We start from the raw sequence: 46,082 nt of genomic DNA, 5'->3' as shown, positions 1-46,082 counted from the left end.
CGCTCGACGGGGTTGCCGCGCCCGCCGCCGCCGGCTGAGCGGATCTCCAGGACGTCGCCTGGCTGCAGAACCGCGGTATCGATATTGCCGAGCCGCTGGAAGTCGTCACGGCCCGGGTTCAGAACCATGTCGGACAGACCGGCGGCCCTGCCGCCCAGTGTGCCCCAGGGGCGGAAGAAGCTGCGGTCGCGGTTCCGGGCGGTGATACGGCTGCCAGGCGAGAAAACCCGGAAGGCCATTTCGGTCGCTAACCCACCACGCCAGCGTCCGGCGCCGCCACTGTCCTTTGCCAGGCCATATTTGACGAACTCGATCGGCACTTCCGTCTCGGTGATCTCGATCGGAGTATTTTTGAGATAGGCGGCATCGGCGCCGGAGCCGTTGGTGCCATCGCGGTGGGGCATGCCGCCGCCGCCGCCGACCACCGGATTGACCGCGGCGATCACGGTGCGGCCGTTCCGTTCGTCGGTCGTCATGACGTTGACGATGCAGTTGTTGCCTGCCGGTGCTGCCGGCAGCTTTTCAGGCACGGCCTGGCAGAAGGCGCCGAATATGACGGAGCGCAGCCGCGCGCAGGTCAGCGAGCGCATGCCGACGGCAGCCGGCGCGATCGGGTTGAGCACGCTGCCCTTCGGCGTGATGCAGGTGAACGGTCTCGTCAGCCCGGTATTGAGGAGGATCTTCGGGTTCAACGTGTAAAGTACGTAATAGACGCCGACCAGAAGCATCGTATGGCGCGGATCGCCGCCCGAGGGGACATTGAGCGAAGAGCCGAGCTGCGGGTCGGAACCGGTGAAATCGAGGATTGCCTCGTCGCCCCGGATCGTCAGCGTCAGCTTCAGGCGGCACGGGTTGGCTTCGACCGAATCCTCGTCGGCATAGTCGACGAATTCCCAGGTCCCGTCCGGCATCGAGCGCAGAAGATCACGCGCCTGCGCTTCGGCGTGTTCGAGCAGGACCTCGGTGCCTTCGAGAAAGGCTTCAATGCCGAATTTCTCGACCATGGCGAGGATCTTGCGCTCGCCCGTGTTGAGCGCCCCAACCAGGGCTTTCATGTCGCCGATATTGAGATCGGGCTTGCGGACATTGGTGGTCATGATCTTCAGAATGTCTTCGTCGAAAACTCCTTCGTTGACCAGTTTCATCGGCGGGAAGCGGATGCCCTCCTGATGGATTTCCGTCAATGCTCGCGACAGGGAGGCCGGCACCGCGCCGCCCATGTCGGTGTTGTGGATATGACCGCCGGTCCAGGCGATGATCTCGCCATCGTAGAAGACCGGTTTCCACAGATGGGTGTCCGGCGCGTGCGTCGCCACGAAGCAGGAATAGGGATCGTTGGTGAATGCCACGTCGCCGGGCTTGTAGTCGTCGATCATCGCGATCGCGCGGCTATAGGTGAGACCCGGATACCAGGTCGCGCCCAATCCCATCGGCACGCCGAACGTCTCGCCTCTGCGATTGACCAGCATGACCGTGAAGTCTTCCGTCTCCTTGACGAAGGCGGAATGCGCGGTCCGCTGCAGCGTATAAGCCATGTTTTCGGCAGCAGCGCGGGTGTGATTGGCAAACACCTGAAGGTTCAAGGGATCGAACATGGGCCATTACTCCGAAAAGGTGAGATGCAGGTTCAAGTGACGATCGACCTCGACATGTGTGCCGCTCGGGATTGCAAAGGTCGTATCTTCCTGGGCAACGACCGCCGGGCCGGCGAAGCGGCTGCCGGGACGCAGGCGATCACGCCGATAGAGGCCGATCCACTCGAAGCTCTTGCCAGTAAAGACCGGGATCTCGCGCTCGGGGTTCACCGCCCCACCGTCCTCTTGGGCATTGACGGGGATTTCCAGTGCCGGGCCGGCCCCGATTGCCGAGAGACGCAGGTTGACGATCTCGATCGCTCCGTCCGGATCATGGAAGTCGTAGAGCCGGGCATGCATGGCATGGAAGGCTTCCTCGATCGAACCGAGCTTGCCATCGGCGATCCAGGCTGGCTGGATCGGCACTTCGATCTCGAAGCTTTGGCCGACATAACGCATGTCGGCGGAGACATTGAGCGTCGCGGCGCCGGCATGCCCCTGCTTGGCGAGCCAGTTGCGCCCCTCGACGGCAAGCGCGTCCAGCGCCTCGCGCATTTGCGGTGCCGCCTGGTCAGAGAGATGGGTAAACACGGTGCGGATGAAGTCGCCGCGCAGATCTGCCACCAGGCCCCCGAGCGCCGAGACGACACCCGGGCGCGGTGCGCCGATCACCTTCGCCATACGAAATTCGCGGGCGAGGAACGCGCCGAGCATCGGGCCGCCGCCGCCGAACGGCATCAGCGTGAATTCCCTGAGATCGACGCCGGCGCGCGATGCGAGTTTCTCGACCTCCACGAACATTTCCGAGATGGCGACGTCGAGGATGGCCTGGGCGGCCTCCTCCGCGGTCCGGCCGATCTTTTCAGCGAGCCGCGTGACGGCCGCGCGGGCAAGCCCGACGTCGATCTGTAGCTGCCCGTAGGCCATCTGGCTGTGACCGAGCCAGCCGCAGACGGCCATGGCATCGGTCACGGTCGTCTGTTCTCCGCCGCGTCCGTAACAGGCAGGCCCGGGTGTCGAGCCGGCCGATTCCGGTCCGACCCGCAACACGCCCTGCGCATCGACGCTGGCGATAGAACCGCCGCCGATGCCGATCGAGCTGACCGAGACGGACGGAATATGCAGCGGGAACTCGCCGACCAGTTCGCCGGTGCCGAATTGCGGTTCGCCGTCGATGATCAGTGCAAAGTCGGCCGAGGTGCCGCCGATATCGAGGGTGAGGATATGCTTTTCGCCGGCACGACGGGCGAGCCAGGCGGCGCCTATGACACCGGAGGCCGTGCCGGACAACAGCATCTGCACGCAGGACCGTTTGCCTTCGTCGGCATTCATCACGCCACCATTCGACTTGGTCAGCAGCGCCGGTGCCGTGACGCCACGCGACAGCAGCTTTTCTTCGAGTGCGGTCAGATAGCCGGAGACACGCGGATGGACGTAACCGTTGAGGATAGCGGTGGTGGTCCGCTCGTATTCGCGGATGACCGGCCAGACCTCAGATGACGTGAAGACGAAGAGTTCCGGGGCGACCCGGGCGATTTCCCGGCTGACCGCCACCTCATGGATGTCGGTGCGCCACGAATGCAGGAAGGAGACGATGATGCCGGCGGCGCCATTGGCCTTCGCCTTTGCGACCGCTGCCGCGACCGCCTCCAGATCCGGCGCCTCGACCTCGCTGCCATCCGCCCGCAAGCGAGCGGGAATGCCGAAGATCATGTCGCGGGCAATGAGCTGGTCCGGCCGGGAGCAGAACAGCGAATAGACGTCCGGCATCCGCAACCGCGCCAGCTCGATGACGTCTTCGAAGCCGGCATTGGTCATCAGCGCCAGCGACACGCCGCGACGCTGGATCACGGTGTTGATGCCGACGGTCGTTCCGTGGACAAAACGGCTGACGGCTGCCGGTTCGAGCCCTTCCCGTTCGGCCAGAAGCGACAGTCCCGTCATCAGCTCCGCACCCGGATCGTCCGGTGTCGTCAGAACCTTGAGCGAGGCAACCCGGCCGGATCGCGTTTCCAGGGCACAGAAGTCGATGAAGGTCCCGCCGATGTCGACGCCGATCTTCCAGTCCTGCTGATCGCTGGTTCCTTTGCCTGGCGCGGCCGCACTGTCCATGTCGCTCAATCCTTTCCTGCTGCTTGTCATGAAGCTGGCACGAATGGGCAAAGGCGGTCCAAGAGCGAAAAAACCGCTGCCCATAAGTGCCGCTTATGCCTCGCCGAGGACGTCCCATAGGTCCGGCTTATGGGATGATGAAAACCTCGACTTTGACACCGACCGGCCGCACCGGAATGGTGGCGGAGATGAAGGACATTGCGGAAACGGCCTCATGGATGTGATCGTGCTGGGTGGCGGCCTGATGGGGGCCGCATCGACCTATTTTCTCGCCCGGCGTGGCCTGCGCGTGACGCTCATCGAGCCGAACCGGGTCGGCAGCGGCGCGACGGTCGCCTCGTTCGGCAATATCCGCCGCAGCGGCCGCTACCTGCCGCAACTTCCCCTCGCCCGGCGATCCCTGACGCTTTGGGGCAAGGCTGCGGAGATGCTGGATCGGGACGTCGAGTTTCGGGCGACCGGCCATGTCCGTCTGGTGTTCAGCCAGGCGGGTCTCGAGGAGATGCGCAGTTTCGCGACAGCCGCCAGACCTTGGGGTCTCAACCTCGAGGAACTTACCGCGACGGAGCTTCATGCCCGTTTTCCGGGGCTCGGCCCCGAGGCGATCGCCGCATCCTTTTCCCCGGAGGATGGAAGCGGCAATCCGCGCCTGATCGCTCCTGCTTTCGCGGATGCCGCGAGACGTATCGGTGCCGAGATCATCGAGAACGTGGAAGTAAAAGCGATCCGGCGAAGCGCCTCTGGCTTCGAGGTAGAGACCTCGAACGGCGTCCATGCCGCTGCTTGCCTCCTCAACACCGCCGGCGCCTGGGGCGCCCGGATCTCCGCGCAGTTCGGCGAAGCCGTCCCGATCGTGGCGAAGGGGCCGCAGATGGGAGTGACCGAGCCGCTGCCGCATCGCATCCTGCCGGTCGTCGGCGTCTGGGCCCATGACCACGGCGGTGGTTACCTGCGCCAGGTGGAACGCGGAAACATCGTCTTCGGTGGCGGAGCGGAACGTACCGATGTTTCGCTCGATACCGGCCATGCCAAGGCCGACCCCGCCAGGCTTGCCGGCCAGTTGCGTGCCCTGCTGCCGATCCTGCCGGCGCTTGCCAATGTCTCGGTGATCCGCACCTGGTCCGGCTGCGAGGGTTATGTCGGCGACGGCCTTCCCGTCATGGGACGATCGGCAACGACGCCGGGGCTGTTCCATGCCTTCGGATTTTGCGGCCACGGCTTCCAGCTCGGCCCCGGTGTCGGCGACGTGATGGCGGAATTGATCTCGACCGGCGCGACCGAGACGCCCATCCATGACTTCCGGATAGAACGGTTTTCCAGGCAGGACGAGGGGCAGGAACTAAGTTAGCCACCGTCATACGTCTCCGCTCCCTTGCTCTCCAGTTCAACAAAGCGTGCCATCACGACCGGCGCTTGAACGTATGCTCCTTCGTGGGAAACGCTCGGGAGCGAACATCGCCCGCATAAGCTGCGGCGGCCGCTCCCACCCTCTTGCCCAGCTCGTCATAGCGCTTGACGAAGCGCGGCGTGAAGTCGTTGAACAGCCCAAGCATGTCGTCCGAAACGAGGATTTGGCCGTCACAAGCAACCGATGCGCCGATTCCGATGGTTGGAACGGCGATAGCTGCCGTCATCTCACGAGCCAATGTCTCGACCGTGCCCTCGATAACGACCGCAAAGGCTCCGGAGTTGCCGACGGCTTCGGCATCACGCCGGATCTTCGCCACTTCTTCGTCCGAATGGCCGACGGATCGGTATCCGCCCGCGGTATGAACCTGCTGCGGCATCAGGCCGATGTGGCCAAGGACCGGGATGCCGCGAGCGGTCAGGAAAGCGATGGTCTCGGCCATCTCTTCACCACCTTCGAGTTTGACCGCGTCGCAGCCGGTTTCCTGCAGAATGCGCACGGCATTGCGATAGGCCAATTCCCTGGTTTCCTGATAACTGCCAAAGGGCATGTCGACGACCACGCAGGATCTCGTGACACCGCGCATCACCGCCTTGCCGTGCGCGATCATCATGTCGAGCGTCACCGAAACGGTGCTCTCCATGCCGTAGAGGACCATGCCGAGCGAATCCCCGACAAGCAGAAGATCGCAGTGTTCATCCAGCAGCCGCGCCATCGGCGTTGTGTAGGCGGTCAGGCAGACGATCGGCGCTCCACCCTTCATCGCCCGGATCCGACTGGGCGTCAGGCGCTTTAAGGAGCCCGCGGCACTCATCGCGCTTCTCCTGTCCCAGACATCGTTTTTTTCGCAATCACCCGGTTGTCGAGAAGCTTGGTCGTGCCGACCCGCACGAACAGCGCAACAACCACCGGATCCTCGATCTTCGCGATAGCCTGCAACGTGGAGGCATCCCTGACCGCGACGACTTCCGGTTTTGCGAGCGGCTCGCGGCTGATGAAGCCGACAAGCTTTTCTTCAAGGACCTGCGGGTCCGTGAGACCCTGAGCGACGAGACGCTCCGCCTCGTCCAAGGCGCGAAGGACGACGACCGCAGCGTGTCTTTCTTCCTCGCTGAGATAGACGTTGCGGGATGACAGGGCGAGACCATCCGCATCCCGAACCGTCGGCACGGAAACGACGCGCACCGGCAATGCAAGATCGTCGACCATCCGTTTGATGATGACGACCTGCTGGTAATCCTTTTCGCCGAAATAGGCGTTCCTCGGCTGGACGATATTGAAGAGCTTGTTGACGACGGTCGCCACGCCGGCAAAATGTCCGGGTCGAACCGCGCCTTCGAGCTCGCATCCAAGCTCCGGCACATCAACGACCGTCTTCATGGGCCGCGGGTACATATCCTCGACGCCCGGCGCAAACAGGATATCGACGCCTGCTGCCTCCAGCATCGCCCTGTCGCGCTCCAGGTCGCGCGGATATCGACTGAGGTCTTCCGTCGGACCGAACTGAAGCGGGTTCACGAAAATCGATGCGACAACGATTTCGTTTTCAGCGCGGGCTCGCGCGACAAGTTCCATATGTCCGGCATGGAGATAACCCATGGTCGGAACGAAGCCGACCGTCCCGCCTTTCGCCTTGGCTGCGGCAAGTGCCGCGCGCAGCGCCTCAATGCTCGATAGGACCCGCATGTTGCCCTCCCTGGCCACGATCACATCGGCGCGGATAGAGAGAGCAAGCGCGGCTACACGTCAATGCAGGCCTTTCGATAAAACCGATTAGACCGACGCGATACGGACTGGAGGCCCATCGCCAGTATCTATTCTAACCTCAGTTTCGGCGTCGAAAAGATTGATGCTTGAAGGATCGACTTTGAACCGAATTTGGTCGCCTCTTCGACCCTTGAACCGCGGTTCAGCTCTGGCTATGACAGCCTGGTTGCCGATAATGGCAGTGACCATGGTGTCTGGACCCGTCGGCTCCACGACGTCGATCACTCCCTCAAGAAAAGCGTCCTCCGTCTCGACGACCTTGAGCTCCTCCGGTCTGACGCCGAACACGCACTCTCGCGTTCCATTCGCGATCCCGGGACCGCTGAGCGCGACGAGCACTCCCTCGCTCGTGAACCGGGTTCCGTCAGCATCCGAAAGAAGTTTCCCCCGAATGAAGTTCATTGCCGGAGAACCGATGAACCCTGCGACGAACATGTTGGCTGGGCGTTCGTAGATGGTTCGAGGATCGGCAAGCTGCTGAACATAACCGCCCTTCATTACGGCCACCTTCGTCGCCAGCGTCATCGCTTCGATCTGGTCGTGGGTGACGTAGACAATGCTGGTGCCAAGACGTTCATGAAGACGTTTTATCTCGGTTCTCATCTCGACGCGCAGTTTCGCGTCCAGGTTCGAGAGCGGTTCGTCGAAGAGAAAAAGATCGGGATTGCGCACGATTGCGCGCCCCATGGCAACACGTTGCCTCTGGCCGCCGGACAAATTTGCGGGAAGGCGATCGAGAAGATGCCCGATCTGAAGCATCTCCGCCGCTTTGCGAATTTCCGCCTTGCGCTCTTGCTCGGGCACGCCCCGCATTTCGAGCCCGAAGCCGATGTTTCGTTCGACCGACATCGTCGGGTACAGCGCGTAGGACTGAAACACCATTGCGATGTTCCGATCTTTCGGCGGCAGGGCCGTGACCGACCGGCCCGCGATGGCGATATCCCCGGCCGACGGTTCGTCGAGCCCGGCGATGATGTTCAACAAGGTGGACTTGCCGCATCCGGAGGGTCCAAGCAGCACCAGAAAGCCGCCGTCTTCCAGATCGACGTCTATTCCGTGGAGGACATCGAGCGCCCCGTAGGATTTGCGGATACCGCTTATGGAAAGGGTGGCCATCGTTTTCTCCTCAACCCTTGATCGCGCCTGCGGTAAGACCCTGGACCATCGCGCGCTGAACGATCGCGAAGAGGACGACCACGGGCAGGATGCTGAGTATGCCGCCGGCGGCCAGCACTCCCCACGGCAGCTGGAATTCGCCGACCATCAGTTGCAATCCGACAGGCCACGTTCGTGAACCCTGCCCGGTCGTCAACATGAGCGCAAAAATGAACTCGTTCCACGCAGCGATCGCGATGAATACCGAACTGGCGACGAGACCATTTCGCGCCAATGGCAAGACGATGCGCACCATGGCTCCAAGTCGTGTGGAGCCATCGATCCGAGCAGCGCTTTCCAGCTCTTTCGGCGCGGCATCGAAGAAGCCTTTGAGCATCCAGGCAAACAGCGGCAACAGGAAGCTGGTATAGGCAAGCGCCAGTCCGAAGCGGCTGTCGACCAGGCCCACGGTCCGCATCATGACGTAGAGCGGGATGATCACCATAACGGCCGGGAACATCCGCACCAGCAGGTAGCCGAGCATGATTTTGTCTCGGCCTTTGAAGGGCAGCCGCGCGAATGCATAAGCCGCGAGCGTCCCGGTCAGAACGCAGATCACCACTGTAATTGTGGTTACCACCAAGCTGTTTGCAATCAGCACCGGAAAGTTCGATTGCGTCCAGATGGCGACATAGTTTTGAAAGGTGACCGTTCGGGGGATGTACTGCATATGCGAGGTGACGATGTCCGCCTCCGTCTTGAGGGACGTGAGAAACATCCAGAGGATCGGCCCGAGGCAGAACGTCGTCAGAGTTGTCAGCACGGCATAGGTCAGGATGTCTCCCGCAAGGCGCCGGCTGCGGCTGGTCTTGAGCATTCTCATTCCTTCGTGACGCGCGTTAGCCTGATGTAGATGGTCGCAAACAGCATGAGGAGGATGAACATGACGACCGAAAGCGCGCCCGCATACCCGAAATTGAACTCGCGATAGGCAGTCTGGAACGCATAGAGCGACAGGACCTGCGTGGCGTTGCCGGGGCCTCCGCCGGTCAAGACGAGCAGCAGGTCCGGCGAGTTGACGAGGCTGATCACGCGCAGGATGACGGCCGCGGCGATCACCGTCTTCAGCATGGGCACCGTGATCAGACGAAACTGACGGACGGGGCCTGCGCCATCGACCGCCGCAGCTTTGTACAGGTCCTCCGGGATGCCCTTCAATCCGGCGAGAAACAGAAGTGCGAAGAACGGAAAACCGTGCCACGCCTCGACCAGAATAGTCGCGGCCAACGCGGTGGCCGGATCGGCAAACCACGCCTTGTAGGTGCTCAATATCCCAATCCCTACCAGCAGGTCGTTGATGACGCCCAGCCGTGGATCCAGCAAGAGAGCCCACATATGTCCGGCCACCACGTTCGGCAGGAAATAGGGAAGCAGGATCAGCACGCCGAATAACTTCGTACCTGGAAGGTTGCGGTTGAGCGCCACGGCCGCGACGAAGCCGAGCGTCACTTCGATGGCGATAGCTGCCGTCACCCAGATCGCTGTATTTTTCAACGAGATCCAGAAGACCCGATCCGACATCATCGCGACGTAGTGCTTCATCCCAACCCAGCCGTTAAGGCCGGGCCGGGTGAGGCGCATTTCCCGCACGCTGATGACGAAGCCGTAGAGCGTCGGATAGGCGACCACCAGCAGAAGCAGGACAAGGCTCGGAAACAGCAGGAGGTAGACCCAATACCGCGTTTCGGAAAGGTTTCCGAGCAGCGTGATTGGTCCGCGTGGCAAGATTGACTTCATGTGATCGCGGCGCATGCCGTCCTCTGGGACGCGACGACGTTACGGTCATCGCGTCTGGTTGACTAACGAAGCGCGGCTTCGAGCCCTTGGATCATGCGCTCAACGGCCTGCACGGGTGTCAACTGCCCAGTCAGAACCGACTGGAAGGCGGGATTGACGACATTTTCCGACCACCCTGCAGCGCCGACGAAACTGTTGGGCAGCCGCCCGAACTCGAGTGTTTTTGAAGCGGCCTGATAGACCGGATTGGACTTGATCCGCTTGTCCTCAAGCGCCGCCGTCGACGCGGGGAAATAGCCCGTTGCTTCCAGCAGGGCGACTGCCGCGTCCGTCTCACCCCAGAAACTGATCCAGTCCCAGGCAGCGTCGATATTGTCGTCCTTCATGATGCCGTTGCCGGCATACGCAACACGCGCAATATGGGCCTTCGGCCCCGCCGGCATGGGAGCCGTGGCGAACTGTTCGCCCGCTTTGAGAGCAGCGGAGATTTCGATCAGCGATCCCGTATGATGCCAGACCATGGCGGTCTGACCGGTGCGGAATCCTTCCATGATCTGGCGATAGCTGTCGTTGGGCGCGCTTGGTGGAACGACCTTCTCCTTGAGAAAGAGGCTCGAATAGAAGCTGATAGCCTCGACTGCGGCTGCCTTGTCGATCGCCGCCTGCCCGTCCTTCACGATCGGAGAGCCGAAGGACTCCATCATGTCGATGACGTATTTGAATGCTCCCGCGCCGCCTCGCATGCCGAACGCGTAGCGACCTTTCGCGGGGTTGGTCAGTTTCCTGCAGGCGGTAATGAACTCGTCCAAGGTCTTCGGCGGGCCCGCCAGGCCCGCTTCCTCAAAATAGTCCTTTCGGTAATACATCCAGTCGACGAAGGCATAAGCTGGAACGGCATATACGGCGCCCCCTTGGGACATGCCAGTCCACCGGTTTTCCGGCAGATTGGCCTTGCCCTTCCATGCACTCACCCGCTTGGTAATGTCCGTCAATGCGCCCATCGCCGTCAGGTCGGCGAAGCGTTCCGCGATGACCATACCGGTATCCGGCCGGCCGCCGGCCACGACCGCGGACGAAACCTTCGCCATATATTCAGAGTTCGGGATGCTTTCCTGCGTGACCGTGACGCCCGGGTGAGCTTTGCCGAACAGCTCGATGATTTTCAACAGGCCGGCCATCTCCGATTGGCTCGTGAAATGGTGCCAGTAATTTATCGCGGTCGCCGCATTGGCGGAGCGAATGTTGCCGGCCAGCGCCAGGGCGGCCGTCGCGGCGAGAAACTCACGTTTGGTGATCTGCATCTAATCCATCCTCCCACATATCAGATTGCAAATCTGATCGATCAGATAGAAATAGCAATCTTTCGAAGGCTCGGCAAGGCCAAGACGACTGGACGCGCGGTTCCGGTCAAACCAGTCCCATATTTCGATGAATCGCTGCCTGGAAATGCGCCTGAAGCGCCTTCTCTGCGGCATCGGCATCTCTGGTGGAACATGCCTCCAGAATATCCAGATGTTCCTTCAATGTCCGAATGAGGATCGGAGGCGTGACCTTCCGTTCCAATCGCAGCAAACGCAGGTAGTTGTGCATTCTACGATAGGCCGTATCGATCAGCGGATTACGCAGTGCCGCGACGATCTGGCCGTGAAGCTCGAGCTCGAGGAGATCCATCTCCGCGAGATGATCGACGGTAAGTCCATCTCTCTCCAGTTTACGCATAAGCCTGGAATGGCGGACTTCCAGACTGTTCATCAACTCCTCTTCGGCCTGTTCGGCAAAGACTCGCACGGCCGACCTCTCGATGATCGAGCGGAACTGATATGTCGCACGCGTCAGGTCGAGACCCGGTCGAACGAACTGGATTCCGGAGCGCGGATGGATCGTCAGAATGCCTTCGGCCTCAAGCATTCGCAGGGCGTCGCGGAGCGGCGCGACCGGCACGCCGACGATTTCCGAAAGCTCGCTCTGGGAGATGAAGGCGCCCACAGGAACCTTTCGTTCGAACAGACTCTCGAGGATCCGCTCATAGGCGACGTCGCTGAGCCGCGGCGCGGCGGGTTCGACGCCGGCTGATCTTCCCTTACGCGCTTGCGATTTTTTCATACGTCCGATAATACCAATTGATAGATCAGTTGACAAATTAAAACGATCAGAGAGCGCTGTTATGCCCCTATCAGAATTCCGTATAACCCGATTTCAGTTCGCCCGCGACAGGGTAATCGGAGACAGTCAGGTCCGAGCCGACGACGTCAACGTCGCTGCTCTCGAACTTGTGGGCGAAAGCGGAAAGATCGGGCTGGGCTTTATCCAGACTCTCTTTCATCCCCTCCCGGATCAAGCCGAGATCGAGGCGGTTTTTGCAAACGAGGTTTGGCCCGGCATCGAGGGCCAGGAAGCGATCGCGTTAGTCCATCGCGTACATCGCCCGCGGGGCGGCAACCAGCGCGCCTTTTCGCTGCCATTTCACGAGGCGCTGCAGGTCGCGTTGTGGGACCTTGCCGCAAAGGAAGTCGGATTACCGCTTCACACGCTGCTCGGCAGCCGTCGTGACCGTGTTCGCGCCTATGCCAGCGGTCTCGACTTTCACCTCGGCGACGAAGCGTTCTGCGCGCTGTTCTCACATGCCGCGAGCCTTGGATACACGGCGTTCAAGATCAAGGTGGGCCATCCGGACTTCAAACGGGATATGCGTCGTCTCGATTTGTTGAAGGAAGTCGTGCCTGCCGGTTCTCATATCATGATCGATCCCAACGAGGCCTGGAATTCGAAGGAAGCCCTGGTGAAGCTTACGGCGATCCGCGACGCCGGCCATGATCTGTTATGGGTTGAAGATCCAATTCTGCGCCATGACTTCGAGGGGCTCCGGACACTCCGTCACGCGGTCAACTGGACGCAGATCAACAGTGGAGAATATCTCGACGCAACGGGAAAACGGATCCTTATGGAAAATTTCGGGACCGATCTGCTGAACGTCCATGGCCAGGTGACAGACGTCATGCGGATCGGTTGGCTTGCGGCCGAGCTTGGCGTCCCGATCAGCCTGGGCAATACGTTCCTGGAAGTCGGAGTGCACATGGCCGTCGCACTTCCGGAAGTCGAATGGCTCGAATATTCGTTCCAGAATTTCGATCACCTGGTGGAGCGGCCTGTCGAGATCAAGGACGGTTTTGCATTCGCACCAAACCGTCCGGGCCATGGACTTGTTCTCAGCGAAGCGGCCCGCAAGGATTGGTCTCGCCCGAAGCGCCTCGACCGATCGGAACTTGGTGCGGCCCCGACAAACCCTCGTTTGCCATACCTCGCTTGACGCTCATCAACGGCGCGTCGAGCTTCACGTTGCACGCACGGCGCCTGCCCAATCAGGTTTGCCACCGTCATCCAGATTGTGGCCTTGATCATTGCCGGCGGACAAGATGCTTCGCTGAGGGCCGCGCTCTCTGATGTCGCGCGGTTTGAGGCCGGATCGCATCCGCTTGCTGAGAAGTTGCGCCGCATCCTTTCAACGCGGATGAAGGTCACCCGACGCCGGCGCAGTGTAGGATCGACCATCTCGTGATGCCCCCGAGATCATCCGCGGCGGGCAACTCTCGGTCCCGTTCGGCCAGATCGACCCGGCACGCGCCTGCGGCATGTCCCGTTTCATCGCCTTCCGGCGCATTGCCCTGCCGCTCGCGATCCGCCAGGCCCTGCCCGGTTCTTCCAACGAGATGATCTCGATGGTGAAGGCGACGTCGCTTGCCTCGATCATCACCATCATGGAGGTGACCGGCGTCGGCCGAAGGCCGCGGCGTCCGGTGCTGCGGCCTTTTCTATAACCGGGCCTTGGTGCTACGGGGGGTCGCGAGCACGAGGCTGGTTTCCGTCGCCGTAATCCCCGGCACCAAACGGACCCGCCGCAGCACGGTGTCGAATTCGGCCAATGTCGTGGTACCGAGTTCAACGATCAGATCCCAGCGACCGTTGGTCGTGTGGATTTCCGAAATCTCCGGAAATCCTCCAAGCGCCTTGATGACCTGGTCCGCCGCCCTACCCTCGATCTCCACCATCATGATCCCGCGCACCGGCAGTTCGACAGCGTCCGCCCGCAAAATGACAGTGTAGCCGAGAATGCTGCCGGCCTTTTCGAGCTTCTCCATGCGCGAACGAACGGTGGCGCGCGAGGCCCCGAGATCCGTCGCAAGGTCGGAAATGCTCCGCCTTGCGTTGTGACGCAATAGCGTCACAAGTTTGCTGTCAAAATCGTCCATGCTCAAAGCGCCTATCGAAGATACCATTTTGATAAGCCAATTCGAATAATTTGGCAAATTGAGTTGTTCAATCTGCCGCGCCTTCGTGGTCCAATCATCATAACGGAGATCAAGACATGCATTGCAAACTCATTGGCATCCCCCTGCAGGACGGCGCGGTGCAACTCGGCTGCGAAATGGGCCCAAGCGCGCTCAGGACCGCCGGTCTCGAAACGGCGCTGAGGGAACTTGGCCATGAGGTGACCGACCTCGGCAATGTCGGCATTTCGAAACTGTCCGATGTCACGCATCCGAACGCCGCGATCCGACGCCTGCCACAGATTGTCGCCTGGATCGAACTGCTGACGGAACTCGCCTATCGCGAAAGCGGCGAAGGCATGCCAATTTTCCTGGGCGGCGATCACGCCATCTCCGCCGGGACAGTGGCGGGCCTTGCCCGCCGGGCCGCCGAAGCCGATCGGCCGCTCTTCGTTCTGTGGCTCGATGCGCACACTGATTTCCACACGCTCGACACCACGACAAGCGGCAACCTGCATGGCGTGCCCGTCGCTTACTTCACTGGTCAGCCGGGTTTCGAAGGTTATCTGCCGAAACTCTCGCATCCCGTCGATCTGGCCCGCGTCTGCATGATCGGCATCCGCAGCGTCGATCCGGCCGAGCGCGCGGCGCTGCGCCAGAGCGCGGTGACGGTTCACGACATGCGCGTGATCGACGAACATGGGGTCGCGGCGCTGCTGCGTGCTTTCCTTGAAAAGGTCGCGGCGGCGAACGGCTTGCTGCATGTCAGCCTCGATGTGGACTTTCTTGAACCCACGTTTGCTCCGGCGGTCGGCACGACGGTTCCAGGCGGCGCAACCTTCCGCGAGGCGCATCTGGTTATGGAGATGCTGCACGACAGCGGCCTGGTCACCAGCCTGGACCTGGTCGAACTCAACCCATTCCTCGACGAGCGCGGTCGCACCGCAACGCTGCTGGTCGATCTCACTGCCAGCCTGATGGGCCGCAAGGTCATGGACCGCCCGACAAGGAGTTTTTGATGCCCGTAACCGCCCACTTGAACATCGTGCCGTTCATCAGCGTCGAGAACATGATGGATCTCGTCGTCGCAACCGGCGTCGAAAGGTTTCTGGTCGAGTTGGCGGGTTACATCGAAGACGATTTTCGCCGCTGGGAAAGTTTTGACAAGATCCCGCGCGTCGCCTCCCATTCGAGGGACGGCGTGATCGAGCTAATGCCGACCAGCGACGGAACGCTCTACGGCTTCAAATATGTCAACGGCCACCCGAAGAACACGAGCTCCGGCCGCCAGACGGTCACGGCCTTCGGGGTTCTTTCCGATGTCGACAGCGGTTATCCCCTGCTTTTATCGGAAATGACTATCCTGACGGCGCTGCGCACCGCCGCCACCTCGGCGACCGCGGCAAAGTACCTGGCGCGCAAGGAGGCGCGCACCATGGCCTTGATCGGCAACGGCGCCCAGAGCGAGTTCCAGGCGCTCGCCTTCAAATCCTTGCTCGGTATCGACAGGCTGCGGCTTTACGACATCGATCCCGGTGCGACCGCCCGATGCCGCCGCAATCTCGAGAGATTTGGCTTCGACATCGAAGCCTGTACCTCCGCCGAGCAGGCCGTCGAGACAGCCGACATCATCACCACCGCGACCGCCGACAAGCACAATGCCACGATCCTGACCGACAACATGATCGGCCCCGGCGTGCATATCAACGGTGTCGGCGGCGACTGCCCCGGGAAAACGGAGATGCACCGCGACGTCCTGCTTCGCGCGGACATATTTGTGGAGTTTCCGCCACAGACACGGGTTGAGGGCGAAATCCAGCAGCTTTCATTCGACCATCCGGTGACGGAACTCTGGCAGGTCATCACCGGCGAAAAGCCGGGGCGCTCATCGGAAAAGCAGATCACGCTGTTCGATAGCGTCGGTTTCGCGATCGAGGATTTTTCCGCGCTCCGCTATGTCCGCGACCGGGTGAGCGGCTCGACTTCCATAAACCAGCTCGATCTGCTCGCCGATCCGGACGAGCCGCGCGATCTGTTCGGGATGCTGCTTAGGCGCCAGGCGCTTCTCGCCTCCGCCTGCTGACCTCCCGGGCGTTGGCAGGTTCTGCGGCTTAGAGCTCCTGCGCCCATTGATCGCTCGGCGATTGCGCTATAGATTTGCGCCGCGGCAAGCGGCCGCGCAAGCGATCAGGAGTTCTCATGCCGACTGGCACTGTCAAATTTTTCAACGACGACAAGGGGTTTGGCTTCATCACTCCGGAGAACGGAGGGGCGGATGTATTTGTGCACGTTTCTGCTCTGGAACGGGGCGGTTCTCTGAAAGAGGGACAAAAGGTAAGCTACGAGATAGGCCAGGACCGCAAGACCGGAAAATCAAAAGCCGAAAACGTTAGCGCGCTTTGATCAAGCTCGCGCGCTCATCCTAAAATCCGTCTAGCGCTGTTTCCAAGACCGTGCTCACCACTTGCCGGATCGGGCGACTGTGACCTCGATGTCGCTTTGCATAGTCTTCAGGGCACTCAAATCGGAACGCGATCGTTTTTCCGGTCGCCTCCAGATGAGCGCCTCGGCTGCCAGGCCTCCACAATGATGTAATCGGATCGGAACAACTCTTCTCTCAATTGAGTTAAGGGGCGTGGTGCCTTGTCAAGAAACATGAGGTGCAGCGATGCCATATAAATTCATGTTTGCCGGCCTGATATTAGCGATCGGCTGTACGACGGCGGTCGCCGCCATGGCCAAGAGCGATAAGGAATTTCTGAGCGACGCGATCAAAACCGACAATTCTGAAATCAGACTCGGTGACCTTGCTACGAAAAAGGGCGGCAGCGACGGTGTACGCTCATTCGCCCAGACATTGATCGACGACCATCGCAGAGCCAAGGACGATGCTACGGCTCTCGCCACGGATCTTGATGTAAAGATAACCGGCATTGTAACGACCGAGGCGCAAAACGAGATCGAAAAGCTTCAAAGCCTAAGTGGCCCCGAATTCGATAAGGAGTTCGTGAACTATATCGTCTCGACCCACGAGAAAGATATTTCCGAATTCAAGGAAAAGGCCGGTGAGGGTGGCAGGCCGGTGCCGGAACTTGCAAAGAAAATGTTGCCGACGTTGCAACAGCACCTACAACTTGCCCGTTCGCTGAGCGGGCAATGATCGCATGGCTGCTCGGGATCACTTCGGCTTGCTGGAGGAACGTCCGACGCGGCTTTCTTATCGCCGGAACTCATCGCCAACTCCAGTCAGCCATGCTTACCGCTGCCTTTGCGGGACCTCATCCGGCCGGATTACAGGTGTATTGCCGACCGGCGGGGCCGGCTCGACGAAATCGCTATCGCCCGTCGAAGGTGGCTTTAAAACGCCATTGCAGTCCGACAATTTTTCTGTGCCGGATTTGTTTGCCGGTCGTGAATTGTCTTCTGTCGTCGTCATATTCTGGTTCTGCTGCCGATCCGGCGCCTGGCAGCGATCCGGGTGTTTGGCGGGTGCCTGGGCAAAAGCCGATGCCGGCAGAAGCCCGATGGCACACATTACGCATATCCGCTTGGCCCGATCGAAAACCGTTGTCTCAACGGAGAGCATCTGTCCCTCCTTTGTGTCACTTCCGATAAAACATATCGGAGTCGGGGATGTTCCAGACTAAGCGTTCGGGCATCATTCTTCACGTCGCTATCGAACGCTGATCCTGATGCCGTTCACGTTGGAGATCACAATTCCGTAGGAAGCCGGTTGATCTGCAGTTTTGGCCGCTATTTTCCCGGAGGAAGCCGAAAGGAGGCAGTTCCATGGATCTATCTTCTGAAAACGTAATCGCCGTTCTCGGACCCGTCGACGAAACCTTGGTTGCCGATATCCTGGCGACAGGGGCTTCTGTTCGCGATCTGGCCGAAGCTTGGGCTTGGGTGAATGCTGACGAAGCGCTGATGAACGAAGGACGAAAACTGCCAACGGGAAAGGTAGCGGAGCTGGTCGATCTGCTGGAGATCGATGATGAAGAGCCTTGATCGTCAGACGCCCGTCGATTTTGGCTGATCGTCCAGGAGATCTGTCATGCCGGCTCTCACACAAATGCAGACACTGGTAACGAGAGGAAGCTGCGGGATTGGCGCTGGCATCGTCAAGACGTTGGCAGAACGAGGGCGCCGGCCTATCACAGCTTTGCCGATAGGGGACAAATGGCTTGCCTTTAAGATCACGATCGGGCCACGGCAACAAAAAGGAATTGCCCTTGCCTGCTGATGCGAAACAGTATGGGTTTGTTCTGCTGACGGGACTTCGCCCACTGCTCTTCGATATCGGATGGTTGGGTTACGCTCTGGTTGTTGGCCGACACGATCACATCGCCGGCCTCAAGACCGTTGTCAGCGGCGAGACTATCAGGTGCCACGTCTTGCACAAACACTCCGGTGGTGCCCGGCGGGACACCTAGCTGCTGAAGCGCTTCCTCCGGGATAGGGCCGAGCGATAGTCCAAGCTGGCCGCCCGCTTCCGGCGTTGGCGCAATGGCACTCGTCGGTGTCTCGTTATCGGTGCGCTCGCCAATGGTTACAGTGACCTCCTGCGCGGAACCGCCACGGTTACTGGCGAGCGTTGCTGTCGTCCCCGGCTTTTGGTTCGTCACTGCAAGCGTCAGGTCACGGGGGCTCTGGATATCCCTGTCGTTAAAACGCGTGATCACATCACCCGACTGTACGTCTGCCTTTCCAGCGGGGCTGCCCGGATCGACGGAAGCGACCAACGCCCCCTTGCTGTCCGGTATTCCGAGCGCCCGGGCAATCGATGGGGTGACCTCCTGGAGATGCACCCCGATAAAGCCGCGCTCGATCCGGCCCGTCCGGATCAACTGCTCGACGACGGGCCGGGCGGTGCGGGATGGTACTGCGAAACCAATGCCGATGCTGCCGCCCGATGGCGAGACAATGGCGGTATTGACGCCGATCACTTCGCCCCGCGCATTGAACAGGGGGCCGCCGGAATTGCCCTGGTTGACTGAGGCGTCAGTCTGAAGAAAGTCGTCATAAGGGCCGGCTTGAATGTCGCGCGAACGAGCAGAAAGCACTCCGACAGTGACGGTTCCCCCGAGCCCGAAGGGGCTGCCGATCGCGATGGTCCACGCACCCGGCTGCAAGGCGTCCGAGTCACCCCAGACGGTCGCCGCCATATCGGGCCGCGGATCTATTTTCAGCACCGCAATATCGGTTGCCGAATCATGACCGACGAGCCGAGCGGGCGCAGTGCGCTTATCGGTGAAGACGACATGAATTTCATTGGCATCAGCAACAACATGGTTGTTCGTGACGATATAGCCATCCTTGCTGATCACAAAACCGGAGCCAAGGGCCTCTCGCACCTGTGGCTGGATCGGTGCGGAGCCGCGGCCATCGAGAGGACTGAGGAAATCGTTCGTTGGCTGATCTTCGATAATCTGCCTGGTCGTGATTGCGACTACGGCCGGTATCTTCTGGCGTACGATAGCGGTGAAGTCGTTGGGGATTTCCTGCGCTGCGACCGGAGCAATACCGGCGGCCGAGAGCATCAGAATGCCAGCAATCATGCTGACATATATTCGCTTTTTCGAACCTGGAAACATGGTTTATCACTCCCGTTTCAATAATTTCGATGGCGCAACCGGTTAAAGTTTCCCCGACTGCTTCCGCTATTATTCAAGCATCGAATTCGCGGCTGCCGCGCTCCAAACGCTGGCCCATGCTTCAAACCTGTCCGGTATTGATCCGAAAGGCCTTATCAAACCGGCGGTACGGACACGGAGTGTTCGGAACCGATCGCGGATTTGAGCCGTCGACTTCACGGAGTCTGCCGGCAAATATTATCGGTTAACGGGCGACGAGGCAGCGCCCTTTCGGTCGTATCCGTAACCAGATCCCTCCGGAAAAGTTCCCTGACGAGACTACGCCTTGCAACGAAACGATCTGCTGACCCAAATGGCCAAACGCGAAATAAATCCGGACGCGGTAGTCGCCTAACCGGCCGCTCCGCACGTCGTTCAAACGCTCTCTAAATGGAGGCTGAAATGAACCAGTGGACAAACGCCAAGCTCTGCGACGTAGCCAACCTGATCCTTGGAGCGATATCGTTCTTCTCTCCCTGGCTTTTCGCTTTCGCGGCAGGCCCGCAGTCGCAGAACGCCTTTGCCAGCGGGATCGTCATTGTCGTGCTTTCGATTGCCGCGCTCGCTGCATATGCCGTCTGGGAAGAGTGGATCAATCTCATTGTTGGACTGTGGGCCCTCGCCTCACCTTGGCTGCTTGGGTTTCAAGCGACCACGGCGATGACGGTGCACGTGATAATCGGCATTCTGGTCGCCGTTCTGGCGGCTATCGAACTCTGGTTGATGCATCAGAACCCGCCGACGCACTCGGCAGCCTGAACGCATCGCCGCCAGCTGTATAAACTCGTCTGCTATTGCCACTTCGGGGCAACAGTCAGCGCGAGGACGGTTGCCCTTTATATCCGTGCGCAGGCCGTCGCAGGCGATCGATCCGGCACTGGCGGATGAACCCATGAGAATGCCGGCGGCTTTCATCCTGATGCGCCGATCGCCCCATAAACTGCCGCCGAGGGCATTCCCTCGCCACATTTGCCAATAACAATCGCGGCTGTCTTTTCATCCGGTGAACATGAAAGGAAGTCGTCATGGAAATTCCAGATAGCCCATTCTCGTGTCCTGTGACTACGCGTCTGCAATCAGGCCTTGAGCACACGTTTCAGAATGCATACGACGCTTTGGATTTTCTTGAGAACGAATGGCCATCGCGTCGCGGGGAACTTTGGCACAGAGCAGTTCGCAAATGCCGTGCCGCGATGGAAAGTTCCGCACCCTCCGATATCGCCCAGGAAGCCTTCGTATCCGCTTGCCTTGAGGCGGGCATGCCTTTTGTCTGGACAGATGACATAGAATTTTCCCAGGCCCCCGCGGGGAGGAGGGCGGCCCCATCACATTGACCGGACTGTTCCTTTGAGGTGGCCCACCTCCCCTGCCCTCGCCCCCCCCACTTTCGACCACTGCGTTTTCTGCAAAAGGATGATCGTCATCCCGATTGTGCAGCAAGCGTGGTCGAAGGTGGGGCATGCCCGATCTTCATGTCTTCAGGATTGCGGTTTTGGGCGGCTCGTCATTCTCATCCGGATTGGGATTCGGCTCTTCGTCGGGCAGACGGTCTGGTTCAGGCTCCTTGATGGGAGGTATCGGCGTGACTGGTGGTGGCACCGGAGGTACAGGATGGGGAATGGGTTCGACAGGATCTTGAGCCATTGCAAATCTCCTTTCTGGCCCAAACCGAGATTCTGTAATTGGGTTCCAGTGCGGAGGAGCTCATTGCTGTCTGCGCAGGTGGCCAAAGCGAAAACCGCCTGATACGGCGGCACGAACCATCATCATTTCTCCGATCGTCTCATGCGTCATGAGGCCTATGAGACGATCCGCACCGTCTACAACGGCGATTGCTGGCACATTTCCTTGCTGCATCAATCGCAGGCTCTCTTCCAGGCTTTTGCGATAATGGATTTTTGGAATATCGACGCGCATCGCGCTTGCGACAGGCGTGTCCGGACCCTTGTCCTTCAAGCTGCGGATCATGTCGTCACGCGTCAGAAGACCTTCAAAACGGCCGTCGGAATCGACCACCGGAAATTCGCGTTGTGTTGTCGCAAGCAGCATTTCAATTGCCTCGTCGATACTCGCCGAACGATCAAGCCTTGCGAATTTGGTGACCATGACATCGCTGATCAGAATGCTGCCGGAGACTTCGCGGATCTGCGCGTTCTGCGCTTCTGCCGCCGCTGCGAGATAAACGAAGATGCCGATGAAAATCAGCAGCGGGTTATAGAAGAGGCCCGCGAAAACAAAAACGAAGGCAAGCCCTTGGCCGGTCGCGGCGGCAATCTGTGTGGCACGCGACCAGGTGAGACGCGAGGCGAGAGCGGCGCGCAGCACCCGGCCTCCATCCATCGGAAAGGCGGGGATCATGTTGAAGAAGACAAGAAAGATGTTGACGCCGGCGAGCCTCGTCAAGAAGCCGATACCCGGATCATCGACTTTGACGATCTGCTCCACTCCCACCGATACGCCGAGCACAAGAACGATCAGCCCGGCGATCGCCACATTGACCAGCGGACCGGCGATGGCAATCAGCAGTTCCTGATATGGCTCTTCGGGCATGCGCTCAAGACGAGCGACACCACCAATCGGCAACAAGGTAATATCCGGCGTTTTGATCCCGAAGTAGCGCGCAACGGCGATATGACCGAACTCGTGCAATACGACGCAGGCAAAGACGGATAGGATGAAGGCAATGCCCTCCCACGCAGCCGGCGCGCCGCCCATCCGATAATGCGCGAGCCATACCCAGACAAGCAGGAGCGCAAAGGTGATGTGCATGCGCACTGCCGTGCCGCCGACCGTCCCGATCTTGAAGGACCAACCCATCAGGCACTCCCTTCCGTTCTCTTTTTTGCCGGCGATGACGTTCCCCGTACACCAACAACGAAGTTGCATGGCTTCCGGTTGCCTCGCGAGGATTTCGGCTGCGTCGAGCAGCGACCATCCTGGACGACGTGCCGTCCTTCCTGTTGCCGAAGCGCGGATGGAAGCGTGAATGCCGCCCAGGCGGCAAGCGCCTCCAGCGGCCCTCCGCGCAGCAAGCCCAGAGCAAAACCAACTTGGCTGGAAGCCGGACTTGGCAGAAACTGACAGAGCGCGACGAGGTCTGCATACCCCGACGCGTCAATCCATTTCCGGCGGATGACCAGCTCGTTGCGGAAATAGGCGGTTACTCCGCAGGAATTCACAGTCCGCGCACTCTCGAAATCCGATATCGGGAACCGAGAATAGAGGCAAAGAGTTAAACCCTGAACCGGCCAAGAACTGGCGAGTTGATCGAAACGTCCACCATAGGAGAGACCCCATGGCTAACCGAGCCGATCATGATCCGCGTCACCATACGCAGAAGATGCAACGGCATCTTCAGGAGACAATGGACCATCTCCGGGAAGATATCGAAAAAGTCGATGAACCTCAGTTGAAGGCAATGTTCGAGACATCCGCGGAAGTGCTGGGCGGTCTGAAGAAGGCATTCTCCGACTATGAGCAAAAAAACGAGGCCGCGTGGCAATGACTGCGGATGACCATCTTCGAACCTGAAGTTGCGGCAACTGCGCTTCCCGTCAGGAACCTAAGCCGGCTTCCCAAGTTTCGGGTGCTTGCGCAGCAATCTTCGGAGGCATCCCTTGGCTCAAGCTCAGCGCGCCGTTCCTGATGACGAAGCGAACCGCCCCACCGATCCCGAAGACGAGAACCGGGAAAGGGAAGCGCAGGCATCCGATCAGAAGGAAGATGAAAAGAAGCCCTCACTCATCCGCCGGCATCCCTGGAGGATCATTTTAGCGGCAATTGCGCTGATCGCGCTGGTGTTGGCGGCCTATTTCGTCTGGCTGATCTATTTCCATCCCTACGAGACGACCGATGACGCCTTTGTGGACGCCCGCAGCTTTTCGCTGGCAGCCAAGGTTTCCGGTTATATCGATGAGGTTGCCGTCCGTGACAACCAGCACGTCGCTGCTGGCGCGGTGATCGCCAGGATCAACCCGCGCGACTATCAGATTGCCGTCGATCAGGCCGAGGCCCAGATCGAATACGCAAACGCCGCGATCGCCAATGCCGCCGCCCAGATCGAGGTCGCAACCGCGGCCGTGGACGAAGCGCGCGCACAGGAAGCCTCCACCGTGGCTGCACTGCAATTTGCCCAGGACGAGGCGACTCGCGAACGCCGGCTCGTCCAGGGCGGAGCCGGCAGCCAACAGGCCTCGCAGCAGGCTGAAGCGAATCTGCGGCAGGCTCAGGCCGCCTATAATCAGGCGCAAGCGCGCGTCACGTCGGCAATGAAGAATAAAGTGGCTGCCGAGGCCCAGCGCAATAGCGCCGCCGCCAGCCTCAAGCAGGCAGAAACCCAGCGGGAAAGCGCCGAACAGAATCTTAATTATACCACGCTGACCGCAGCTCAGCCCGGGCGCGTCGTGAAACTGAGCGGCTCGAAGGGCCAGTTCGTCGAAGCCGGCCAGGCGATTGCCATGTTCGTTCCAGATGAAATCTGGGTGACCGCGAATTTCAAGGAAACGCAACTCGCCGACATGCGGCCTGGCCAGCCGGTCGATCTGACGATCGATGCCTATCCGGACCACGTCCTGCACGGCAAGGTGGACTCGGTCCAGCCGGGTTCGGGCACGGCCTTCTCTCTGTTGCCCGCAGAAAACGCGACCGGCAACTACGTGAAGGTAATTCAGCGCGTGCCGGTGAAAATCGTTGTCGACCAATGGCCGACGGATGTGGGGATCGGTCCCGGCATGTCGGTCGTACCGACCGTGACCGTGAGGCCAAGGAACTGACATGGCCAATGCAGCGACGACAGGCGGCGCTGGCGAAGAACGTGCGGACCGCAGCACCAATCCATGGCTGGTGGCGGTGGTCGTTGCTCTCGCCGTCTTCATGGAAGTACTGGACACGACGATCGCCAATGTCGCGCTACGCTATATTTCCGGCGGCCTGGCTATCAGTTCCGACGAAGCTTCCTGGGTCGTCACGACTTATCTCATTTCCAATGCAATCGCTCTGATCGCTTCGAGTTTCGTCGCCCAGCGTTACGGCCGCAAGCGCTTCTATCTCATCTGCCTTGCGCTTTTTACGGTCGCGTCGATTCTCTGCGGGCTCGCCTGGAATCTGCCCTCGCTCCTGATCTTCCGGATGATCCAGGGTTTTGCCGGCGGCGGCATGGTACCGGTGTCGCAATCGATCCTGAGCGATTCCTTTCCGCCGGAAAAACGCGGTCAGGGTTTTGCGGTGTTCGGCATCGCAGTGGTCGTTGCTCCGGTGATCGGCCCAACGCTCGGCGGCTACATCTCCGACAACTTCTCCTGGCACTGGTGTTTCCTGATCAACGGGCCTGTCGGCGCCTTCGCCCTTGTGCTCGTCTATCTCCTGGTGCAGGAGCCGGAAGCGCTGCGCAAGAAGCGCGAGGAAATGCGGCGCCAGGGTATTCGTTTCGACGTAATCGGGTTTCTCCTGGTCGCGACTTTCCTCGGGGCGCTGGAGCTGGTGCTTGACCGCGGTCAGGTGGAAGACTGGTTCGACTCGACCTTCATCATCGTCACCTCCGTGATCTGCGTCTCTGCCTTGCTGGCCTCGATCCCATGGCTTCTGACGGCGAAAAATCCTGCCGCCGATATCAGGCTGCTCGCCACCCGGCAGTTCAGCTCCTGCTTTATCGTCATGCTGGCAACCGGCGCAATTCTGATTGCCACGACGCAGTTCGTGCCGCAGGTGCTGCAGCAAAACTACGGGTACACCGCCACTTGGGCCGGCCTGGCGCTGTCTCCCGGCGGTTTCGTGACCATGGTCATGATGTTCGTCGCCGGGCAGTTGAGTTCGAAAGTCCAGCCAAAATACCTGATCGCCATCGGCGCCGGCATTATTGCCTTCGCGATGTATGATGTGACCCGTTTGAACCCCGACCTGAACTTCGGTTTTTTCGTCTGGTCGAGGCTCTATCTGGGGCTCGGCCTGCCGCTCATCTTCATTCCGATCACCTCGGCGTCCTATGCCGGGCTCAGGCCGGACCAGACGGACCAGGCTTCCGCGCTCATCAATGCGGCGCGCAACACCGGTGGTTCGATCGGCGTATCGATCGCCTCCAACGTGCTTGCCCATCGCGAACAGTGGCACCAGAGCCGGCTGGTGGAGCACATCGTGCCCTCCGACCCGGCCTTTATCGAGACGATGCGGAACCTGCAGCATTTCCTTACGGAACGCGGCTCGTCCATGGCGGATGCGCAAAACCAGGCAATCGGCCTTATCGGCGAACAGGTACGGACGCAGGCGAGTTATCTCGCCTATATCGATGTCTTCCATGTGCTTGCGGTCATCTCTGCCTGCGCGATCCCGCTGGCGCTCATCCTGCGCAATATAGATTTGAAGACCGGTGGCGGCGGTGGGGCGCACTGACGCGTTCCGCGAACAATGCGGGGTTCATTGCTGTCGCCCAGGCTCATCGCGAAGTAGAGCATTGCTCTATTCACCGAATGGATAGGTTTCCGGCATGCTACGATGATGCTCGGGGCCGAGCGGCGTCACCGCTTGGGTCTCGTCGAACCAGACATAGGCATCGAATTGCTCGGGAAGGACCGCCTGACTGTAGTGGCTCCACAGCTCTGTGTCGGGTCGGTAGATGACGCCGATGAAGCGCTCGAGCCGCGGCTCCGAGAGGCGGCGTCTCAAAGGCTCGTATTTGCCAGGCGAAAGGTCGAGGAGGAAGCGGTGCTTATCGGCCTCATGGCACAGGCGCTCGTAGCTATCGTGGCGAGAGGGATTGACATGCATGACTTGCATATCGCCATCCCAGTCGTTCGCGGCGGCCACCGTGCCGGTATGGGTGCCGAAACCGATCAAGGCCGCCTCGCCTGCGAAAGCCTCTCTGCAGAGTTGGCCGATGTTGAGCTCATCACGCGTTGCGCCCATATCGGTAAAGCGTGCGTCGCCGACGTGGCTGTTATGCGCCCAGACGACCGCCTTGGCATCCGGTCCCTTCGCGTCGAGCAGGTGCCGCAACGTTTCGAACATGTGGGTGTCACGCAGGTTCCAGCTTTCCGCTCCGCCATAATACATGATGCGGTAATAGCGCTCCGCGGATGCGATCAGCCGGGCGTTCTGGGTGGCATCGAGAAAGGCGTCGCCGTCGTTGTTCGCATAGTCGAGCCGCTTGCGCAGCAGCGCCTGGCACTGCTCGATCACCTCCTGCTCGCATTCCACATAACCCCGGCTGAGCGCCGCCCGGCCGTAGGTGGCCGGGTTCTTCTGCCAGGGCGTCAGACAGCCATAACGCTCGCGCGCCACAGCCGCCGCCTCCGGATCGACCCGATCCAGATAGTCCAGCACGGCCCCGATCGAGCCGGACATGTTGTAGATGTCGAGCCCGTAGAAGCCGGCCCGATCCTCCATGGCATCGAGGCCCGCATTACGTTCCCACATCCATTCGGTCAGTGCCCGAACTTCCGTGTTGCGCCACATCCAGGTCGGGAAACGTTGGAACGAAGGCTCCTCACGTTCGGACGCGGTCCGGTGTCGGACGTATCGGTCAACTCTCGCCGCATCCGGCCAATCCGCCTCGACTGCGACAATCGTGTATCCCCGATGGACGATCAGGTGGCGCGTGATTGCGGCACGGGCTCGATAAAATTCAGCCGTCCCGTGGCTTGCTTCGCCCAGCAAAACCACACGTCGGTCGCCGAAGCGGTCGAACAGGCGGCCGAAGGCGGGATCGTCGAAATCCGGCAGGTCCTCGGCCGCTTGGGCAATCGTCTCCGGCAGGCTCTGCTTGCGCGAGGCGCCGGGCTTGTGATTGCTCGCGGCGCGCCGACCATCCTCGGACCATCCCTGCTCCCCGATCAGCGGCACGAACATCACCGCTCCGAGGTTCGATTCCTCATAGCTCGTCGCGGTGCACCGGACGACCTTGCAGAGGGTCTGGCTAAACTCCTTTCCCACGGGGATCACCAGCCGCCCGCCCACCGCGAGCTGCTCCTTCAGTGCCGGCGGCACTGCCGGACCGCCTGCGGCCACCAGGATAGCGTCAAAGGGTGCATGCTCCGGCAGTCCGCGTGTACCGTCGCCGGCGATCACGTCGATATTGTCGTAGCCGAGATCCGTCAGCCGCTGTCTTGCGGATGCGACCAGAGCTTCATGCCGTTCGATTGCATAGACGCGCTCGGCGATTTGACCGATCACCGCCGCCGCATATCCGGAACCGGCGCCGACCTCGAGCACACGGTCACCCGGACGCACCTCCGCCGCCTCGATCATCGCAGCAACGATATAGGGCTGGGAGATGGTTTGCCCCTCCTCGATCGCCAGCGGGGTGTCCTCATAGGCGAATTCTGCCATGCCGTCGGCAACGAAATGTTCCCTCGGCACGGTGCGCATCGCGTTCAGGACATGCTCATCCCGTATCCCGCGCCGCTTTATCTGGACCTCGACCATCTGATCGCGCACGCGCTGGTAGTCGGCCATCCTGGCCTCCTTCCCTTCCGCTCACCTTTCGGACGCCGAGCGTGTTCACCTCCTGTCACAGGACCGGTTCAGGCGCTAGCCAACAAAGATCGGGAAGCGCTCAGCATCGATCGACATAGCGGTTTCCGTTGCTGTCGCGGTAGTAGCAGCGGCCGGGTTGCCCGGCGACATTCCCGATCAGGGCGCCTGACACGCCACCCACGGCCGCACCAACCGCGGCGCCGCGAACATTGCCCGTTGCTACCCCGCCGACGACGGCACCCGTGGCAGCGCCAATCCCGGCACCCTTCTCTGTTGACGTGCAAGCTGTCAGGCACAACCCGACACAGCCGATGACCATGAACTTCTTCATTTGAATCTCCGTTCCAGTTTGCCCCCGAGATTGGCTTGTCTCCTTGGCCGTCATGGCACGCGACAGGCCGAGCGTCGGCTTTGACTGGACCGTCACGCCGAATTTTGTAAACCGGGACGGCTGCCCGAAGTTCCAAAACAATTGAGGATGGCTCGAACGGCCTGATATCGCCAATGCATATCTGCGCGACCCCTTATGCTCATCCGGGTTGGAAACTGGTCGGCGCACGGGGGAGTTTGAATGTCTCAGCAATGCCGGAACAATTGGTTCTCACGGCAGTTCCGTCGGTTGTCTTGTCAGGAGGCCCCATGGCGGTCGATCGTTCCAACTCGCATATTCGTTCGGAGGTCGTGGATCTGATACCCGCGCTCCGATCCTTCGCACGGCGATTTCACCGGACATCGACCGACGTCGATGATCTCGTGCAGGAGACCCTTCTCAGAGCGCTGGCGAATATCGACAAATTTCAACCGGGGACCAGCCTGAAATCCTGGCTCTTCACCATCATGCGGAACACGTTCTGCACGAAGTTCGGGCTTGCCAAGCGGGAGGTGATCGGTCTGGGAGAAGGCATTTCGCCACAGCCGTCGGTCCAGGCGCCTCAAGAATGGTCGGTTCGTGCCCGGGAACTCGAGAAAGCATTTTCGGAGTTGCCCGCTCACTATCGCCAGGCTCTGGATATCGTCCTGATCCAGGGGGAGAGCTACGAGGTTGCAGCACAACGTTGCGACTGCCCGCTCGGGACGATCAAGAGCCGGGTCAACCGTGCCCGCATCCATCTTGCCGCCCAGCTCGGAGAAAATATCTAGTCCAATATCGGCGCCCCCCGTCGCGGAAGGAGACGCCGAGAGATTGGCCGTAAGGACGATAGGAACAATCCCTACCGGCTGCCGTTAGGCGCCTATTCAACCGCCGGATCTCCCAACGAAAGGCAGCCCCGATGGACAAAGGGACCCCAAGCTCCGCCCTTCCGACCTGCGCAATCTCGCTCAACATCAACGGCACGAACCGCGTGCTTGATATTCACCCATGGGTCACGTTGCTCGATCTGCTGCGTGGTCCGATGGAGTTGACGGGCACCAAGAAAGGCTGCGACCACGGCCAGTGTGGCGCCTGTACGGTCCTCATCGACGGCGAACGGGTGAACGCATGCCTGAAGCTCGCCGTGTCGATCGACGGCGCCGAGATCACCACGATCGAAGGATTGGGAACGCCCCAAGACATGCATCCGATGCAAAAGGCCTTCGTGGAGCACGATGCTTTTCAATGCGGTTACTGCACGGCCGGCCAGATCTGTTCCGCTGTCGGCCTTGTTGCCGAAGGCCGAGCTCATAGCCGCGCCGAAATCCGGGAGCTGATGAGCGGTAATCTCTGTCGCTGCGGCGCCTATACCAATATCGCCGATGCGATCGAGCATGTCCTCGACCAGGAAGGTGTAACACCACTGCGGGAGGCTGCGGAATGAGACCGTTTTCCTACACCCGCGCCGAAACCGTTCAGGATGCCGTTATCGCGCTTGCGGCGGATCCGGGCGCGCAGCTTCTCGCCAGCGGCACCAATCTGGTCGACCTGATGAAATACGACGTCGCGCATCCGACTGCGATCGTCGATATCAACCGGCTGCCCCTGAAGGAGATCGAGGATCTGCCCGGCGGCGGCTTGCGCATCGGAGCGCTCGCCAGCAATTCGGCCGTGGCTTATGACAGGCGTGTTCAGGAGCGCTATCCGCTGCTCTCCAGTGCCATTTTGGCCGGCGCCTCTCCGCAGCTTCGCAATGCCGCCACCACCGGCGGAAACCTGCTGCAACGCACCCGTTGCTTCTATTTCTATGATCCCTCTACCCCCTGCAACAAGCGCGAACCGGGCTCCGGCTGTTCCGCGATTGGCGGAACCAACCGCATTCACGCCATTCTCGGCGCAAGTGACAAGTGCATCGCCACCCACCCCTCGGATATGTGTGTGGCGCTTGCGGCGCTGGGCGCGACGGTGGAAATCGAGGGACCCGACGGACGGCGTGATCTTGCCATGACAGACTTTCATCGGCTTCCCGGCGATCAACCTGAGCGCGACAACACCTTGGCCCCTGGTGAGATGGTGACGGCCATCCGCCTCGAAGGCAATCACTTCGCCCGCCACCATACCTATCTGAAACTGCGCGGCCGTCTTTCCTACGCGTTTGCGCTCGTTTCGGTAGCGGCAGCCATCGATATCGCCGACGGCGAAATCGTCGACCTGCGCGTGGCGCTGGGCGGCGTCGCCCATAAACCTTGGCGCGATACGTTGGCGGAGGCCGAGTTCGCCGGACAGCCGGCGGACGAGGCTACTTTCCGCGGTATCGCCGGGCGGCTCCTTGCTGCAGCCAAGGGCCAGGGCGGCAATGATTTCAAAATCCCCCTCGCGGAAAAGGCGATCGTCCGAGCCCTCAGACAGGCCGCCTCCGGCACGCCGCAGGATCAGGTCGTCAAAGCCGTACAGTGAGGAGGCAGGACCAATGCTGAACGAAACCAAAGTCGTCGGGCTTCCGCTTTCGCGTATCGACGGCCCCCTGAAAGTCAGCGGCAGCGCCAAATACGCCGCCGATCATGGTGGTCACGGCATGCTCCATGGCTACGCTGTCCCTGCGACCGTCGCGACCGGCCGGATTGTCGAAATTGAAACCGGCCTGGCGGAACGCTTCCCCGGCGTCATCAAGATCTATACCCACGAAAACCGGCCGAGGACTGCAAAGGACGACGACAAATGGAAGGACGCGGTCGCCCTTCCGGGTCATCCCTTCCGGCCGCTTGAAAACGATCGTATCCTCTATGACGGCCAGCCGATCGCCATGGTCGTCGCCGAGAGCTTCGAGGCTGCACGCGACGCGGCTTCACTGGTGCGTGTGCGCTACGTTGCCGAGGAACCGCATACGGATCTCGGCCGTGAACAGACACGCAGCTACGTTCCCCCTCAGCCGCGCAGGGAGGAGTTCGTTCCGCCCGAGCCGCGCGGCGACCCGCAGGGCGCCTTTGGCGACGCTCCTTTCAAGATCTCCAGCGAATACAGGCTGGAAGGCGAATATCATAACCCGATGGAACTCTTCGCCTCGACCGTGCTGTGGGAGAAGGACGGTTTTCTCACCATCCACGATAAGACGCAGGGCTCGCAGAACTCGCGCGATTACGTCTGCAACGTCTTTGGGCTCGATCCGGAAAAGGTGACGGTGAAGAACAGTTTTGTCGGCGGCGCTTTCGGCTCGGGCTTGCGCCCGAAACATCAGCTTTTCCTCGCCGTCATGGCGGCTCTGGATCTGAAGCAGTCCGTCAAGGTGGAGATGAGCCGGCGCGAGATGTTCTATCTCACCTGGCGTCCCGCGACGATCCAGACCGTCTCGCTGGCTGCGGACCGGGAGGGCCGGCTTTTGTCGGTCATGCATCATGCGCTGCAGGCGACGTCTCGTTACGAGGACTATCAGGAAAACGTCGTCAACTGGTCCGGCCTCGCCTACAAATGCGACAATGTCAGGCTCTCCTACGGGCTGGCCGAACTCGATGTCTCGACACCGGGCGACATGCGCGCGCCGGGAGCCGCGACCGGGGTTACCGCCCTCGAGATGGCGATGGATGAACTCGCCTACGAAGTCGGCATCGATCCCGTCGAGCTCCGACTGCGCAATTTCGCCACGCGAGACCAGAACCAGGACAAGCAGTTCACCTCCAAGGCGCTGGACGCGTGTTATCGCGAGGGCGCCGCGCGCTTCGGCTGGGACGGCCGATCCTTCGCGCCACGCTCGATGCGCGACGGCAACGACCTCGTCGGTTGGGGCATGGCGACCGGCATCTGGGAGGCGACAATCATGCCGGCGGAGGCCAAGGTCCGGCTGTCGGCAGACGGCAAGGCCGCTGTTTCTGCGGCTGCATCGGACATCGGCACGGGCACCTATACAGTTCTCGGCCAGGTCGCCGCCGAGGCACTCGGAGTGCCGATCGACGATGTGACGGTGCTGATAGGTGATTCCAGCCTGCCGAAAACCGGCGTCGAAGGAGGCTCATGGACCGCAGCCTCCAGCGGTTCGGCTGTTCAGGCTGCCTCGGACGCCGTGCGCAACACGTTGTTGAAGCACGCCAAATCGATGCCGAATTCACCCTTCGGACAAGCTTCGCAGGATGAGGTCACCCTTGCGGAGGGCCGCCTCGTGCTCGATCGAAACCACCAGGTGGGCGTTTCGATCGGCGACATCATGGACGCTGCGGGCGTTTCCTTTATCGAGGAGCATGGCAAGGTCGCTCCCGATCAGGAACAGGCCAAGAAATTTATCAGCTACACCCACTCCGCCGTATTCGTGGAGGTGAAGGTGGATGAGGAATTGGGTGTCCCACGCGTGACCAGGGTTGTCTCGGCCGTCGCCGGCGGCCGCGTCCTTAATCCCAAGACGGCCCGCAGCCAGATCCTCGGCGGCGTGGTAATGGGGGTCGGCATGGCGCTGCACGAGGAAGGAATGGTCGATCATCGCACCGGTCGGATCATGAACCACAACATCGCGGAATATCACATGCCGGCGCATGCGGATGTCGAGGACATCGAGGTGATCTTCGTCCATGAGGAGGATGACAAGGTGAGCCCCCTCGGCGCCAAGGGCCTCGGCGAGATCGGCATCATCGGCGTTGCCGCAGCGGTCTCCAACGCGATCTTCCACGCGACCGGCAAACGCATCCGTCACTTCCCGATCACGATCGACAAGATCCTGGAAACCAGCGAGGAGGTCAGGTGCTCTTGAATCTCGGCGGACAATAACCAAATCGATTCTGCTTCTTTTTCATCCGGCATGTGAAAGGAGGAGATCATGAACATTCCGGAAATGCCGTTCCGCGCCCCGGTGAACATCCGGCTGCCAAACGGCCTGGATCATACTTTTCACAACGTCTACGATGCGTTGGACTTTCTCGAGAACGAATGGCCGCTCAAGCACGGAGAACGCTATGACCGCGCCGTCCACAGATGCCGGGCGGCACTGAAGAGAATAGCGCCCGTCGAGATCGCGCGCGAAGCCTTCATTGCCGCATGCCTTGAAGCCGGCATGCCGATGGTGGTGGTTGCAGCTGGAACGTCGTCTTCGGCCAAAGCGCCCCCGATGCCTGTTTCCGCCTAACCAGCCATCCGTGGTGGGGCGGCTGGTTTCCGCCGCCTCCCCATCCCAACCATTGCGGTTGGCCGACATTTTCATTGGAAATGCCGTTCGGGCGGTGCTTCGGCACCTGTGTCACGGATGGCGCCATCCGAAGCGAAATCAACCTACTCCGTACGCTATCTGACCAAAGTCTTCGATGCGTCATTTTTTATTTCAAGCGTGCCTGAACGGGCATAGAATTCATCTGTCGGCTGCAGGAGGATTGCAATGCAAGCCCGAGAATTCGACAGGAATGTGATGACCATGCATGACGTCGACGTCATGCGCGAGGCGGTCAACATGGCCGTTTCTTCTCCCGAAACGGCGGATATCGATCCCGAAGCCATTGCCAGGATCGTGTTCTGGTTCTATCGCCGCGGACTGGCCGATCCTGAAAAGCTCAGCGACATCGCCGTTTTTCTGGCAAGCTCCCGCGCTTTCATTCCTTCCGATAGAGGTTCCCACCATCATCAGTTGACCGGCGGAGCCGACGTGCCGGATTTGCTTCAGTCAATCCTGCGGAGCAGACGGCGTAATCCTGCCGCTTGAATAGGTCAAAGCCCGGCCCGTTCACCGAAGAATTGGACAGGCGCGAGTATGAAGACTGTTCACCCGACGTTTGAGAAATGCATTTCGGCGGCCGGGAACGTGCACTCCTTCACCGCCTTGACGAACTCGTCTGGATCACAGGGCCGACCCATTTGCATTTAGTTCCCATCAAAGGATGGTTTGTGCCCTCGTCCGCTCGACGGAGTGCACGATATAGGGGACGCCCGACTTTGCGAGTATTTCGGCGATGCGTCGCATGGCTCGTCCCGCAGCCGGGTTTCGATTATGGCAAGCTCAGGTGTTCTCCTGAAGCAACTCGATCGCCGCAGCGCATGACGAGTGGGCGCTGATGCTGTCAAATCCGGCCTCGCGAAGCAATTCCTCCATATACACGGCAATCAGAGCCTGCGGATCGTGATGGTGTCTCCTTCGGACTTGATGAACCCGTTGCCTCCCGGGGGTCGGCTCCGGCTGGGGGCGAAATGACACGTCAAGCTTTTGACGCGGTTGGCCGCTTGGCAAATCGCCAATTGATAGGCTTGCTGCCTTACGCTTCCGGTATCCCCCGGTGTAGCGCTTCCGTCGTCACAAGCCCGGCAATCTTCTCGGATAGCGCAGGATCCGATACAGCCCGAGCGAGAGTGACACCACCGGTGAGAAGGGCGAGTAATACAATGGCCCGATCTTCTCGCGAAGTACCTTCACGATCACCTGGAGCACCTTCTGGGAGACCAGCAGCGATTTCCGCGATGAGGCGCTGCAATTCTTCGGTATAGGCATCTCGGGTTTCGTTGTCGGTACGCATGACGTCGGCCGACAAGCTCGGCAACGCGCAGCTTTCACCGAGATCGCATGTCCGCTTGTATCCCAGATAATAGGTGACGAAGTTTTTCAGCCAGCCCTGTTGGTGTTCGGCCTTAAGGGCCGATATTCCCAGCCGCAAATCTTCCAGGCCAGTAAGGACGGCAATGCGGAAGGCTTCGCTCTTGGATCGAAAGTGCCCGTAGAAGGCACCGTTTGTCACTCCTGCTGCCTTTGTCAGCGCGTCGATGCCCGCGCCACCATATCCTTCTTTACGAAACATCTGCCCAGCGGCGGCGATGACTTTCGCCTGGGTACGCTTCTTATGTTCAGCGGTGTAGCGCATATAAACCTCATAAAGAGCAAACGCTCTTTTTATCTTGATTAGAGAGTTACCACTCTCTAATGATAGAGAGCGTTCGGTACATATCGCACCCGGACATGTCTAAAACAAGGAGAGACCATGCCCATCACACTGACCATACCGGAAGGCCTGCTGTCGCCTGCCGCGCAGGCGGAGGCCTTTGCAGGGCTGACGGAGGCCGTCCTTGAGGTCTCCGGCCTCAACGGAAATGCGTTCATGACTTCGAATGTTGTCGGCTCGATAAACGTCCTTCCTAAAGAGCACGTTCTTGTGGCCGGGAAACCAGCAGAAGCAGCGTTCATCGAACTGAAACTGCCAGAGATCGCACTGGCGACGGCGGAAGCTAAGCGGGCCTTTATCGAGAAAGCAACCGATGTGGTCGAACGAGCCGCAGGCGGGCGACTGCGACGCGAACATATTTGGTCGAACATCGTCTATGCACCTGACGGAGCCTGGGGGATTGCTGGCCGTAGCTATGACAACGATGACCTTATAAGCGCCATCACCGGGTCGGCTGCGTAACCACATTGGACATCAGAAAAGCCGGGCCGGAAGGCCCGGCAGCAGTAGGAGTTTGAACCATGCAACTGGCCAACTATCTCTTCTTCACCACGCAGTGTGATGCTGCGCTCACCTTCTATACGGAATGCGGTCTTGGTGGGGTAACCATGTTGATGCGCCACGGAGATCACGGTGTTCCACTCGCCAGCGAGGGGATGAAGGGTAAGGTGATGCATGCCCGTTTCGAGGGACCAGGAATTCTATTCTTCGCCTCGGACAATCACGACGCCGAGCCGATGAGAGGTTCGGCTCATATTCTCATCATGGACGATCGGGGCCGGACTAACGACCTGTTTGCGAAGCTGACGGCTGGCGGTAAGGTGACGACACCACTCGCGATGCAGCCTTGGGGGAGCTACTATGGCAAGCTCACGGATAGGTACGGGGTCCAGTGGATGCTGGATTGCAAAGTTTAGGGTCTTCAAGGCGATAGCGCTGGACGATGCTGGTCATTGTATTCTTGCTGATACCGAGATCGTGGGCGATCCAGCGGTAGCTGCGGCCTCCTGCTACGAGCGCCAGAACTTTCGGCGCAAGCCGATCCGATTTGGGGCGCTGTCCGGTCTGGCGGCCGAGGCTCTTGCCGCGCGCCTTCGCGGCGGCGAGGCCGGATTTCAGCCGCTCGCTGATGAGGTTGCGTTCAAATTCCGCAATGCCGGAGAGAAAGGTCGTCAGCATCCGGCGATGCGGAGACGACAGGTCGAATGCCATGCCGTTCATGGCGATAACGCAAACCTTCCAGCTTTCCAGTTCTCGTAGGGCATTGAGAAGGTCGATGGTCGAGCATACCCAACGCGAAAGCTCGGTGTCAGGACTGCGCATCCGCGACTTGCCTTCGAAGCGCCTTTACGTATTCAATCCCGCAGCGACACCCAAGGATTTGCGCAAACTGGCCGGTGGCAAGATTCGCGAGGAATTGATCATCGCGAACTGACCCGACCTGTTCCGCTGCGCCGCGACCATGGCATCCGGCAAGATCAAGCCGAGCCAGTTGCTCCGCAAGCTTGCCTCCTATCCACGCCAGAACGATCTGGTGGTTGCGCTGCGCGAGGTTGGCCGTGTGGAGCGGACACTCTTTATCATAGCGTGGATCCCCGACACGGAGATGCAGCGGCGCGCCCAGATCGGCCTTAACAAGGGCGAGGCTCACCACGCTCTCAAGAATGCGCTGGGCATCGGTCGCCAGGGTGAAATCCGTGACCGAACTACTGAGGGGCAGCATTACCGGATAGCAGGCCTCAACCTGCTTACCGCAATCATCAGGGACGATGGATCAAGGCTAGTCCTTTGGCGCCTGCCGGGCAAGCTTGGTACGTGACGTACCAAGTGCCGGAAATGCAGCCATCAGGGAGGGCGGAATGCCATATCGGTCGCGTATCCTTTGTCCGCTACCGTACGGGAACGACATGTCCGGCGATCGGGTTATTCTGCGCAGGAGGGAGCTGTGAATGACTATCATCCCGAACCTACCGGACCGGAATATGCAGGAAGACGGAAGTCCTCGGATCGATGACCTCGCCTCGGATGTCCACCGCATGGCGCGCCGATTTCTTCACTCGAAGAAGGGATCAGGAGTTCTTGCCGAACGAGTCATCTTGCGAGCGAAATGCGAGCTTCCTTCAGGGCAGGACCCCGACGTTCTTCGGCTTCACGTGTTCAGGATAATGTGTGAAATATTCATCGCCGACGTTGCAGCGTCGCGAGGCCGGAAACCTAATGTCTGACGCCGCTGTCGTATTGCCAAAGCAGTTCCTCGACGATCTCTTTGATATGCTTTGGCTTGGAACCGAGCACATAGGAACCGGTACGCTCCGGTCCCTGCTGCTCCATCACGACAAAAAGAAAAGGAACCGAAGCGGCTTCAAGCTGCTCGGATATCCGGAACATCAGATTGGCGTCTTCGGTGGCATCGATCAGCACGCCGTGGGCGGCATGCACAAGCCGCATTTCGAAAGCGGGCGGCAGCACGGGTCCCTGCAACTCTATTCCTGCTCGCTCCCAAGCATCGCGAGTGCCGGAAGCAACAAGGTTCTTGTTGCCGATGACGATCATCGTGTACTGGCTCACCTGTTATCCCGCTTTACGTGTCGCCCTGTGCAACCCCGTTCTACCGCCGCAAACTGTGGGGAAGACTGGAAGTTCGCTGCACAGGCACACAATTTTCGCGGCTCCGCAATCGGCGTGGAGCGCGGCCTGACTGCGTTGAGATTTTAAATTTGGCCGCTTTGAATAATTTTGACTCGTCGGCGCGCCTTTGGGTCTTGAAAAGTCTCTGACGGGTTTGAGATCGTGTGCCTCGGCAAAGTTTGAGTTGACGGCTTTCGATGGCGAGGCGACAGTTGCAACTGACAGCAAGGCAGGAGAAGACGGATGGACGAAACGGACCGTTGGCGCCACATGGCAAGCGCACCGAAGGACGGTAGTCGGATCCTGGTTACGATCCGCCCCTCCGAACAGGGGCCGGCAGAAGTTGACCTCGCCTATTGGTCGAATGGCGATCAGTTCGGTGGAGAAGGCTGGCGCGCTTCTGATTCCTCGCCCGGGCACATCATCGAATATGCCGAGCCGGAATTGAAGTGTTGGATGCCGATGCCCTCGGCCAACCTCAACCGGTTTTCAATGCCCTCGCCTTGGGAAGGCACCGACGGACAGCAGTTCGACGGGTCGGGGATTTAGAGGTTTGCGGCAAAACATGTCCCGTTAACTGGGCGCCTGGTGTCTTGAGCGAAGAAAATCCATCAAGTCACTGGCAGGCTTGGACAACGGGCGGCGGATTGAAGCGATCTGCCGTACATCGAAGCCCAATTCATCTCCGGCCAGATCGACCTTGACCAGCTCGCCACGCTCGAGATCAGCCGCTACGCTTCGTTCCAGCGAACAGGCAATGCCGACACCGGCAACAACGAACTCGCGCAGGAACTGGTACTCGGTCGCCTGCGCCGCGACCTTTACGTGGCTGATACCAGCATTCGCCAGGAGCTTCGAGACACCACGTCCAAACAGCGAAGAGGGCGGAGGACCTACGAAGTCATAACGTGCCACGTCCTGCGGCTTGACGCGCTTGCGGTGGGCAAGGGGGTGGTTTGGCGAGGCGATGAGAACCAGCTTCTCGCGGCCGATAGTTTCAGCACGGACGCCTCGAAGGTCTTCATTGCCCAGAAAGCAGCCGACGTCGGCCACGCCATCGCGAACCTCGGAAAAAACATCCTCCTGTTTGCCGATCCTCAGAACGAGCTGGATATCCGGCCGCGCGATCGCAAAGTCCGTCAGATCTTTTCGCAGAACAAAATTGGAGAGGCTTCGCTGGCAAGATAGAATCACCTGCTGACCGGTCTCGCCTCGGATTTTCACGACATCTGCGCGCATGTCGTCGGCCTCGGCCAGGAATTCGCGCGCATGTTGCAGCACGCTTTGGCCGATCTCGGTCAGCAGCGGCTTGCGGCCCCGGCGCCGCACGAAAATCTGCCCGCCGATTTCCTTCTCGATTGCCATGATATGGGCGCTGACCGAGGGCTGCGCGATGCCGAAACGGTCGGCGGCGGCCGCGAAGCTCCCCTCCTCGACCACTGCAACCAGGACTTCCATGCGTCGAAGCGTGATATTGAACATGGTGATAACCTATAGCCTATAGGCTATCAAACCTGAAGCCCCCAAACCCGTTGCTAGTTACCGTTCGAATGGATCAAATGCTGTTCGAGGATGAGGAATGACATGAACAATCTCACTGGGAGCCTGACGCTTTAACGTCAGCCGGAGTGTTCCTGCCACCGCTGCCGAGGTCTCGGCCCAATCCGCAAAGATTAAAGCATTCCGCATGGGTTCCATGCGGACAGGAGGACGCATGAATATTGTCGGAATTGATATTGGCGGCACGTTTACCGATCTCGTCGGTTATGTCGACGGCAAGATCGTAACGTCGAAGACCTCGACCGTGCCCGCCGATCCGACCCAGGGCATCGCCCGCAGTCTCGAGCTTGCGAATTGCGATCCCGACCAGCTCAACGAGATTCTTCACGGCTCGACGATCGCCATCAACACGGTGCTGGAGCGCAAGGGCGCCCGTACCGCACTGATCACCACGAGCGGTTTCCGCGACGTCTACGCGATCGGTCGTTCGAACCGCATCCAAGCTTTCAACCTGTTCTTCAAGCGTCCGCAGCCTCTCGTGCCGCGCAGCCTGACCTTCGAAATTCCGGAGCGTATACTTGCTTCCGGCGAAGTGTTGGAAACGCTCGACGAGAAGGTGGTCGCCGCCGTCATCGCCGAGATCGAGGCCGCCGGTGTTGAATCCGTTGCCATCTGCCTGCTGCATTCCTGGGCCAATCCGGACCACGAGCGTCGCGTCGGTGACATGCTGCGCAAGGCGCTGCCGAATATCTTCGTGACGCTCTCGCACGAAATCCTGCGCGAATACCGCGAATACGAGCGGTCCTCGACCACCGCGCTCAACGCCTTTGTCGGCCCCCGCGTCGAAGGTTACCTGAAGCGTCTCGAAACCTATCTCCGCTCCGGCGCCTTCGACGGCAAGATCCATATCATGCGATCGAATGGCGGCGTGATGTCGATCGGTCAGGCGCAGGAACAGCCAGTCTCGATGATGGAATCTGGCCCGGTTGCCGGCATGATCGGCGCCGGACGTCTGGCCAAGCTGCTCGGCCTCAAGCGCTGCATCGGTTTCGACATGGGCGGCACGACCGCCAAGTCGAGCCTGATCACCGATGGAGCGCCGGCTATCGAAACCGGTTACGTGATCGGCGAAGAGGCTGACGGCCAGCCGATGCAGTTGCCAGTTGTCAACATTGTCGAAGTCGGTGCCGGCGGCGGTTCGATCGCCTGGGTCGACAATGCGGGCGGTCTGCACGTGGGTCCCCAGAGCGTCGGCGCCGATCCTGGCCCTGCCTGTTACGGCAAGGGAGCCGACTTGCCGGTCGTCACCGACGCCGACCTGATCCTCGGCCGCATCAATCCGCAGCGGTTCCTGAACGGCGGCATGCCGCTCGACAGGACGGCTTCCGAACAGGCAATGCTGAGCAAGGTCGGCAACACGCTGAAGCTCAATCCGGTCGAGGCAGCGCTCGGCGTCGCCAAGATCGCCGATAGCTCCATGTCGCTGTCGGTGCGCGCCGTCTCGATCAACAAGGGTATCGACCCGCGCGATACGGCGATGATCGCCTTCGGCGGCGCCGGCCCGCTGCATGCGATCGCCATCGCCCGCGAGATCTACATTCCGCTGGTGATCATCCCGAAACTGCCCGGCACCTTTTCGGCGCTCGGCATGCTGATGGCCTCCTGGCGCCAGGATTTCGTGCAGACTTTCATCGGCCGCGTCGGCGAACTTTCCGAGGCCGGCGTCGAAAAGGTCTATGCCGAACTCGTCGCCAGCGGCCGTGAGCAGATGAAGCGCGACGGCATCGTCGAAAACGAGGCGGATCACCGCTTCTTCGCCGATCTGCGTTATGTCGGCCAGGAACATGCGATCTCGATCCCGATCGAGAATACCGGCATGCTGTCTGGCGATACCAGTGAGGTCCGCCGCCGTTTCGATACCGAGCACGACCGCCGCTACAGCCAGTCGGCGCCGACCGAAGCACTCGAAATCGTCAGCCTGCGCCTGGTCCTGACCGCCGCCCGCACCGACAACGTTGCCGAGGAATGGCTGTCCCGTCCATGGGAGCCGGAAGCGGAATCCGAGGTCGGCAGCCGCGATGTGGTGTTCGACGATCCGGCAAAGCCGCTGAAGACGGCGATCTACTGGCGCCCGGCGTTGCCGGCTGGCTTCAAGCTCACTGGCCCTGCCGTCATCGAGGAACCGAATTCCACCATCCTGATCCATCCCGGCGACGAAGTGGTCGTCCACGAGGCAGGCCATCTGCTGGTGACGCTCGCCAAGCAGAGCGAGGAATAAGAACATGACCCTCCAGAAAAACGATCCGATCACCGTTGAAGTCGTCCGCAATGCGATCGTCGCCTATGCCGACGAGATGGCCGAGGCGCTCTGCAAATCCGCCTACAACATGATGATCTACGAAGTCCGCGACTATTGCTGCGGCCTGATCGACACGACCGGCCGGATGATCTCCCAGAACCGCGGCGGCCTGCCGATCTTCCTCGCCGACCTCGGCATCGCCGTCGAGGACGGCATCAAGAAATACGGGTTGAAGGGTTTCGAAGAGGGCGACGTCCTCGTCATGAACCATGGCCATATCTGCGGCCAGCACCTGAACAACGTCGTCGTCTACGCGCCCTGTTTCCACGAGGGCGAATTGATCGGCTTTGCGGCCAACCGCGCCCACTGGGTGGATATCGGCGGCGGCCGCCAGGGTTTCGGCTCCAACGCGACGACCGACATCTACTCCGAAGGTCTGCAGATGCGGTCCCTGAAGATCTACAAGGCCGGCGAGCTCAACGACACGCTCTACCAGATCATCCAGGACAATATCCGTTATCCGGATGCCAGCCTCGGCGACTTGCGTGCCCAGGTCGCGTCCTGTCAGATCGGCGCCAAGCGTTATGCCGAACTGGTCGCCCGTTATGGCCGCGGTGTGGTGGAAAGCTGCGTCGAGACCATCTGGGACCAGACCGACAAGGCCGCCCGCCAGGTGATCGAGCGCATTCCGGACGGCACCTATGCGGCCGAGAGCTTCCTCGACAACGATGGCCGCGATCTCGCGACGCCGCTCAGGATCGCCGTCAAGGTGATCGTGTCCGGCTCGACCATCACCGTCGATTTCCATGGCATGCATCCGCAGGTGAACGGCCCCTTGAACTCCGGCCGCTCGGGCGGCATCGCGGCCGCCCGCGTCGCCTTCAAGGCGCTCACCTCGCCGGAACTCGACGTCAACGAAGGCTGCTTCCGTGCCCTCAATGTCGACCTGCCGGACGGCACGATCCTTTCGGCCCGCCCACCGGCCGCACTCGGCCAGTGGAGCATCGCGCTGCCGACCGTGATCGACACAATCCTCAAGGCGCTGGCGCCGGCCGTGCCGGAGCTCATCCCGGCCGCCCATAAAGGTGACATGGGCGGATGCTCCTTCTTCGGCTTCTACGACGACGGTTCGCGCTTCCTGCTGATGAACATCTTTGGCGGTGGCTGGGGTGGTCGTCCGCATGAGGACGGCGAATCCGCAGCCGTCTCGGTCTGCCAGGGCGACGTGCGCAACACGCCGGTCGAGCTACAGGAGATCAAGTATCCGTTCATCGTCGAGAAGCACGCCTTGCGGCCGGATTCCGGCGGTGCCGGCGAACATCGTGGTGGTCTCGGCATCGAGCTCACCTATCGGTGCCTGCGCGCCTGCCGCGGCAATATCAATTTCGACCGCACAGTCACCCCACCCTGGGGTCTGCATGGCGGCAATACCGGCGAGGTCAGCGTTGCGATCATCGACCGTGCCGACGGTACGCAGCTGCGCGTCAACAAGGCGACCGACGTTCACTTCACGCCGGGCGACCGGATCACTTTCCTTACCGCCGGCGGCGGCGGTTACGGCGACCCCAGAAAGCGCTCGCGCACCGATCTCGACGAGGATATCGCCAATGGTCTGGTCTCCAGAGAAGCGGCTGTCCGCGACTACGGCTATGCCGAACCGCAGATGCCGCGTCGTATCGCAGCGAACGGCTGAGGACATGGCGATGATCGGCGAAATCCGCAAGAAACGGTTGATCGAGGCGATGCTGGAGGCGGGGCTCGACGGCCTCGTGCTTTACGGCAATGCCTGGCAGAACGACTACCTGCGTTATGCCGCCGATTTCGGCATTCTCGAAGGCGAGGGTCTGGCCGTCGTCACCCGCGACGGCGACGTCACTCTCTATCTCGACGACGAACTGGAGGGGGAACGCGCCGCGGTCGAATGTCCGGAGGTCAAGACTGTCGTTGCGGACGACCTGATCGGAACGGTGTCCGGCGTCATTGGCCGGCTCGGCAATAGCCGCATCGCCGCGGGGCCTAAGCGTCACCTGCCCTATGGGCTTGCCGCCCAGCGTGGCGATCTTCGTTTCGAGGACGCAACTGCGCTGGTCGATCGCCTGCTGATGGTGAAATCTGCTGATGAGCTCAACGCCGTGCGCAGCGCTGCCCGTCTGGCGGACGAAGGTTATGCGGTCTTCCGCAATGCCGCCGCTGTCGGCAAGAAGGATTACGAGCTGATCGCCGAGATCGAGTCCTTCTTCCGCAATGAAGGCGTCGACGACAACTTCATGATCATCGGCGTCGGCGGTCCGGAAGTGCGCGGCATGGCGCCACCGCTCGGCAAGATCCTGAAGCCCGGCGACCTGGTGACGACCGAGCTTACCCCTTGTGTCAACGGCTATTACGTCCAGATCTGCCGCACGCTGGTCATCGGTGAGCCGAATGAGGCGCAGCGCAAGGTGTTTGGCATCTATAACGACGCGTTGGAGGCCGGCCTTGCGGTGGTCAGGCCCGGCGTGACCGCGGCCGATATCGCCCGGGCAGAGAACGACATTTTTCGCGCCCATGGTTTAGGCGAATACGTGACCAGCGAATATACCCGCGTGCGCGGCCACGGGCTTGGCCTTTTCCCGGATACCAAGCCGCATATTCTCGAAGATGTGAACACGGTGATCGAGGAAGGCATGTCGATGATCGTGCATCCGAACACATATAATCCCGAGATCGGTTATTTCGTGCACGGCGACTCGCTGATCGTCCGTGCCGACGGTCCGGAAATCCTGACGAAGACGCCGCGCGAGCTCTTCTCGGTCGGCGCCCGGAGGATAGCGGCATGAGACACGGTCTGATCCTGTGGCGCGAGGACGAACTCTCCCTCGCGGACGTCACCGCCCGGCAAGTCCGCCTGCAGCAGGCGATCGCCGCTGCCGGTCTCGATGGCGTGCTGATCTATACCAATCACGTGCGCTCCGCCGGTGTCACCTGGGTCTCCGGGTTTACGCCCTATTGGTCTGACGGCTTGGTCCTGGTCCTACGCGACGGCCTGCCGATCTTCCTGACGGCGCTGTCGAAACGCGTCGGCGAATGGGTCAAGTCGGTCGCGCCGACCTTCGAAGTCGCCCACTCGCCCTTCCCCGGCAAGCTTGCCGGCGAACGCCTGGCCCAGCTCGGGGCGAAACGTCTCGGCGTCGTCGAACTCGACCGTATGCCGGGGGGCGTGGTCGATGAAATTCTGTCCGTCCTGCCGGTCGAACTCTCCGATGCAACGGAGCTTTTCACGGCGGTTCGCGGAAAGGCGGATCGCGCCGAACTCGATCTCGTGCGCCGCACGGACGATATCGCCCGCGAGGCGTTCAAGGCGGGTGATATCAAGGGCAGATTGGCCGGCGATTTCACCGGTCCGGTCGAACGGGCCGTGCGGCTTGCCGGCGCCGAGGAATGTTACGTTGCCGTCGCGCCCGATCTTTCCCAGGATCGCCGTTTCATCCGCACCGGCAGGCAAGAACTCGGCCGCACCTTCGCGGTCCGCCTGTCGCTCGCCTATAACGGCGTCTGGGTTCGCCGGATCGAAACATTCTCCGCCGTTTCCGAAATCGCCGCGCGCCTTGCCTCCGTGAGCGCCGAGCTGGACAGGGTGTCTCCCGCTTTTCCCGCCAATGGCTCGATTTCGGCTTTCCGTCTGCCTTATGGTGCCGAACTGATCGACTGGCATCTCGAGGCACCGCACGGCACCCGGCCGCTGAAGGTCGTGGCCGATGCGCAAACGCCGCTTGCCGCGCCAGTCCCCTACGGCATCCTAACGACGGCCTTCACCCTCGATGGCGAGACGATCGTCGCGTCGCGTCCGGTCGGACTTGGCGATAGTTCAATGCGGGAGGCGGCTGAATGAACGCACGCGATCTCGTTTCCATTCTTCTGACGGTCGATGGCGGAGACCAGAAACTCCGCGATCTCGTCAACCTCCATACCGTCGACGCGCTGGCATGTCTGGCGGCCGGTGCCGGTGCGTCCGAAGGCTCCTCACTCCTCGCCTTCTATCGCGAGACCGGTGCCGGCGACGCAGTCTCCTCTGCTGCGGGCGCGTCGGCGGTTATCCGTTTTACCGAATGGGACGCGATCCACGTGCCTTCCTGTGCGACGCCCGGTGCCATGGCGGTGCCAACGGCACTCATTTTCGCAAAGGACTATCAAGCGTATGCGAAGGCCGTTGCCGCTGGCCATGCCGTCGGTTTGGCGCTGTCGGAGGCCGTCGGCGGCGTTTCGGCCTTGCCGGAAACCTGGCCGGGCCTGTTCGCAGCGCCGGCTGTCGCG

General features: G+C 60.7%; 43 protein-coding genes and 4 pseudogenes. 28 read left to right on the top strand and 19 right to left on the bottom strand.

Translation table 11 applies throughout. From position 1 onward, the window contains the following. Positions 1-1,595 (bottom strand): hydantoinase B/oxoprolinase family protein (locus MOV63_RS20210; RefSeq protein ID WP_247036240.1); only part of this gene is annotated, 1,595 nt, incomplete at its 3' end. A 6-nt stretch (positions 1,596-1,601) separates the two neighbouring features. After that, complete coding sequence (locus tag MOV63_RS20205; RefSeq protein ID WP_247036238.1) at positions 1,602-3,686, bottom strand: hydantoinase/oxoprolinase family protein; 2,085 nt, start codon at positions 3,684-3,686, stop codon at positions 1,602-1,604. 214 nt (positions 3,687-3,900) lie between these two features. Here MOV63_RS20205 and MOV63_RS20200 point away from each other — a divergent pair, with 214 nt between their 5' ends. Next, positions 3,901-5,034, top strand: a complete 1,134-nt coding sequence (locus tag MOV63_RS20200; RefSeq protein ID WP_247036236.1) for an FAD-binding oxidoreductase — start codon at positions 3,901-3,903, stop codon at positions 5,032-5,034. Between the two features lie 52 nt (positions 5,035-5,086). On the opposite strand, the gene panB is transcribed toward MOV63_RS20200, so the two are convergent. The 7 genes from panB to MOV63_RS20165 all read right to left on the bottom strand — a co-directional run bounded on the left by panB (position 5,087) and on the right by MOV63_RS20165 (position 11,856). Then, positions 5,087-5,908, bottom strand: a complete 822-nt coding sequence (gene panB, locus MOV63_RS20195; protein ID WP_247036234.1) for a 3-methyl-2-oxobutanoate hydroxymethyltransferase — start codon at positions 5,906-5,908, stop codon at positions 5,087-5,089. Next, positions 5,905-6,780 carry a pantoate--beta-alanine ligase gene (panC, locus tag MOV63_RS20190; RefSeq protein WP_247036232.1) on the bottom strand — a complete coding sequence of 292 codons (876 nt, stop codon included), beginning with the start codon at positions 6,778-6,780 and terminating at the stop codon, positions 5,905-5,907. The genes panB and panC overlap by 4 nt, the downstream gene beginning before the upstream one ends. A gap of 87 nt (positions 6,781-6,867) precedes the next feature. Then, complete coding sequence (locus MOV63_RS20185) at positions 6,868-7,977, bottom strand: ABC transporter ATP-binding protein (protein WP_051900515.1); 1,110 nt, start codon at positions 7,975-7,977, stop codon at positions 6,868-6,870. Positions 7,978-7,987: 10 nt separating this feature from the next. Beyond that, positions 7,988-8,839, bottom strand: coding sequence for a carbohydrate ABC transporter permease (locus MOV63_RS20180; RefSeq protein WP_405029357.1), 852 nt, complete (start codon positions 8,837-8,839; stop codon positions 7,988-7,990). Next, positions 8,836-9,741, bottom strand: a complete 906-nt coding sequence (locus MOV63_RS20175; protein ID WP_244447568.1) for a carbohydrate ABC transporter permease — start codon at positions 9,739-9,741, stop codon at positions 8,836-8,838. The genes MOV63_RS20180 and MOV63_RS20175 overlap by 4 nt, the downstream gene beginning before the upstream one ends. A 74-nt stretch (positions 9,742-9,815) precedes the next feature. Further along, positions 9,816-11,054 (bottom strand): sugar ABC transporter substrate-binding protein, encoded by a 1,239-nt coding sequence (locus tag MOV63_RS20170; RefSeq protein ID WP_247036230.1) that lies wholly within the window; start codon positions 11,052-11,054, stop codon positions 9,816-9,818. Positions 11,055-11,160: 106 nt separating this feature from the next. After that, positions 11,161-11,856 carry a GntR family transcriptional regulator gene (locus MOV63_RS20165; RefSeq protein ID WP_040125015.1) on the bottom strand — a complete coding sequence of 232 codons (696 nt, stop codon included), beginning with the start codon at positions 11,854-11,856 and terminating at the stop codon, positions 11,161-11,163. A 61-nt stretch (positions 11,857-11,917) separates the two neighbouring features. Between MOV63_RS20165 and MOV63_RS20160 the strand changes: the two genes are divergently transcribed. Further along, a complete protein-coding gene (locus tag MOV63_RS20160; protein ID WP_247036228.1) occupies positions 11,918-13,060 on the top strand; it encodes a mandelate racemase/muconate lactonizing enzyme family protein in 1,143 nt (380 codons plus the stop codon). A 250-nt stretch (positions 13,061-13,310) separates the two neighbouring features. Then, positions 13,311-13,535: pseudogene (locus MOV63_RS20155) on the top strand (ABC transporter permease subunit); the annotation flags it as partial. 27 nt (positions 13,536-13,562) lie between these two features. On the opposite strand, the gene MOV63_RS20150 reads toward MOV63_RS20155, so the two are convergent. Further along, on the bottom strand, positions 13,563-14,000 hold the full coding sequence (locus MOV63_RS20150) for an Lrp/AsnC family transcriptional regulator (RefSeq protein WP_040125033.1): 438 nt from the start codon (positions 13,998-14,000) through the stop codon (positions 13,563-13,565). A 116-nt stretch (positions 14,001-14,116) separates the two neighbouring features. On the opposite strand from MOV63_RS20150, the gene rocF reads away from it, so the two are divergent. From rocF to MOV63_RS20120, 5 genes are all read left to right on the top strand, one after another. Beyond that, positions 14,117-15,037 carry an arginase gene (gene rocF, locus MOV63_RS20145; RefSeq protein ID WP_247036226.1) on the top strand — a complete coding sequence of 307 codons (921 nt, stop codon included), beginning with the start codon at positions 14,117-14,119 and terminating at the stop codon, positions 15,035-15,037. After that, positions 15,037-16,101 carry an ornithine cyclodeaminase gene (locus tag MOV63_RS20140; protein WP_040125036.1) on the top strand — a complete coding sequence of 355 codons (1,065 nt, stop codon included), beginning with the start codon at positions 15,037-15,039 and terminating at the stop codon, positions 16,099-16,101. Before rocF ends, MOV63_RS20140 begins: the two co-directional genes overlap by 1 nt. A 116-nt stretch (positions 16,102-16,217) precedes the next feature. Further along, complete coding sequence (locus MOV63_RS20135; RefSeq protein WP_040125038.1) at positions 16,218-16,421, top strand: cold-shock protein; 204 nt, start codon at positions 16,218-16,220, stop codon at positions 16,419-16,421. Between the two features lie 265 nt (positions 16,422-16,686). After that, a complete protein-coding gene (locus tag MOV63_RS20130) occupies positions 16,687-17,178 on the top strand; it encodes a DUF4142 domain-containing protein (RefSeq protein WP_040125040.1) in 492 nt (163 codons plus the stop codon). Positions 17,179-17,807: 629 nt separating this feature from the next. Beyond that, positions 17,808-18,026: a hypothetical protein gene (locus MOV63_RS20120; RefSeq protein WP_247036224.1), complete on the top strand. Its 219-nt coding sequence runs from the start codon at positions 17,808-17,810 to the stop codon at positions 18,024-18,026. A 188-nt stretch (positions 18,027-18,214) separates the two neighbouring features. Here the strand turns inward: MOV63_RS20120 and MOV63_RS20115 are convergent, their stop codons facing one another. Beyond that, entirely contained in the window at positions 18,215-19,612 is a 1,398-nt protein-coding gene (locus tag MOV63_RS20115; RefSeq protein ID WP_247036222.1) for a Do family serine endopeptidase, read from the bottom strand. Positions 19,613-20,053: 441 nt separating this feature from the next. Between MOV63_RS20115 and MOV63_RS20110 the strand changes: the two genes are divergently transcribed. Together MOV63_RS20110 and MOV63_RS20105 are read left to right on the top strand one after the other, a co-directional pair. Continuing rightward, the gene (locus MOV63_RS20110) at positions 20,054-20,410 is read left to right on the top strand and encodes an SPW repeat protein (RefSeq protein ID WP_247036213.1); all 357 of its coding nucleotides are present in this window, start codon (positions 20,054-20,056) and stop codon (positions 20,408-20,410) included. Between the two features lie 266 nt (positions 20,411-20,676). Continuing rightward, positions 20,677-20,985 (top strand): DUF982 domain-containing protein, encoded by a 309-nt coding sequence (locus MOV63_RS20105; RefSeq protein ID WP_247036211.1) that lies wholly within the window; start codon positions 20,677-20,679, stop codon positions 20,983-20,985. A 370-nt stretch (positions 20,986-21,355) separates the two neighbouring features. On the opposite strand, the gene MOV63_RS20100 is transcribed toward MOV63_RS20105, so the two are convergent. Further along, on the bottom strand, positions 21,356-22,468 hold the full coding sequence (locus MOV63_RS20100) for a site-2 protease family protein (protein WP_247036209.1): 1,113 nt from the start codon (positions 22,466-22,468) through the stop codon (positions 21,356-21,358). A 149-nt stretch (positions 22,469-22,617) separates the two neighbouring features. Next, positions 22,618-22,806, bottom strand: a pseudogene (locus tag MOV63_RS20095) (chromate transporter); the annotation flags it as partial. A gap of 140 nt (positions 22,807-22,946) precedes the next feature. Between MOV63_RS20095 and MOV63_RS20090 the strand changes: the two are divergent. The 3 genes from MOV63_RS20090 (at position 22,947) to MOV63_RS20080 (ending at position 26,035) form a co-directional block, all read left to right on the top strand. Then, positions 22,947-23,156 carry a hypothetical protein gene (locus MOV63_RS20090; protein ID WP_040125048.1) on the top strand — a complete coding sequence of 70 codons (210 nt, stop codon included), beginning with the start codon at positions 22,947-22,949 and terminating at the stop codon, positions 23,154-23,156. Positions 23,157-23,268: 112 nt separating this feature from the next. Beyond that, positions 23,269-24,423 carry an HlyD family secretion protein gene (locus MOV63_RS20085; RefSeq protein WP_247036206.1) on the top strand — a complete coding sequence of 385 codons (1,155 nt, stop codon included), beginning with the start codon at positions 23,269-23,271 and terminating at the stop codon, positions 24,421-24,423. Between the two features lies 1 nt (position 24,424). Then, entirely contained in the window at positions 24,425-26,035 is a 1,611-nt protein-coding gene (locus MOV63_RS20080) for a DHA2 family efflux MFS transporter permease subunit (protein ID WP_247036204.1), read from the top strand. A gap of 66 nt (positions 26,036-26,101) precedes the next feature. On the opposite strand, the gene MOV63_RS20075 is transcribed toward MOV63_RS20080, so the two are convergent. Together MOV63_RS20075 and MOV63_RS20070 are read right to left on the bottom strand one after the other, a co-directional pair. Continuing rightward, positions 26,102-28,096: a protein-L-isoaspartate(D-aspartate) O-methyltransferase gene (locus tag MOV63_RS20075; protein ID WP_247036200.1), complete on the bottom strand. Its 1,995-nt coding sequence runs from the start codon at positions 28,094-28,096 to the stop codon at positions 26,102-26,104. Between the two features lie 100 nt (positions 28,097-28,196). Further along, on the bottom strand, positions 28,197-28,448 hold the full coding sequence (locus tag MOV63_RS20070; RefSeq protein WP_040125054.1) for a YMGG-like glycine zipper-containing protein: 252 nt from the start codon (positions 28,446-28,448) through the stop codon (positions 28,197-28,199). A 308-nt stretch (positions 28,449-28,756) separates the two neighbouring features. Between MOV63_RS20070 and MOV63_RS20065 the strand changes: the two genes are divergently transcribed. From MOV63_RS20065 to MOV63_RS20040, 6 genes are all read left to right on the top strand, one after another. After that, a complete protein-coding gene (locus MOV63_RS20065) occupies positions 28,757-29,257 on the top strand; it encodes a sigma-70 family RNA polymerase sigma factor (RefSeq protein ID WP_051900518.1) in 501 nt (166 codons plus the stop codon). Between the two features lie 131 nt (positions 29,258-29,388). Further along, positions 29,389-29,913, top strand: a complete 525-nt coding sequence (locus MOV63_RS20060; RefSeq protein ID WP_247036199.1) for a (2Fe-2S)-binding protein — start codon at positions 29,389-29,391, stop codon at positions 29,911-29,913. Then, the gene (locus MOV63_RS20055; RefSeq protein ID WP_247036198.1) at positions 29,910-30,926 is read left to right on the top strand and encodes a xanthine dehydrogenase family protein subunit M; all 1,017 of its coding nucleotides are present in this window, start codon (positions 29,910-29,912) and stop codon (positions 30,924-30,926) included. The genes MOV63_RS20060 and MOV63_RS20055 overlap by 4 nt, the downstream gene beginning before the upstream one ends. A 13-nt stretch (positions 30,927-30,939) precedes the next feature. Continuing rightward, positions 30,940-33,201 (top strand): xanthine dehydrogenase family protein molybdopterin-binding subunit, encoded by a 2,262-nt coding sequence (locus MOV63_RS20050; protein ID WP_247036195.1) that lies wholly within the window; start codon positions 30,940-30,942, stop codon positions 33,199-33,201. 66 nt (positions 33,202-33,267) lie between these two features. Continuing rightward, positions 33,268-33,573 carry a DUF982 domain-containing protein gene (locus MOV63_RS20045; protein WP_247036193.1) on the top strand — a complete coding sequence of 102 codons (306 nt, stop codon included), beginning with the start codon at positions 33,268-33,270 and terminating at the stop codon, positions 33,571-33,573. Positions 33,574-33,819: 246 nt separating this feature from the next. Continuing rightward, the gene (locus MOV63_RS20040) at positions 33,820-34,140 is read left to right on the top strand and encodes a hypothetical protein (protein ID WP_247036191.1); all 321 of its coding nucleotides are present in this window, start codon (positions 33,820-33,822) and stop codon (positions 34,138-34,140) included. Between the two features lie 547 nt (positions 34,141-34,687). Here the strand turns inward: MOV63_RS20040 and MOV63_RS20035 are convergent. Continuing rightward, the gene (locus tag MOV63_RS20035) at positions 34,688-35,287 is read right to left on the bottom strand and encodes a TetR/AcrR family transcriptional regulator (protein WP_247036190.1); all 600 of its coding nucleotides are present in this window, start codon (positions 35,285-35,287) and stop codon (positions 34,688-34,690) included. 117 nt (positions 35,288-35,404) lie between these two features. Between MOV63_RS20035 and MOV63_RS20030 the strand changes: the two genes are divergently transcribed. Then, the gene (locus tag MOV63_RS20030) at positions 35,405-35,827 is read left to right on the top strand and encodes a Tautomerase enzyme (RefSeq protein ID WP_247036188.1); all 423 of its coding nucleotides are present in this window, start codon (positions 35,405-35,407) and stop codon (positions 35,825-35,827) included. A 59-nt stretch (positions 35,828-35,886) separates the two neighbouring features. Further along, positions 35,887-36,282 carry a VOC family protein gene (locus MOV63_RS20025; RefSeq protein ID WP_247036186.1) on the top strand — a complete coding sequence of 132 codons (396 nt, stop codon included), beginning with the start codon at positions 35,887-35,889 and terminating at the stop codon, positions 36,280-36,282. Here MOV63_RS20025 and MOV63_RS20020 read toward each other — a convergent pair. Continuing rightward, a pseudogene (locus MOV63_RS20020) lies at positions 36,236-36,673 on the bottom strand (recombinase family protein); the annotation flags it as partial. The gene MOV63_RS20025 and the pseudogene MOV63_RS20020 sit on opposite strands and share 47 nt — an antisense overlap. Before the next feature lie 10 nt (positions 36,674-36,683). On the opposite strand from MOV63_RS20020, the pseudogene MOV63_RS20015 reads away from it, so the two are divergent. Beyond that, positions 36,684-37,127 (top strand): annotated as a pseudogene (locus tag MOV63_RS20015) (Tn3 family transposase); the annotation flags it as partial. Between the two features lie 452 nt (positions 37,128-37,579). On the opposite strand, the gene MOV63_RS20010 reads toward MOV63_RS20015, so the two are convergent. Then, positions 37,580-37,918: a hypothetical protein gene (locus MOV63_RS20010; RefSeq protein WP_247036183.1), complete on the bottom strand. Its 339-nt coding sequence runs from the start codon at positions 37,916-37,918 to the stop codon at positions 37,580-37,582. A gap of 318 nt (positions 37,919-38,236) precedes the next feature. On the opposite strand from MOV63_RS20010, the gene MOV63_RS20005 reads away from it, so the two are divergent. Beyond that, positions 38,237-38,542 carry a hypothetical protein gene (locus MOV63_RS20005; protein ID WP_040125076.1) on the top strand — a complete coding sequence of 102 codons (306 nt, stop codon included), beginning with the start codon at positions 38,237-38,239 and terminating at the stop codon, positions 38,540-38,542. A gap of 24 nt (positions 38,543-38,566) precedes the next feature. Here the strand turns inward: MOV63_RS20005 and MOV63_RS20000 are convergent, their stop codons facing one another. After that, positions 38,567-39,475, bottom strand: a complete 909-nt coding sequence (locus tag MOV63_RS20000) for a LysR family transcriptional regulator (protein WP_247036181.1) — start codon at positions 39,473-39,475, stop codon at positions 38,567-38,569. Between the two features lie 232 nt (positions 39,476-39,707). Between MOV63_RS20000 and MOV63_RS19995 the strand changes: the two genes are divergently transcribed. From MOV63_RS19995 to MOV63_RS19975, 5 genes are all read left to right on the top strand, one after another. Further along, a complete protein-coding gene (locus tag MOV63_RS19995; protein WP_247036179.1) occupies positions 39,708-41,771 on the top strand; it encodes a hydantoinase/oxoprolinase family protein in 2,064 nt (687 codons plus the stop codon). Between the two features lie 4 nt (positions 41,772-41,775). Continuing rightward, the gene (locus MOV63_RS19990) at positions 41,776-43,485 is read left to right on the top strand and encodes a hydantoinase B/oxoprolinase family protein (RefSeq protein WP_247036177.1); all 1,710 of its coding nucleotides are present in this window, start codon (positions 41,776-41,778) and stop codon (positions 43,483-43,485) included. Between the two features lie 10 nt (positions 43,486-43,495). Then, on the top strand, positions 43,496-44,608 hold the full coding sequence (locus MOV63_RS19985; protein WP_247036175.1) for a Xaa-Pro peptidase family protein: 1,113 nt from the start codon (positions 43,496-43,498) through the stop codon (positions 44,606-44,608). After that, positions 44,605-45,660 (top strand): aminopeptidase P family N-terminal domain-containing protein, encoded by a 1,056-nt coding sequence (locus MOV63_RS19980; protein WP_247036173.1) that lies wholly within the window; start codon positions 44,605-44,607, stop codon positions 45,658-45,660. The genes MOV63_RS19985 and MOV63_RS19980 overlap by 4 nt, the downstream gene beginning before the upstream one ends. After that, a partial coding sequence (locus MOV63_RS19975; protein ID WP_247036171.1) for a hypothetical protein occupies positions 45,657-46,082 on the top strand: 426 nt, incomplete at its 3' end. The genes MOV63_RS19980 and MOV63_RS19975, both read left to right, overlap by 4 nt.

It is taken from the genome of Neorhizobium sp. SHOUNA12A, from assembly GCF_023006505.1.
Lineage (GTDB): Bacteria > Pseudomonadota > Alphaproteobacteria > Rhizobiales > Rhizobiaceae > Neorhizobium.
Note: the sequence above shows the minus strand (reverse complement) of the source record. Positions and strands in the feature narration are given on the sequence as shown.

Coding starts and splice junctions, on each gene's coding strand:
- MOV63_RS20205 (WP_247036238.1), bottom strand. CDS start 3,686: ATGGACAGTGCGGCCGCGCCAGGCAAAGGAACCAGCGATCAGCAGGAC.
- MOV63_RS20200 (WP_247036236.1), top strand. CDS start 3,901: ATGGATGTGATCGTGCTGGGTGGCGGCCTGATGGGGGCCGCATCGACC.
- panB (WP_247036234.1), bottom strand. CDS start 5,908: ATGAGTGCCGCGGGCTCCTTAAAGCGCCTGACGCCCAGTCGGATCCGG.
- panC (WP_247036232.1), bottom strand. CDS start 6,780: ATGCGGGTCCTATCGAGCATTGAGGCGCTGCGCGCGGCACTTGCCGCA.
- MOV63_RS20185 (WP_051900515.1), bottom strand. CDS start 7,977: ATGGCCACCCTTTCCATAAGCGGTATCCGCAAATCCTACGGGGCGCTC.
- MOV63_RS20180 (WP_405029357.1), bottom strand. CDS start 8,839: ATGAGAATGCTCAAGACCAGCCGCAGCCGGCGCCTTGCGGGAGACATC.
- MOV63_RS20170 (WP_247036230.1), bottom strand. CDS start 11,054: ATGCAGATCACCAAACGTGAGTTTCTCGCCGCGACGGCCGCCCTGGCG.
- MOV63_RS20165 (WP_040125015.1), bottom strand. CDS start 11,856: ATGAAAAAATCGCAAGCGCGTAAGGGAAGATCAGCCGGCGTCGAACCC.
- MOV63_RS20160 (WP_247036228.1), top strand. CDS start 11,918: ATGCCCCTATCAGAATTCCGTATAACCCGATTTCAGTTCGCCCGCGAC.
- MOV63_RS20150 (WP_040125033.1), bottom strand. CDS start 14,000: ATGGACGATTTTGACAGCAAACTTGTGACGCTATTGCGTCACAACGCA.
- rocF (WP_247036226.1), top strand. CDS start 14,117: ATGCATTGCAAACTCATTGGCATCCCCCTGCAGGACGGCGCGGTGCAA.
- MOV63_RS20140 (WP_040125036.1), top strand. CDS start 15,037: ATGCCCGTAACCGCCCACTTGAACATCGTGCCGTTCATCAGCGTCGAG.
- MOV63_RS20135 (WP_040125038.1), top strand. CDS start 16,218: ATGCCGACTGGCACTGTCAAATTTTTCAACGACGACAAGGGGTTTGGC.
- MOV63_RS20130 (WP_040125040.1), top strand. CDS start 16,687: ATGCCATATAAATTCATGTTTGCCGGCCTGATATTAGCGATCGGCTGT.
- MOV63_RS20120 (WP_247036224.1), top strand. CDS start 17,808: ATGGATCTATCTTCTGAAAACGTAATCGCCGTTCTCGGACCCGTCGAC.
- MOV63_RS20115 (WP_247036222.1), bottom strand. CDS start 19,612: ATGTTTCCAGGTTCGAAAAAGCGAATATATGTCAGCATGATTGCTGGC.
- MOV63_RS20110 (WP_247036213.1), top strand. CDS start 20,054: ATGAACCAGTGGACAAACGCCAAGCTCTGCGACGTAGCCAACCTGATC.
- MOV63_RS20105 (WP_247036211.1), top strand. CDS start 20,677: ATGGAAATTCCAGATAGCCCATTCTCGTGTCCTGTGACTACGCGTCTG.
- MOV63_RS20100 (WP_247036209.1), bottom strand. CDS start 22,468: ATGGGTTGGTCCTTCAAGATCGGGACGGTCGGCGGCACGGCAGTGCGC.
- MOV63_RS20090 (WP_040125048.1), top strand. CDS start 22,947: ATGGCTAACCGAGCCGATCATGATCCGCGTCACCATACGCAGAAGATG.
- MOV63_RS20080 (WP_247036204.1), top strand. CDS start 24,425: ATGGCCAATGCAGCGACGACAGGCGGCGCTGGCGAAGAACGTGCGGAC.
- MOV63_RS20075 (WP_247036200.1), bottom strand. CDS start 28,096: ATGGCCGACTACCAGCGCGTGCGCGATCAGATGGTCGAGGTCCAGATA.
- MOV63_RS20070 (WP_040125054.1), bottom strand. CDS start 28,448: ATGAAGAAGTTCATGGTCATCGGCTGTGTCGGGTTGTGCCTGACAGCT.
- MOV63_RS20065 (WP_051900518.1), top strand. CDS start 28,757: ATGGCGGTCGATCGTTCCAACTCGCATATTCGTTCGGAGGTCGTGGAT.
- MOV63_RS20060 (WP_247036199.1), top strand. CDS start 29,389: ATGGACAAAGGGACCCCAAGCTCCGCCCTTCCGACCTGCGCAATCTCG.
- MOV63_RS20055 (WP_247036198.1), top strand. CDS start 29,910: ATGAGACCGTTTTCCTACACCCGCGCCGAAACCGTTCAGGATGCCGTT.
- MOV63_RS20050 (WP_247036195.1), top strand. CDS start 30,940: ATGCTGAACGAAACCAAAGTCGTCGGGCTTCCGCTTTCGCGTATCGAC.
- MOV63_RS20045 (WP_247036193.1), top strand. CDS start 33,268: ATGAACATTCCGGAAATGCCGTTCCGCGCCCCGGTGAACATCCGGCTG.
- MOV63_RS20040 (WP_247036191.1), top strand. CDS start 33,820: ATGCAAGCCCGAGAATTCGACAGGAATGTGATGACCATGCATGACGTC.
- MOV63_RS20035 (WP_247036190.1), bottom strand. CDS start 35,287: ATGCGCTACACCGCTGAACATAAGAAGCGTACCCAGGCGAAAGTCATC.
- MOV63_RS20030 (WP_247036188.1), top strand. CDS start 35,405: ATGCCCATCACACTGACCATACCGGAAGGCCTGCTGTCGCCTGCCGCG.
- MOV63_RS20025 (WP_247036186.1), top strand. CDS start 35,887: ATGCAACTGGCCAACTATCTCTTCTTCACCACGCAGTGTGATGCTGCG.
- MOV63_RS20010 (WP_247036183.1), bottom strand. CDS start 37,918: ATGATCGTCATCGGCAACAAGAACCTTGTTGCTTCCGGCACTCGCGAT.
- MOV63_RS20005 (WP_040125076.1), top strand. CDS start 38,237: ATGGACGAAACGGACCGTTGGCGCCACATGGCAAGCGCACCGAAGGAC.
- MOV63_RS20000 (WP_247036181.1), bottom strand. CDS start 39,475: ATGTTCAATATCACGCTTCGACGCATGGAAGTCCTGGTTGCAGTGGTC.
- MOV63_RS19995 (WP_247036179.1), top strand. CDS start 39,708: ATGAATATTGTCGGAATTGATATTGGCGGCACGTTTACCGATCTCGTC.
- MOV63_RS19990 (WP_247036177.1), top strand. CDS start 41,776: ATGACCCTCCAGAAAAACGATCCGATCACCGTTGAAGTCGTCCGCAAT.
- MOV63_RS19985 (WP_247036175.1), top strand. CDS start 43,496: ATGATCGGCGAAATCCGCAAGAAACGGTTGATCGAGGCGATGCTGGAG.
- MOV63_RS19980 (WP_247036173.1), top strand. CDS start 44,605: ATGAGACACGGTCTGATCCTGTGGCGCGAGGACGAACTCTCCCTCGCG.